Source organism: Pseudomonas sp. UW4 (assembly GCF_000316175.1).
Classification (GTDB): Bacteria; Pseudomonadota; Gammaproteobacteria; order Pseudomonadales; family Pseudomonadaceae; genus Aquipseudomonas; species Aquipseudomonas laurylsulfatiphila.
This window is the reverse complement of sequence record NC_019670.1, coordinates 3766865-3821020: the sequence shown is the minus strand read 5'-3', so window position 1 is coordinate 3821020 and position 54156 is coordinate 3766865. Positions and strand designations below refer to the sequence as shown.

56 protein-coding genes (2 of these 56 only partly in view) are annotated in these 54156 nt (G+C 61.3%); 29 read left to right on the top strand and 27 right to left on the bottom strand.

All coding sequences use genetic code 11. The annotated features are described in order from the left end of the window. Window positions 1-650, bottom strand: partial view of a nucleotide 5'-monophosphate nucleosidase PpnN gene (gene ppnN / locus PPUTUW4_RS16600; protein ID WP_015095736.1) — the beginning only. 724 nt of this gene lie to the left of the window's left edge; 650 of the gene's 1374 nt are visible here — the first part of the coding sequence; the start codon lies at window positions 648-650; the stop codon falls past the left edge of the window. 235 nt (window positions 651-885) lie between these two features. On the opposite strand from ppnN, the gene PPUTUW4_RS16595 reads away from it, so the two are divergent. Both PPUTUW4_RS16595 and PPUTUW4_RS16590 read left to right on the top strand, forming a co-directional pair. Beyond that, window positions 886-1413, top strand: coding sequence for a DUF3087 domain-containing protein (locus PPUTUW4_RS16595; RefSeq protein ID WP_015095735.1), 528 nt, complete (start codon window positions 886-888; stop codon window positions 1411-1413). An 81-nt stretch (window positions 1414-1494) separates the two neighbouring features. Then, a complete protein-coding gene (locus tag PPUTUW4_RS16590; RefSeq protein ID WP_015095734.1) occupies window positions 1495-3039 on the top strand; it encodes a sensor domain-containing diguanylate cyclase in 1545 nt (514 codons plus the stop codon). 74 nt (window positions 3040-3113) lie between these two features. Here PPUTUW4_RS16590 and PPUTUW4_RS16585 read toward each other — a convergent pair whose 3' ends face one another. The 3 genes from PPUTUW4_RS16585 to PPUTUW4_RS16575 all read right to left on the bottom strand — a co-directional run bounded on the left by PPUTUW4_RS16585 (window position 3114) and on the right by PPUTUW4_RS16575 (window position 5646). Beyond that, entirely contained in the window at window positions 3114-3488 is a 375-nt protein-coding gene (locus PPUTUW4_RS16585; RefSeq protein WP_015095733.1) for a DUF2784 domain-containing protein, read from the bottom strand. 60 nt (window positions 3489-3548) lie between these two features. Next, window positions 3549-4424, bottom strand: a complete 876-nt coding sequence (dapA, locus tag PPUTUW4_RS16580) for a 4-hydroxy-tetrahydrodipicolinate synthase (RefSeq protein ID WP_015095732.1) — start codon at window positions 4422-4424, stop codon at window positions 3549-3551. A gap of 286 nt (window positions 4425-4710) precedes the next feature. Then, on the bottom strand, window positions 4711-5646 hold the full coding sequence (locus tag PPUTUW4_RS16575) for a sensor domain-containing diguanylate cyclase (protein ID WP_015095731.1): 936 nt from the start codon (window positions 5644-5646) through the stop codon (window positions 4711-4713). A 169-nt stretch (window positions 5647-5815) separates the two neighbouring features. Here PPUTUW4_RS16575 and PPUTUW4_RS16570 point away from each other — a divergent pair, with 169 nt between their 5' ends. From PPUTUW4_RS16570 to PPUTUW4_RS30065, 3 genes are all read left to right on the top strand, one after another. Beyond that, window positions 5816-6514, top strand: a complete 699-nt coding sequence (locus PPUTUW4_RS16570) for an AzlC family ABC transporter permease (protein ID WP_041474903.1) — start codon at window positions 5816-5818, stop codon at window positions 6512-6514. Further along, window positions 6514-6825 (top strand): AzlD domain-containing protein, encoded by a 312-nt coding sequence (locus PPUTUW4_RS16565; protein ID WP_015095729.1) that lies wholly within the window; start codon window positions 6514-6516, stop codon window positions 6823-6825. Before PPUTUW4_RS16570 ends, PPUTUW4_RS16565 begins: the two co-directional genes overlap by 1 nt. Window positions 6826-6890: 65 nt before the next feature. After that, on the top strand, window positions 6891-7037 hold the full coding sequence (locus tag PPUTUW4_RS30065; RefSeq protein WP_177325102.1) for a hypothetical protein: 147 nt from the start codon (window positions 6891-6893) through the stop codon (window positions 7035-7037). Window positions 7038-7222: 185 nt separating this feature from the next. Here the strand turns inward: PPUTUW4_RS30065 and PPUTUW4_RS16560 are convergent, their stop codons facing one another. Further along, complete coding sequence (locus PPUTUW4_RS16560) at window positions 7223-7903, bottom strand: SOS response-associated peptidase family protein (RefSeq protein WP_015095727.1); 681 nt, start codon at window positions 7901-7903, stop codon at window positions 7223-7225. Between the two features lie 172 nt (window positions 7904-8075). On the opposite strand from PPUTUW4_RS16560, the gene PPUTUW4_RS16555 reads away from it, so the two are divergent. Continuing rightward, on the top strand, window positions 8076-8975 hold the full coding sequence (locus PPUTUW4_RS16555; protein ID WP_015095726.1) for a polysaccharide deacetylase family protein: 900 nt from the start codon (window positions 8076-8078) through the stop codon (window positions 8973-8975). Window positions 8976-9339: 364 nt separating this feature from the next. On the opposite strand, the gene PPUTUW4_RS16550 is transcribed toward PPUTUW4_RS16555, so the two are convergent. Next, window positions 9340-10227, bottom strand: a complete 888-nt coding sequence (locus PPUTUW4_RS16550) for a LysR family transcriptional regulator (RefSeq protein WP_015095725.1) — start codon at window positions 10225-10227, stop codon at window positions 9340-9342. Window positions 10228-10351: 124 nt separating this feature from the next. Between PPUTUW4_RS16550 and PPUTUW4_RS16545 the strand changes: the two genes are divergently transcribed. The 10 genes from PPUTUW4_RS16545 to PPUTUW4_RS16500 all read left to right on the top strand — a co-directional run bounded on the left by PPUTUW4_RS16545 (window position 10352) and on the right by PPUTUW4_RS16500 (window position 19022). Continuing rightward, window positions 10352-11491: a muconate cycloisomerase family protein gene (locus tag PPUTUW4_RS16545; RefSeq protein ID WP_015095724.1), complete on the top strand. Its 1140-nt coding sequence runs from the start codon at window positions 10352-10354 to the stop codon at window positions 11489-11491. Between the two features lie 10 nt (window positions 11492-11501). Further along, entirely contained in the window at window positions 11502-11792 is a 291-nt protein-coding gene (catC, locus tag PPUTUW4_RS16540) for a muconolactone Delta-isomerase (RefSeq protein WP_015095723.1), read from the top strand. A gap of 53 nt (window positions 11793-11845) precedes the next feature. Then, on the top strand, window positions 11846-12775 hold the full coding sequence (gene catA, locus PPUTUW4_RS16535) for a catechol 1,2-dioxygenase (RefSeq protein ID WP_015095722.1): 930 nt from the start codon (window positions 11846-11848) through the stop codon (window positions 12773-12775). A 170-nt stretch (window positions 12776-12945) separates the two neighbouring features. Then, the gene (locus PPUTUW4_RS16530) at window positions 12946-13905 is read left to right on the top strand and encodes a helix-turn-helix domain-containing protein (protein WP_041474902.1); all 960 of its coding nucleotides are present in this window, start codon (window positions 12946-12948) and stop codon (window positions 13903-13905) included. A 257-nt stretch (window positions 13906-14162) separates the two neighbouring features. Next, entirely contained in the window at window positions 14163-15527 is a 1365-nt protein-coding gene (gene benA, locus PPUTUW4_RS16525) for a benzoate 1,2-dioxygenase large subunit (RefSeq protein ID WP_015095720.1), read from the top strand. After that, entirely contained in the window at window positions 15524-16012 is a 489-nt protein-coding gene (gene benB / locus PPUTUW4_RS16520) for a benzoate 1,2-dioxygenase small subunit (protein ID WP_015095719.1), read from the top strand. Before benA ends, benB begins: the two co-directional genes overlap by 4 nt. 10 nt (window positions 16013-16022) lie before the next feature. Then, on the top strand, window positions 16023-17036 hold the full coding sequence (gene benC, locus PPUTUW4_RS16515; protein ID WP_015095718.1) for a benzoate 1,2-dioxygenase electron transfer component BenC: 1014 nt from the start codon (window positions 16023-16025) through the stop codon (window positions 17034-17036). A 156-nt stretch (window positions 17037-17192) separates the two neighbouring features. Continuing rightward, a complete protein-coding gene (locus PPUTUW4_RS16510; protein WP_015095717.1) occupies window positions 17193-17966 on the top strand; it encodes a 1,6-dihydroxycyclohexa-2,4-diene-1-carboxylate dehydrogenase in 774 nt (257 codons plus the stop codon). 42 nt (window positions 17967-18008) lie between these two features. Further along, window positions 18009-18710, top strand: coding sequence for an alpha/beta hydrolase (locus tag PPUTUW4_RS16505; protein WP_015095716.1), 702 nt, complete (start codon window positions 18009-18011; stop codon window positions 18708-18710). A gap of 123 nt (window positions 18711-18833) precedes the next feature. Next, window positions 18834-19022, top strand: coding sequence for an SPOR domain-containing protein (locus PPUTUW4_RS16500; RefSeq protein WP_015095715.1), 189 nt, complete (start codon window positions 18834-18836; stop codon window positions 19020-19022). A 114-nt stretch (window positions 19023-19136) separates the two neighbouring features. On the opposite strand, the gene osmE is transcribed toward PPUTUW4_RS16500, so the two are convergent. Beyond that, the gene (gene osmE, locus PPUTUW4_RS16495) at window positions 19137-19487 is read right to left on the bottom strand and encodes an osmotically-inducible lipoprotein OsmE (protein ID WP_015095714.1); all 351 of its coding nucleotides are present in this window, start codon (window positions 19485-19487) and stop codon (window positions 19137-19139) included. A 13-nt stretch (window positions 19488-19500) separates the two neighbouring features. Continuing rightward, on the bottom strand, window positions 19501-19740 hold the full coding sequence (locus PPUTUW4_RS16490) for a hypothetical protein (protein WP_015095713.1): 240 nt from the start codon (window positions 19738-19740) through the stop codon (window positions 19501-19503). Window positions 19741-20008: 268 nt separating this feature from the next. Here PPUTUW4_RS16490 and PPUTUW4_RS16485 point away from each other — a divergent pair, with 268 nt between their 5' ends. Then, window positions 20009-20344 carry a hypothetical protein gene (locus tag PPUTUW4_RS16485; protein ID WP_015095712.1) on the top strand — a complete coding sequence of 112 codons (336 nt, stop codon included), beginning with the start codon at window positions 20009-20011 and terminating at the stop codon, window positions 20342-20344. 90 nt (window positions 20345-20434) lie between these two features. Here PPUTUW4_RS16485 and PPUTUW4_RS16480 read toward each other — a convergent pair whose 3' ends face one another. Then, window positions 20435-20995: an Rrf2 family transcriptional regulator gene (locus tag PPUTUW4_RS16480; RefSeq protein WP_015095711.1), complete on the bottom strand. Its 561-nt coding sequence runs from the start codon at window positions 20993-20995 to the stop codon at window positions 20435-20437. Window positions 20996-21303: 308 nt separating this feature from the next. Between PPUTUW4_RS16480 and PPUTUW4_RS16475 the strand changes: the two genes are divergently transcribed. The 4 genes from PPUTUW4_RS16475 to PPUTUW4_RS16460 all read left to right on the top strand — a co-directional run bounded on the left by PPUTUW4_RS16475 (window position 21304) and on the right by PPUTUW4_RS16460 (window position 25882). Next, entirely contained in the window at window positions 21304-22506 is a 1203-nt protein-coding gene (locus tag PPUTUW4_RS16475) for an NAD(P)/FAD-dependent oxidoreductase (protein WP_015095710.1), read from the top strand. 139 nt (window positions 22507-22645) lie between these two features. Continuing rightward, on the top strand, window positions 22646-23935 hold the full coding sequence (locus tag PPUTUW4_RS16470) for an FAD-binding oxidoreductase (RefSeq protein WP_015095709.1): 1290 nt from the start codon (window positions 22646-22648) through the stop codon (window positions 23933-23935). Between the two features lie 25 nt (window positions 23936-23960). Continuing rightward, window positions 23961-24515, top strand: coding sequence for an XRE family transcriptional regulator (locus PPUTUW4_RS16465; protein WP_007976194.1), 555 nt, complete (start codon window positions 23961-23963; stop codon window positions 24513-24515). A 20-nt stretch (window positions 24516-24535) separates the two neighbouring features. Further along, the gene (locus PPUTUW4_RS16460; protein ID WP_015095708.1) at window positions 24536-25882 is read left to right on the top strand and encodes a glutamine synthetase family protein; all 1347 of its coding nucleotides are present in this window, start codon (window positions 24536-24538) and stop codon (window positions 25880-25882) included. A gap of 303 nt (window positions 25883-26185) precedes the next feature. On the opposite strand, the gene PPUTUW4_RS16455 is transcribed toward PPUTUW4_RS16460, so the two are convergent. The 5 genes from PPUTUW4_RS16455 to PPUTUW4_RS16435 all read right to left on the bottom strand — a co-directional run bounded on the left by PPUTUW4_RS16455 (window position 26186) and on the right by PPUTUW4_RS16435 (window position 30386). Next, window positions 26186-27538: a cytosine permease gene (locus PPUTUW4_RS16455; protein ID WP_015095707.1), complete on the bottom strand. Its 1353-nt coding sequence runs from the start codon at window positions 27536-27538 to the stop codon at window positions 26186-26188. A gap of 5 nt (window positions 27539-27543) precedes the next feature. Further along, window positions 27544-28221, bottom strand: a complete 678-nt coding sequence (locus tag PPUTUW4_RS16450) for an isochorismatase family cysteine hydrolase (RefSeq protein WP_015095706.1) — start codon at window positions 28219-28221, stop codon at window positions 27544-27546. 90 nt (window positions 28222-28311) lie between these two features. Beyond that, a complete protein-coding gene (locus PPUTUW4_RS30060) occupies window positions 28312-28464 on the bottom strand; it encodes a hypothetical protein (RefSeq protein ID WP_172435765.1) in 153 nt (50 codons plus the stop codon). 174 nt (window positions 28465-28638) lie between these two features. Continuing rightward, complete coding sequence (locus PPUTUW4_RS16440; RefSeq protein ID WP_015095704.1) at window positions 28639-29682, bottom strand: LLM class flavin-dependent oxidoreductase; 1044 nt, start codon at window positions 29680-29682, stop codon at window positions 28639-28641. Window positions 29683-29900: 218 nt separating this feature from the next. Then, complete coding sequence (locus PPUTUW4_RS16435) at window positions 29901-30386, bottom strand: flavin reductase family protein (RefSeq protein WP_015095703.1); 486 nt, start codon at window positions 30384-30386, stop codon at window positions 29901-29903. Window positions 30387-30710: 324 nt separating this feature from the next. On the opposite strand from PPUTUW4_RS16435, the gene PPUTUW4_RS16430 reads away from it, so the two are divergent. Beyond that, window positions 30711-32117, top strand: a complete 1407-nt coding sequence (locus tag PPUTUW4_RS16430) for a cytosine permease (protein ID WP_015095702.1) — start codon at window positions 30711-30713, stop codon at window positions 32115-32117. A 191-nt stretch (window positions 32118-32308) separates the two neighbouring features. On the opposite strand, the gene PPUTUW4_RS16425 is transcribed toward PPUTUW4_RS16430, so the two are convergent. Further along, window positions 32309-32929: a glutathione S-transferase family protein gene (locus PPUTUW4_RS16425; RefSeq protein ID WP_015095701.1), complete on the bottom strand. Its 621-nt coding sequence runs from the start codon at window positions 32927-32929 to the stop codon at window positions 32309-32311. Between the two features lie 83 nt (window positions 32930-33012). Then, window positions 33013-33360, bottom strand: coding sequence for a hypothetical protein (locus PPUTUW4_RS16420; RefSeq protein ID WP_041474900.1), 348 nt, complete (start codon window positions 33358-33360; stop codon window positions 33013-33015). Between the two features lie 15 nt (window positions 33361-33375). On the opposite strand from PPUTUW4_RS16420, the gene PPUTUW4_RS16415 reads away from it, so the two are divergent. Further along, on the top strand, window positions 33376-34476 hold the full coding sequence (locus PPUTUW4_RS16415) for a polyamine ABC transporter substrate-binding protein (RefSeq protein ID WP_015095700.1): 1101 nt from the start codon (window positions 33376-33378) through the stop codon (window positions 34474-34476). A 190-nt stretch (window positions 34477-34666) separates the two neighbouring features. Here PPUTUW4_RS16415 and PPUTUW4_RS16410 read toward each other — a convergent pair whose 3' ends face one another. Next, a complete protein-coding gene (locus PPUTUW4_RS16410; protein WP_015095699.1) occupies window positions 34667-35455 on the bottom strand; it encodes a helix-turn-helix transcriptional regulator in 789 nt (262 codons plus the stop codon). Window positions 35456-35539: 84 nt separating this feature from the next. Here PPUTUW4_RS16410 and PPUTUW4_RS16405 point away from each other — a divergent pair, with 84 nt between their 5' ends. Further along, on the top strand, window positions 35540-36538 hold the full coding sequence (locus tag PPUTUW4_RS16405) for a bile acid:sodium symporter family protein (protein ID WP_015095698.1): 999 nt from the start codon (window positions 35540-35542) through the stop codon (window positions 36536-36538). A gap of 255 nt (window positions 36539-36793) precedes the next feature. Here the strand turns inward: PPUTUW4_RS16405 and PPUTUW4_RS16400 are convergent, their stop codons facing one another. From PPUTUW4_RS16400 to ribBA, 6 genes are all read right to left on the bottom strand, one after another. Next, window positions 36794-38509, bottom strand: a complete 1716-nt coding sequence (locus tag PPUTUW4_RS16400) for an amidase (RefSeq protein ID WP_015095697.1) — start codon at window positions 38507-38509, stop codon at window positions 36794-36796. Between the two features lie 388 nt (window positions 38510-38897). Then, entirely contained in the window at window positions 38898-40052 is a 1155-nt protein-coding gene (locus PPUTUW4_RS16395) for an ABC transporter ATP-binding protein (protein ID WP_015095696.1), read from the bottom strand. Between the two features lie 16 nt (window positions 40053-40068). Beyond that, window positions 40069-40878: an ABC transporter permease gene (locus tag PPUTUW4_RS16390; protein ID WP_007976227.1), complete on the bottom strand. Its 810-nt coding sequence runs from the start codon at window positions 40876-40878 to the stop codon at window positions 40069-40071. Between the two features lie 6 nt (window positions 40879-40884). Further along, entirely contained in the window at window positions 40885-41829 is a 945-nt protein-coding gene (locus PPUTUW4_RS16385) for an ABC transporter permease (RefSeq protein ID WP_015095695.1), read from the bottom strand. Then, window positions 41826-42851: an extracellular solute-binding protein gene (locus PPUTUW4_RS16380; RefSeq protein WP_015095694.1), complete on the bottom strand. Its 1026-nt coding sequence runs from the start codon at window positions 42849-42851 to the stop codon at window positions 41826-41828. The genes PPUTUW4_RS16385 and PPUTUW4_RS16380 overlap by 4 nt, the downstream gene beginning before the upstream one ends. 304 nt (window positions 42852-43155) lie before the next feature. Further along, on the bottom strand, window positions 43156-44265 hold the full coding sequence (ribBA, locus tag PPUTUW4_RS16375) for a bifunctional 3,4-dihydroxy-2-butanone-4-phosphate synthase/GTP cyclohydrolase II (protein WP_015095693.1): 1110 nt from the start codon (window positions 44263-44265) through the stop codon (window positions 43156-43158). Between the two features lie 70 nt (window positions 44266-44335). On the opposite strand from ribBA, the gene PPUTUW4_RS16370 reads away from it, so the two are divergent. Beyond that, on the top strand, window positions 44336-44632 hold the full coding sequence (locus PPUTUW4_RS16370) for a DUF1330 domain-containing protein (protein WP_015095692.1): 297 nt from the start codon (window positions 44336-44338) through the stop codon (window positions 44630-44632). 120 nt (window positions 44633-44752) lie between these two features. Here PPUTUW4_RS16370 and PPUTUW4_RS16365 read toward each other — a convergent pair whose 3' ends face one another. Further along, complete coding sequence (locus PPUTUW4_RS16365; RefSeq protein ID WP_015095691.1) at window positions 44753-46726, bottom strand: alkyl sulfatase dimerization domain-containing protein; 1974 nt, start codon at window positions 46724-46726, stop codon at window positions 44753-44755. 137 nt (window positions 46727-46863) lie between these two features. On the opposite strand from PPUTUW4_RS16365, the gene PPUTUW4_RS16360 reads away from it, so the two are divergent. The 4 genes from PPUTUW4_RS16360 to PPUTUW4_RS16345 all read left to right on the top strand — a co-directional run bounded on the left by PPUTUW4_RS16360 (window position 46864) and on the right by PPUTUW4_RS16345 (window position 51773). Next, window positions 46864-47532, top strand: coding sequence for an ABC transporter ATP-binding protein (locus PPUTUW4_RS16360; RefSeq protein WP_015095690.1), 669 nt, complete (start codon window positions 46864-46866; stop codon window positions 47530-47532). Between the two features lies 1 nt (window position 47533). Continuing rightward, window positions 47534-50005, top strand: coding sequence for an ABC transporter permease (locus tag PPUTUW4_RS16355; RefSeq protein WP_015095689.1), 2472 nt, complete (start codon window positions 47534-47536; stop codon window positions 50003-50005). Beyond that, on the top strand, window positions 49995-51077 hold the full coding sequence (locus PPUTUW4_RS16350) for a lipocalin-like domain-containing protein (protein ID WP_015095688.1): 1083 nt from the start codon (window positions 49995-49997) through the stop codon (window positions 51075-51077). The genes PPUTUW4_RS16355 and PPUTUW4_RS16350 overlap by 11 nt, the downstream gene beginning before the upstream one ends. Window positions 51078-51194: 117 nt before the next feature. Beyond that, the gene (locus tag PPUTUW4_RS16345; protein ID WP_015095687.1) at window positions 51195-51773 is read left to right on the top strand and encodes a hypothetical protein; all 579 of its coding nucleotides are present in this window, start codon (window positions 51195-51197) and stop codon (window positions 51771-51773) included. Window positions 51774-51875: 102 nt separating this feature from the next. On the opposite strand, the gene PPUTUW4_RS29490 is transcribed toward PPUTUW4_RS16345, so the two are convergent. From PPUTUW4_RS29490 to PPUTUW4_RS16325, 3 genes are all read right to left on the bottom strand, one after another. Continuing rightward, window positions 51876-52115, bottom strand: a complete 240-nt coding sequence (locus tag PPUTUW4_RS29490; RefSeq protein ID WP_041474899.1) for a hypothetical protein — start codon at window positions 52113-52115, stop codon at window positions 51876-51878. Between the two features lie 362 nt (window positions 52116-52477). Next, the gene (locus tag PPUTUW4_RS16330) at window positions 52478-53908 is read right to left on the bottom strand and encodes a VOC family protein (RefSeq protein WP_015095685.1); all 1431 of its coding nucleotides are present in this window, start codon (window positions 53906-53908) and stop codon (window positions 52478-52480) included. A gap of 120 nt (window positions 53909-54028) precedes the next feature. Further along, a protein-coding gene (locus PPUTUW4_RS16325; RefSeq protein ID WP_015095684.1) for an alpha/beta fold hydrolase crosses the window boundary here: on the bottom strand, window positions 54029-54156 show its end. 829 nt of this gene lie beyond the right edge of the window; 128 of the gene's 957 nt are visible here — the last part of the coding sequence; its start codon lies off the right edge, out of view; it ends in the stop codon at window positions 54029-54031.

Sequence of the window (54156 nt, the reverse complement as noted above, 5' to 3'; positions counted from 1 at the left end):
GTGAGGCCCAGGTAGCGACCGCCGTGGATGCGTTGCTTGGCGTGGGCGATGGTCGCGCCCTTCATCGGGCCTTTCATTACGCCGGGGCCGCAACCGGTGCAGATGTCCAGGCTGCGCAAGCCCAGTTCGTGGCCGACTTTCTTGGTGTATTTGTACTCTTCGGTGTTGATCGAGTGCCCGCCCCAGCACACCACGATCTTCGGCTCGACGCCGGGGCGCAGGGTGCGGGCGTTGCGCAGCAGGTGGAAGACGTAGTCGCTGATGCCCTGGGAGTTGCTCAGGTCGATGCGCTGGCTGTCGAGTTCGTTTTCGGTGTAGACGATGTCACGCAGGGCGCTGAAGAGCATTTCCCGGGTGCTGGCGATCATTTCGCCGTCGACGAAGGCGTCGGCCGGAGCGTTCAGCAGTTCCAGGCGTACGCCTCGGTCCTGCTGGTGAATGCGGATCTCGAAATCCTTGTAGGCTTCCAGAATGGTCTTGGCGTTGTCGACATGGGCGCCGGTGTTGAGGATGGCCAGGGCGCACTGGCGGAAGAGGCTGTAGATACTGCCGGAACCGGCTTCGCTCAATTGCTGGACTTCCCGTTGCGAGAGCGTTTCCAGGCTGCCTTTGGGACTGACGGAGGCGTTGATAACTTGGCGTTGGGTCATTCAATGATCCTTAAAACGATGTCATTCACACAGCAACTACGAATGGCATCCGAATGATGTGTATTCATGAAAGAAGATGGCACGAACTGCGCGGTCTCGCCATGTCCCCCGCTTGACGATGAAAAGATGAAAAGGAGCTCCAGCATAGCTAAATCCCTCGCAGAGGCGATAATGGCCCGCTGACTTTTTGCCTCATCCCCCTTTTTACCCTTTCAGCTCAGGAAAAACCGACGCAATGTTCGAAATCCAGCCGATGAACGCTGACACCTACCGGCAACAGACGCGGCGCAGCACGGTCATCATTGCCCTGATCTTCCTGGCGCTGGCGATGCTGCTGTCCACGGCGGCGGTGGCGCTGTTCGGCACGCCCGGGGGCGACAATCTGCGCTTCAACGTCGGCGGCGTGTTTGTTGCCGTGCTGGCGATGGTCGCGCTGATGCGCAAGGTGTTCTGGCGCCAGGCGTGGATGGCGCCTGCGGTCTACAGTTGGCAGCTCAAGCGCAGCCTGATGAGCATCACCAATGTCATGCATCATGTAACGGCGGGCGTGGAACGGGGTGATCCGGTTGCGATGAAGCTGTTGCGTTTCTACCATTTGGGCTTGAACCAGATGCATCAACTCGATGGGAACACCAGTGACCATGGCCAGTTGATCCGCGAAATGGACCAGCACAAGGAACGGATGCAAGCGCAGGGCATCGAAACCGAACAGACACGGCTGGATCCGGCGTGGCTGGAGGCGGTCAAGCAGGTGTCGCGCTAACATCATGGCGAGCCCGGCTCGGGCATAGTGAGCAAAAACGGCGATCAGGAAGGTTCGTCCGTCATCGACACAGGGAGCACCATGGGACATCCATTGATCAACGATCAAATTCAAATGCTTCGGTCAGCCGTGCCAAGGCTCAAGGTCCGCTCGGCGGTGACCTTGCTGATGGCGGTGTGCCTGTCGATGGTGGCTATCGTGATCTGGGAAGCCTGGAGCTCACGCCAGTACCACCTGCATGACAAGGAAGTGGTGATGTCCAACCTTGCGCAGACGCTGGCTTCGCAAGCACAGGCAACGATCAAGCAGGCCGATACGCTGCTGTTCACGTTGGTCGATCGTCTGGAACACGACGGCGTGGATCAATCCCGGCTGCCGGCATTGCTCAATGCCCAGCGCAGTGAGTTGAGCCAGCTCCATGGCTTGTTCGTTTTCGACGAAAAAGGGCAGTGGCTCGCCAATTCCAATGGCGCCGGCCAAACCGGCGTCAACAATTCCGACCGCGAATACTTCATCTTCCATCGCGACAACCCCAGCCGTGGGCCGCACATCGGGCCGTCGATCAAGAGCCGCTCGAGCGGCGAGTGGATCCTGACGGTTTCGCGTCGGCTCAATCATCCCGACGGCAGTTTTGCCGGCGTGGCGCTGGCGACGATTTACCTCACTTATTTTCTGCAGCTCTACGACAGCATCGACATGGGCAGCAATGGCGTGATCACCCTGATCGCCGACAATGCCAGCATTGTCATTCGCCGACCCTTCAAGGAGTCGGATATCGGCAGCAGTCTCGCCAAGAGCCCGTTGTTCACCCGGTTGCTGCCCAAGGGCGATGCGGGCACGGCCACGATCACGTCGGTCGTCGACGGTGTCGAGCGGGTGACGGGGTACCGCCGGGTCGAGGGTTATCCGCTGATCGTGTTTGCCGCGCTGAACAAGGATGAAGTGCTGGCCAGTTGGCGCAAGGAAACGCTGCTCAGCGCCGGCATCGTCACGCTGTTGCTCAGTGTTCTCGGGGTACTGGGGTTCCGGCTGATCAAACTGATGAAGCAGCAGAACCTGGCGCAGGTCGAGTTGCTGGACACCCAGGACAAGCTCCTGGAGGTCAATCGCAACCTTGAAGGCCTGGCCCTGAAAGACGCGCTGACGGGGCTGGCCAACCGGCGTCAGCTCGACGCTTTCATCGATGCCGAAATGGGCCGTGCCCGGCGTAGCCAGAGCGAGTTGGCGCTGCTGATGATCGATGTCGATCATTTCAAACCGTTCAATGACCGCTACGGTCACCTGGCCGGTGATGAGTGTTTGCGCAAGGTCGGTGCGATCATCACCGACAACATCAAGCGCCCCGGTGACCTGGCCGCCCGTTATGGTGGCGAGGAGTTTGCAGTGGTGCTGCCCGGCAACGACTACGTGGGGGCATTCCTGGTGGCGGAGAAAATCCGTCGCGCGGTGCTGCAGGCTGAAATTGCCCACAGCGACAGCCCGGAAGGCGCCGTCACCGTCAGCGTTGGCGTGTGTGCCAGCAATGGTGCGTCCCAGGTTCGCTCCGAAGACCTGATCGGTGCGGCGGACAAGGCGCTGTACGTGGCCAAGGCCAGTGGGCGCAATATGAGTGTGATTGCCAACTGAGGCTCAGGCGTCAGGCAAACCGGTCCGTTCCCTGTGTAGGAGCTGCCGCAGGCTGCGATCTTTTGATCCTGGTTTCAGGTGGCCCGCCGCAATCGCCACTGCCTGATCAATCGAAGATAGACCAACACATTGATCACCAACACCACGCTACCCAAACCCAGCTGAATGCCGGGCGTCAGGCCCGCCGGGTAAATCACCGGCCAAATGTAATGCTCAATGAACCCACCGCCATAGCCGGTTTGCCCGGCCCCATGGCGCATGCGGTTTTCCCAGTCGGTCAGCGGGCAGGGCAGGTGGAAGAACTCCACCGCCATCCCCCACAGCGCAGCGGGCGGATGCCACCAGATCAGGTGGCGCCATTTGAATATCAGCAGCCCGCCGAACACGACAAATACAATGAACGACAGGTGAAACAGCATCAGCCCGTCGGCGGCGATTCGGTACAGCATGTCGGTGCCCCTGAAGGCTGAACGAATCGCTCCATGGTACTCGGGCCGGTGGCGGGCGCTCTATCGATTGTCGTGATCCAATGTCCTGAGTACGCCTTTCAAACGCTCGGTCATCGATTCACTGCTGCGTTGCATGGGCGCGCGCAGTTCGTCTCCGATCAAGCCTTGCAGGGCCAGCGCGGTTTTCACCGGGGCCGGGTTGGGTTCCAGGAACAGGCTGTTGATCAGTGGCAGCAGACGGAAAAACGTGGCACGACCTTCAGCCAATTGATTGTCACGGATCTGCCGGTGCAACTGCACGAACAGTTCCGGATGGACATGCGCCGACGCGGCAATCGCGCCTCTGGCGCCCAGGCACAGGGCATTGAAGATCTGGTTGTCTTCGCCGCACAGCACGTCGACATGGCCGCTATCGAGCAAGGCGAGGGTGTTGGAAAAGTTACCGCCGCAATCCTTGATCGCGACGATCCGCTCGTGGGCGACGATGTTGAGCAGGGTCGCCTGTTCGAAGGCCACGCCGGTACGGTAGGGGATGTCGTAGAGAATCAGTGGCACGCTGGAGGCATCGGCGACCGTGCGGAAAAACACTTCCAGGCCGGCCTGGGACGGGCGGATGTAATACGGCGCCGGCACCAGCAGGCCCGCCACCGGGCGCTTTAGGATCTCGCTCTGGAACTGCAACAACTCGGTCAGGTTGTTGCCGGCCAGGCCCATGACCACCCGTTGCGCCGGCACCAGCTCCAGCACCGCATCCAGCACTGCCAGTTGCTCATGTTTGCCCATCGCCGCCGGCTCGCCGGTGGTGCCGCAAACGACGAGGCCGTCGACACCTTTTTCCAGCAGGTGGCTGACCAGCCGGCGCAAGCCGACGAAATCGATGGCGCCGTTGTGGAAAGGTGTGACCAGTGGAACCCAGATACCCTGAAACGCTGACATGCTTTTTTCTCCTGATGGTTGACCGATTTCGTCACCGTCAGGGGCATGGAAGGAGAGTAAGCAAGGGGAGTGTGGTCCGTCGCGCTCAATGTCCTGTCAGCTCATCTGACGGGACAGCGCGCCCCGGTCACATGAGCGACTGTTTCTTCGATTTGAGGGCGTGCGCAACGCAACCTTGCGCCTTGGCAATCAAGCCAATGACGGAAGAGTCGAGATTGAAGGTTGCGGACATACTTGTTTACACCCTGAGTGAGGCGCCCAGTTTTAAAAGCCAGCGCGCCTTTTGTCAATCACGAAAATCAGCGAACTCGGCGCGCATCCGGCCATTGTGCTTGGCCTTGTAGAGCTGATGATCGACCTGCTCGATGAATTCCAGGGCCGTGGCATGCATCGACGCCAGGGTGGTGCCGACGCCGAGGCTGATACTCAGCAGCTTCGACACGTTCGAGAATTCATGGGGGATCTGCTGCTGGCGAATCAGGTGCAGGCACTTGTGCGCCACCAGCCGTGCGGATTCGGCATCGGTTTCCGGCAGCAGCCAGACAAACTCTTCACCGCCGATCCGGGCGATGAAATCCCGTGGCCGGTTCGCCGCCAGGGACAAGGTTTGCGCGACGCGGCGCAGGCATTCGTCGCCCTTGATGTGGCCGTAGTGGTCGTTGTACTGCTTGAAATAATCGATATCCAGCACGATCACCGATAACGGCAACGCGGTGCGCTGGGCCGTGTTCCACTCGCGTTCCAGCACGGTGTCGAACATGCGGCGGTTGGCGATACCGGTCAGGCCGTCCTGGAAGGAATACTCTTCGAGCTGCTTTTGCAGGCGGATCAGGTGTTCTTCGGTTTTCTTGCGCTCGCTGATATCGAACATGAACCCCACCAGCGCCTCGACTTCGCCGTCCTTGCGCACCACGTGCACCACATCGCGGATCCACACGTACTCGCCGCTTTCGGTCAGTGCGCGATAGTCGGCCTCGTGATCGATGCCGGCCCGCGATTGCGAGACACAGAAGTCCATCACGTAGTCGCGGTCATCCGGGTGCATGCGCTCGACCCAGTCATTGACCGAGGCCCAGCTGTGCTGCTTCCAGCCCAGCAGTTCTTCGATCTGTGGCCCGATGTAGCTGAAGGTCATGGTTTTCCAGTCGATGCGCCAGGGAATGGCTTTGGTCGACTCAAGCAGGGTTTTGTAAACGTCGCTGTCGGTTTCGACTGAACTCATGAAGGGCCTGCCTCGATGAAAAATGCAGGGCCATCATGTTGCTACCACCTTGGCGAATCAAGCGGGCAGCCGATGAATGGCACGCGGGCGTATCAGTGAGCAAGATTGTTCAAGCCATTGGCCGCCACAGCTGGCAAAGTCTCAGGTCTTTCCCTGTCTGTAGAACGTCATGCCCAACTCACTCATGCCGCGCAGCGCCTTTCTGCGCGGGGCTGCGGCGATCATGCCGCTGTCCCTGGCCACCGCGCCCTGGGGCTTGCTGGCCGGTTCCATGGCCATCGAAGCCAACCTCACGCCCCTGCAAGGCCAAGGCCTGTCGAGCATTGTGTTTGCCGGTGCGGCGCAACTGGTGGCCATCGGCATGCTCAAGGGCGGTGCCGGGATCTTTTCGATCTTGCTCACCACCTTGCTGCTGACCTCCCAGCATTTGCTTTACGGGATGAGCATGCGCTCGGTGATTTCGCCATTGCCGGGGCGCTGGCGTGCGGGCCTGGGGTTTTTGCTCACTGACGAGCTGTTCGCCCTGACCAGCCAGCACGACAAGCAGCAATTCAACCGCTGGTACGCCCTGGGCGTGGGCCTGACGTTCTACATCGCCTGGAACCTCTTCACCCTGGCGGGCATTGTGCTCGGCAGCAGCATTCCGGGCCTTGAACACCTGGGCCTGGATTTCTCCATCGCGGCCACCTTCATTGCCCTGATCACCCCGGTGGTACGCAACGTGCCGACCGTGGTGTGCGTGGCGGTGTCGCTGTTTTGCTCGGTGCTGTTCAGCTACTGGCAATGGGGTTCAGCGCTGGTGTTGTCGGGGCTGGCGGGGATGACCGCCGGGTTTGTCTGCAATAAATTCTACGGTGGACGCACATGATGGTCTGGGCTGTGATTGTCGGAATGGGCGTGTTGGTGTTCCTCAACCGCTACGTTTTTCTCGAACCGCGCCTGCCGGTGCGCCTGAGCAGCAATGCCCGGCAATTCCTCGGGTTTGCCGTACCGGGCATGTTGACGGCTATCTGTGGGCCGATTGTGTTCATGCCGGAAAAACAGCTGAACCTGCACTGGGACAACCCCTATCTGATCAGCTCGCTGGTGGCGGTGGGGCTGGTGCTTTACACGCGCAATACCTTGCTCAGCATGCTGTTGAGCATGGGCTTTTTCTTTTTGCTGCGCTGGTGGCTCTGAGCGGAGCAGGGGAACTGATCTAAGCTTTAAGTGGATGACCGATCCCTTCGGGAAGTGAGGTGAACATGGCCAATGAACCCAAGCGTCCGGACCCGGAAGAAGACGTGGACGAACCCACGGAAGAAGAGATTGAGCAGCAAAAACGTTCGATGCCGGACTGGAAGCATCCTGACGATGGTAAGGAACTGTCGGATCTTGACCGCAAGTTCTGATCACCCCAAACGACAAAGCCCCGCCATTGTAGGAGCGAGCTTGCTCGCGATGGTCGTTAACGATAACGCGTGTTTACTGGCTGAACGCGGCGCTCTTGAGTCCATCGCGAGCAAGCTCGCTCCTACAATTTCCTTAACTGAGCAGCATTACGCCATTGAGTGGGGCTCTGTCGTTATTGATAAGTTCATGGCACTTGTTCAATTAACGCAGCGCCCTGGTTCCTGACATTGCCAACGGCCTTGTCCACCTTGTACCACTCAAATGCATCACTGATCTCGCCCTGGGATAACGCCATTTCCTCGGCCCTTTCCTTGGGCGTGGCCGGGTCCAGCCATTCCCGCGCCAGCTCGGGCGAGAACACCACCGGCCGCCGGTCATGCACATCAAGCAGGCCGCCTGCGCTGTCCGCCGTGAGGATGACGAAACCGTCATGCTCCCTGTGCGGGGCTCCGCCGATGGGGTACTGGCCGATGGCCGCGCAGAAGGCCGGTTTCCGGTCCCGCCGCCGGATCAACCAGGGTTGTTTGTTGCCGTCACCGGCATCCACCCATTCAAACCAGTTATCGATCGGACAGAGCGCGCGATGCGGCCAGATTGCCCGGAAGTACGGGCCATGGGCGACTTTCTCGACCCGGGCATTGATCGGCTCCGCGCGATCCGTTGCCCAGTGCGGCCGCCAACCCCAGCGCACGGCGTCGGCGTGCAGCCGCTCGTTCTCCAGGTGCAACAGGGCGAGTTGCGTGGTGGGCGCGGCGTTATAGTGCGCCAGGGGTTCGTTGCCGACGTGATTGACCAAAGCGTCGGGGATGCTCAGCACCGCCACGAAGTCGTGTATCCCGCGGTATTGCGACAGTCGTCCGCACATGGCCTGACACTCTGGTTGAGCGTTTTTTCAGTTTAGTAGCTGGCGACGAAACAGGCTTGGCAAGCGCCGGAACCAAAGCCTGTGTACTTTATCCAACCTCGACCCGGCGTCCCGGGCGAAGGATTCCTGCCAACTTGTATTTCAATCGTGATGGTCTGGCCCAAGGCAAAAGATGAAACAGTGGTTCAAGTGTTTAACGGTGTGCGCCCTGGCAGTTGGTTTGCTGGGTTGTATTGCCGCACCCATTGCAATGACGCCGCAGACCGAACAGCGTTTGCAGACGCAACCGCCCATCCGTTTTCTGCTGACGTTCGATGACGGTCCCAGTGCATCGAGCTGGTGGAATCCGACCGTCACGGTGCTTGAGAGCCTGGCGCAAAACCCGCTGCAGCCGGGGATCAAAGCCGTGTTCTTCGTGCAAACCCGCGCGCCACGCGCCGGTGGCAGCGAATTGGGCCGGGACATCATGCGGCGCGAACACGCCGAAGGTCACATTCTGGGCTTCCACACGGCAACGCCCCGGCACACCAACCATCGCTCGCTGGAGCCGCAAGAACTGGAGCAGGCCCTGACCGATGGCAGCGCCGACATCGCGGCGATCACCGGCGCCCCCCCAACCCTGTTGCGCCCGCCATTCTGGAACTACGACAAGCGCACCTTCGCCGCTTATCAGCAGCATGGCCTGCACGTGCTGCTCACGGACTTGAGCGCCAATGACGGCAAGATCTGGGGTTTCAACGCCAGTCCCCGGCGACGGTCGCACATGCTGCGCTCGATGTCTGAAGTGCGCGAACGCATCGCTCGTGGCGAATTGCCGGTGGTCGACGGGGTGATACCGATCGTGGTGACGTTTCACGACCTCAACCGCTATACCGCCCGGCATACCCGTGAATACCTGCAGATTCTGCTCGACAGCGCCCGGGAGACCGGCGTGAAAACCGCGGACAAGCCGTTTTACGACGAACAGGCTGCGCTACAGCGGGCGGCCATGGCGCGAACCGTGCGCGATGGCTCGCAGCCGGTCGAGTTGCCGGGGTTCTGGAACTGGATCTGGGGCGGGAACGCCCGTTAAAACGAGCAGGAATGAGAGCCGGGTAACACTCATTGCGAATGATTTCTTGTGCAGATTCGCAAGGTGTATCCATTCTGAAATGGATCCAGTCCGATCTACAGTCGCCGAGGCACCGGTCATGGTTCCTGTTTCAGTGCTTTGCAACATCGTAGAGTCCGGTTTTGCGCCGATGTCGTGCAAGTGCACGGAGAGTTTCGGGCCGCCCTGTGGCGAGGGGGCTTGCCCCCGTTGGGGTGCGAAGCGCCCCCCCCCCTACCAAAAAAAAATGGTCCTTACGTTCATCTCCGGAAAACCGGGTAACGGCTTTTAGGGCTGCTATTTAGCCCAACGGGGGCAAGCCCCCTCGCCACAAATGATCGTCGTCTTACGCTACCGGCGGCAGCAGCTCATCAATCATCCGCAAGCAATGGTTCAACCCCGGCGAAACATCGCCCACCCGTCGGCTGAGGATGATCGGCGAGGTCGCGTTGTCTTCCAGCAAGGGTGTGAAACCGATGTCGTCGCGGTGCAGCAGTTGCACCGAGGCCGGCACCAGCGTGACCCCGATTCCCGCCCCCACCAGACCGATCGCCGTTTGCAGTTCGTTGGTCCACTGCGCGACGTGGATGCTCACGCCATAGGACTCAAACAGCGCGATCACATGGTCGGCGTAACTCGGCCGTGGATTGCCGGGGTACAGCACAAAGGGTTCCCTGGCCAGTTCCCGCAGGCTGATGGGGCCGGCGAGCAACGGATGGCCGGCGGGCAGGGCGGCGACCAGGCGGTCTTCAGTGAGCACGGTCTGGACAATGGTCGGGTCGTCGATGCGGATCCGCCCAAAACCGATGTCGATACGCCCGGCCTTCAATGCCTGCACTTGTTGCAGGGTGGTCATTTCCGACAGGCCCAATTCCAGCTCCAGCGGTTCGCCACTGCGTAACCGGCGGATCAGCTCCGGCAGCACGCCATACAGTGTCGAGGGCGCAAAGCCGATACCCAGCCAGGTCTTTTCACCCAGGCCGATACGCCGCGTGTTGTCGCAGACCTTGTTCAGTTGTTCGAGCAGGGCGGTGGAGTGCTCATGGAAAAAACGCCCGGCGTCGGTCAGCTTCAGCGGGCGTCCGCGCTCCAGCAACATCACCCCCAGTTCGTCCTCCAGTTGCTGGATCTGCCGGCTCAACGGTGGTTGGGCGATGTGCAGGCGCTCGGCGGCGCGGGTGAAGTTGAGGGTTTGAGCCAATACCTGGAAGTAACGCAGGTGCCGCAGTTCCATGGGGCCTCCGGATTTTCAATTGAATACCTTTAAGGTATCAAGCCAGACCAATTCTATATTGGCCGCCCGGAAAAAGCCGTATGAGAATCCGACTCAGAACTTCAAGAACCTGACGGGTATCGAAATGCTTGCAACCGCCATTGAGTCGATCGAGACGATCCTCGTCGATCTGCCGACTATCCGCCCGCACAAGCTGGCCATGCACACCATGCAGAACCAGACCCTGGTGATCGTTCGCGTGCGTTGCGCCGACGGCATCGAAGGCATCGGCGAATCCACCACCATCGGTGGCCTGGCCTACGGCAATGAAAGCCCGGACAGCATCAAGACCAACATCGACACGCACTTCGCCCCCTTGTTGATCGGCCAGGACAGCGGCAACGTCAATGCTGCCATGTTGCGCCTGGAGCGCAGCATCCGTGGCAACACCTTCGCCAAATCCGGTATAGAAACCGCGCTGCTCGACGCCCAGGGCAAACGCCTTGGCCTGCCTGTCAGTGAATTGCTCGGCGGCCGTGTTCGCGACGCACTGCCGGTGGCCTGGACCCTGGCCAGCGGTGACACGGAAAAAGACATCGCCGAAGCGGAAAAAATGCTCGACCTGCGCCGCCACCGCATCTTCAAGCTGAAGATCGGTGCCGGCGAGGTCAACCGCGACCTGGCCCACGTCATTGCCATCAAGAAGGCCCTGGGTGACCGCGCCAGCGTGCGGGTCGACGTCAACCAGGCGTGGGACGAAGCCGTCGCGATACGTGCCTGCCGAATCCTCGGCAGCAACGGCATCGACCTGATCGAACAGCCGATCTCGCGCAACAACCGCGCCGGCATGGCCCGCCTGAACGCCATGAGCCCGGCGCCGATCATGGCCGACGAATCCATCGAATGCGTGGAAGATGCGTTCAACCTGGCCCGCGAAGGCGCCGCCTCGGTGTTCGCCCTGAAGATCGCCAAGAACGGTGGCCCGCGCGCCGTGTTGCGGACTGCCTGCATCGCCGAAGCGGCCGGTATCGCCCTGTACGGCGGCACCATGCTCGAAGGCGGCCTGGGCACGATGGCGTCGGCCCATGCCTTCGTCACCCTGAACAAACTGGCGTGGGACACCGAACTGTTCGGCCCGTTGCTGCTGACCGAAGACATTCTCAGCGAACCGCTGGTGTATCGCGATTTTGAACTGCACGTGCCGAAAACACCGGGTCTTGGCCTGAGCCTGGATGAAGAGCGCCTGGCGTTCTTCCGTCGCGACAAGACCACTCATCAAGCCTGAGGAGAGCATTATGCTGTTTCACGTAAAAATGACCGTGAACCTGCCGGTCGACATGAATCCGCAGGCGGCGGCCAGACTCAAGGCTGACGAAAAAGCCCTGGCCCAGCGCCTGCAAGAGCAGGGCAAGTGGCGTCACCTGTGGCGCATCGCCGGGCACTACGCCAACTACAGCGTGTTCGATGTCGACAGCGTTCAGGAACTGCATGACCTGCTGATGCAATTGCCTTTGTTTCCCTACATGGCCATCGAAATCGACGCGATGTGCCGGCATCCGTCTTCCATCCGTGACGATGACCGCTGAACCCTGCCTGCTCAGCGCTACGCTAATAATTACAAGATGAGGAACCCTGAAAAATGAACGTCAAAATTTCCCACACTGCCGAAATCCAGAAATTTCTCGAAGAAGCCAGCGGCCTGCTCAACGACGCCGGCAATCCACGGACCAAGGCGCTGGTCTACCGCATCCTGCGTGATTCGGTGAACATCATCGAAGACCTGGCCGTGACCCCGGAAGAGTTCTGGAAAGCCGTCAACTACCTCAACGTGCTGGGCGCGCGCCAGGAAGCCGGGTTGCTGGTGGCCGGTATTGGCCTGGAGCATTACCTCGACTTGTTGATGGACGCCGAAGACGAGCAGGCCGGCAAGACCGGCGGCACCCCGCGCACCATCGAAGGCCCGCTGTACGTGGCCGGTGCGCCGTTGTCCGAAGGCGAGGCGCGCCTGGATGACGGCGTCGATCCGGGCGTGACCCTGTTCATGCAAGGCCGCGTGCTCAATACGGCCGGCGAACCCTTGGCCGGGGCCGTGGTGGACGTCTGGCACGCCAACACCGGCGGTACCTACTCGTACTTCGATGCCACGCAGTCGGAATTCAACCTGCGTCGCCGTATCGTGACCGACGCCGAAGGCCGCTACCGTTTCCGTAGCATCGTGCCGTCGGGCTATGGCTGCCCACCGGACGGTCCGACCCAGCAACTGCTCGATCAACTGGGCCGTCATGGCCAGCGTCCGGCGCACGTGCACTTCTTCATCTCCGCGCCGGACCATCGCCACCTGACCACCCAGATCAACCTCGACGGCGATCAATACCTGCACGACGATTTCGCCTACGCCACCCGCGACGAACTGATCGCCAAGATCACCTTCAGCGACGATCAGCAGCGCGCAGCGGCCCATGGCGTGAGCGGTCGCTTTGCCGAAATCGAGTTCGACTTCACCTTGCAGTCGTCTGCACAACCTGAAGAACAGCAGCGCCACGAGCGGGTCCGCGCACTGGAAGACTGATCACCCCCGCCCCCTGTAGGAGCGAGCCTGCTCGCGATGGTCGTCAACGATGACGCTGGGTGCCTGATGCCCCGCGGCGTCCTCAAGTCCATCGCGAGCAAGCTCGCTCCTACAGGGTTTCGGCTCTAGAATGGACCGACGCAACTCATAACAACAACGAGAGTGACCTGATGATGCAAGCGCAACTGTTGAGTCAGCGCAGCCGGGTGTTCGACCATGCCGACCCTTACGCCGTGTCGGGCTACGTCAATCAGCACGTCGGTAACCACTGCATTCTCATGCCCCGTGCCGGCAGCCCGCTGGCCAGCCTTGATCATCGCAAGTTCGCCAGCCTCGACCTGTGCCGCATCAGCTACGGTGCCAGTGTGCGCGTGACGTCCGGTGCGCTGGACAGCATTTATCATCTGCAAGTGCTGCTGCGCGGCAACTGCCTGTGGCGTGGACACGGCCAGGAGCATTACTTCGCCCCCGGCGAATTGCTGCTGATCAACCCCGACGATCCGGTGGACCTGACGTACTCCGCCGATTGCGAAAAATTCATCCTCAAGGTCCCGACCCGTTTGTTTGAATCGGTCTGCGATGAGCAGCGCTGGCGCTATCCGGAGCAAGGCGTGCGGTTTCTGGAAAACCGTTATCAGCTCAATGAACTGGAAGGTTTCGTCAACCTGTTGGCGATGATCTGCCAGGAGGCCGAATCCACTGAGCAGATCCTCAGGGTGCAGGAACATTACACGCAGATCATCGTCAGCAAGATGCTCAGCCTGATGAAAACCAACGTCAGTCGCCTCGATCCGGGCTCGCAGGCGGCCACGTTCGAAGCGATTGCCGATTACATCGCCAATAACCTCAAGCAGGACATCGACAGCGAAGCACTGGCGCGCCAGGCCCACATGAGCTTGCGTTCGTTGTACGGGTTGTTCGAACGCAATGCCGGTGACACGCCGAAGAACTACATCCGCCGCAAGCGCCTCGAGTCCATCAACGCCTGCCTCAGCGACCCGACCTGCAACGTGCGCAACATTACCGAGGTGGCCATGGACTACGGCTTCCTGCACCTGGGACGGTTCTCCGACAGCTACCGCAAGCAGTTCGGCGAATTGCCGTCCGATACCCTAAAACGCCGGCACTGAGACCTTCAGGTTTGATGTTGTCTGGTCTGGCGCCATCGCGAGCAAGCTCGCTCCTACATTGGACCTATGGTGCGACACAAATCCCCTGTGGGAGCGAGCTTGCTCGCGATGGGGCCGGCACATTCACCATCGATGGCGCCTGACACACCGCCAGTGACTGCACAAAACGGATAAAGGTCTGCACCCCGCGGATATTCCAGTCTGCCCCCCCGTCCTAGCATGGCCCTGCCTGAACAATAACAATGGAGGCGGTGGCCATGACCCTGCGACCCGAATATTTGCATTCCCTGCTTGAAGACGATCCCGAGCAGGGCCTCTATCGCTGCAAGCGCGAGATGTTCACCGACCCGCGTCTGTTCGATCTGGAGATGGAACACATCTTCGAAGGCAACTGGCTGTACCTGGCCCACGAAAGCCAGATCCCCAACATCAACGATTTCTACACCACGACCATGGGGCGCCAGTCGATCTTCATCGCGCGCAACAAGGACGGTGTGCTCAACGCCTTCATCAACGCCTGCAGCCACCGTGGCGCGACCCTGTGCCGGCACAAGTCCGGCAACAAGAGCTCCTACACCTGTCCATTCCACGGCTGGACCTTCAACAACTCCGGCAAGCTGCTCAAGGTCAAGGATCCGGCCAACGCCGGTTATCCCGCGAGCTTCAACTGCGAAGGCTCCCACGACCTGACCCGCGTCGCGCGGTTCGAGTCCTATCGCGGCTTCCTGTTCGGCAGTCTCAAGGCCGATGTTGTGCCACTGGTCGAGCACCTGGGCGAGTCGGCGAAGATCATCGACATGATCGTCGACCAGTCCGCCGATGGCCTGGAAGTGCTGCGCGGCTCGTCCAGCTACATCTACGAAGGCAACTGGAAACTCACCGCCGAAAACGGCGCCGACGGCTACCACGTCAGCTCCGTGCACTGGAACTACGCGGCCACCCAGAACCAGCGCAAGCAGCGTGAAGCCGGTGACACCAACCCGACCATGAGCGCCGGCAGCTGGGCCAAGCAGGGCGGTGGTTTCTATTCCTTCGACAAGGGCCACATGCTGCTCTGGACCCGCTGGGCCAACCCCGAGGACCGCCCGCTGTACGAGCGCCGCGATGAGCTGGCGCAGGATTTCGGCAAGGCTCGCGCCGACTGGATGATCGAGAACTCGCGCAACCTGTGCCTGTACCCCAACGTGTACCTGATGGACCAGTTCAGCTCGCAGATCCGCATCGCCCGGCCGATCTCGGTCAACCGCACGGAGATCACCATCTACTGCATCGCCCCGAAAGGCGAGAGCGACCACGCCCGTTCCAGCCGGATTCGTCAGTACGAGGATTTCTTCAACGTCAGCGGCATGGCCACGCCGGACGATCTGGAGGAATTCCGTTCCTGCCAGACCAGCTACCAGGGCAGCGTCACCACCTGGAACGACATGTCCCGTGGTGCCGAGCACTGGATCGAAGGCGCGGACGAAGCCGCCAAAGAGATTGATCTGCATCCGCTGCTCAGTGGTGTGCGCACCGAAGACGAAGGCCTGTTCGTGCTGCAACACAAGTACTGGCAGCAGACCATGCTCAAGGCCCTCGCCGTCGAGCAATCGAAACTGATCGCCGTGGAGGACGTGCAATGACCATTTCCTATGAAGCGGTGCGCGATTTCCTCTACCGCGAAGCGCGTTACCTCGACGACCGCCAGTGGGACCAGTGGCTGGAACTGTACGCCCCGGACGCGACGTTCTGGATGCCGTCGTGGGACGACAACGACGAGTTGACCGAGGACCCACAACGGGAAATCTCGCTGATCTGGTACGGCAACCGCACCGGCCTGGAAGACCGCGTCTTCCGCATCAAGACCGAGCGCTCCAGCGCCAGCGTGCCGGACACCCGCACTTCCCACAACATCAGCAACATCGAGCTGCTCGAACAAGCCGACGGACTGTGCAAGGTGCGCTTCAACTGGCACACCCTGAGCTTTCGCTACAAGACCGTCGACAGCTATTTCGGCAGCAGTTTCTACACCCTCGACATGCGCGGTGAAAACCCGTTGATCAAGGCCAAGAAAGTGATCCTGAAGAACGACTACGTTCGTCAGGTCATCGATGTTTACCACTTGTGAGGCTGGCGTCATGACCCATTCCATTGCGTTCAATTTCGAAGACGGCGTCACCCGTTTCATCGATGCCAACGTGGGCGAAACCGTGGCCGATGCCGCTTACCGCCAGGGCATCAACATCCCGCTGGACTGCCGCGACGGTGCCTGTGGCACTTGCAAGTGTTTTGCCGAAGCCGGTCAGTACGATTTGGGCGAGGAGTACATCGAAGACGCCCTCAGCCCTGAAGAGGCCGCGCAGGGTTTTGTCCTGACCTGCCAGATGCGCGCCCAGAGCGATTGCGTGGTGCGTGTACCGACGTCCTCCGAGGTCTGCCGCACCCGTCAGGCCAGCTACGACGCGACCATCAGCGCCGTGCGCCAGCTGTCCGACAGCACCATCGCCCTGTCGATCAAGGGCGAAGCCCTGAGCAAACTGGCGTTCCTGCCTGGGCAGTATGTGAACCTGGGAGTTCCCGGCAGCGAACAGACCCGCGCCTACTCGTTCAGCTCGCTGCAGCGCGATGGCGAAGTCAGCTTCCTGATCCGCAACGTGCCCGGCGGCTTGATGAGCAGTTTCCTCACCGGCATGGCCAAGGCCGGCGACTGCATGAGCCTGGCAGGTCCCCTGGGCAGTTTCTACTTGCGTGACATCCGTCGGCCGCTGTTGTTGCTGGCCGGTGGCACCGGGCTGGCGCCGTTCACCGCGATGCTGGAGAAGATCGCCGAGCAGGGCAGCGATCACCCGCTGCATCTGATCTACGGCGTGACCCACGATTTCGACCTGGTGGAAATCGACCGCCTCGAAGCGTTTGCCGCGCGCATCCCCAACTTCACCTTCAGCGCCTGCGTCGCCAGCCCCGAGAGCCAGCATCCGCTCAAGGGCTACGTGACCCAGCACATCGAGCCCAAGCATTTGAATGATGGCGACGTCGACGTCTACCTGTGCGGCCCGCCGCCGATGGTCGAGGCCGTCAGCCAGTTCATTGGCGAGCAAGGCATCGCGCCTGCGAACTTCTACTACGAAAAATTCGCCGCCAGCGCGGCCTGAGTCGCGCACAAATTCCCTGCCTGGCAAAGATCCAATGTGGGAGCGAGCCTGCTCGCGAAAGCGGTCTGCCAGTCACCCACGGTGTCGACTGGAAGGACCTCTTCGCGAGCAGGCTCGCTCCCACAGTTGAACTGCAACCTTCTTCATGAGGTACACATGAACAGATTTCACGAAAAAGTCGCGCTGATTACCGGCGCTGCCCAAGGCATCGGGCAGCGGGTGGCCGAGCGCATGGCAGCCGAAGGGGCGAAGCTGATCCTGGTGGATCGTTCCGAGCTGGTGTTCGAAGTGCAGCAACAACTGGCCGCGACCACTCAGGTATTGGCCCTGACCGCCGACCTTGAGCAATACGACGAATGCAGCCGGGTGATGCAAACCGCCGTCGAGCGCTTCGGGCGCCTCGATGTGCTGGTCAACAACGTCGGCGGCACCATCTGGGCCAAACCGTTCGAGCACTACGAGGCGTCGCAGATCGAGGCCGAGGTCCGTCGTTCGCTGTTCCCGACCTTGTGGTGTTGCCATGCTGCGCTGCCGTTCATGCTGGAGCAGGGCAGCGGGGCGATCGTCAACGTCTCTTCCATCGCCACCCGCAGCCTCAACCGCGTGCCCTACGGTGCGGCAAAGGGTGGGGTCAATGCCTTGACCGCCTGTCTGGCGTTCGAAACCGCCGGTCGTGGCGTACGGGTCAACGCCACGGCGCCTGGAGGCACCGAAGCACCGCCGCGACGCATACCCCGCAATGGTACCGAGCAGAGTGAGCAGGAAAAACTCTGGTACCAGCAGATCGTCGACCAGACCCTCGACAGCAGCCTGATGAAACGCTACGGCACCCTGGATGAGCAGGCGGGGGCTATTCTGTTTCTGGCCAGCGACGAAGCGTCCTATATCACCGGCATGGTCATGCCCGTGGGCGGCGGCGATCAGGGCTGACGCGAGCGACGAGCAACCCCATCGGCAAACGGAGTCATGGTGATGAGTGACAAACCCACGATCGTGCTGGTCCATGGTTTCTGGGGCGGTGCCGCCCACTGGAACAAGGTCATCGTCAAATTGCTCAGCCGGGGCGACACGCACATTCGTGCCGTCGAATTGCCGCTGACTTCGCTGGCTGATGATGCCGAGCGTACGCGCAAGATGGTCGCCCAGGTGCCCGGTCCGGTGCTGCTGGTGGGGCATTCCTATGGCGGCGCGGTGATCACCGAAGCCGGCGATCAGCCGAATGTGGTCGGGCTGGTGTACATCGCCGCGTTCGCCCCGGACGCTGGTGAAAGCCCCGGCGGTATCACGCAACGGCACCTGCCTGCGGCAGCGGCCAACCTGACGCCGGATAGCGACGGTTACTTGTGGGTCAAGCCCGAGCTCTACCACGAGAGCTTCTGCCAGGACCTGCCGGCGACCGAAGGGTTGGTCATGGGCCTCACCCAGAAAGCGCCGCTGGCGAGTACCTTCGGCGACACCATTGGCACGGTGGCCTGGAAGAACAAGCCATCCTGGTATCAGATCTCGACCGCCGACCGGATGATCGCGCCACAGAACCAGCAATGGATGGCCGCGCGGCTCAACGCCCGGGAGATTCTGACCTTGAACGCCAGTCATGCGTCATTGGCGTCGATGCCCGCCGAAGTGGCGGCCTTGATCGACAGGGCTGCGACGGCGTTGGCTAACGCCCCCTAGGGGCTACAACGCATCCAGGGATGGCAAGGGAATTTCCATGGCGACGTCTGGTCGGTATTTTGGAGAAGGGCGGGTGTAAGGTGAACAAGTCGACCTGATAGCACTGCCCAGGAGGAGGTGACCATGAACGTTTCGATGCTGAACAAGATGCATATGAACGGCTATGACGTACTCAGCGTGAACAACGGCCCCTGGCGGGTATGCACCCGGAGTGACCGGCTTGGCTCGTTCAACAGTCGAGAGGAGGCACTGGCGTTTGCCGCGTCACTGCCCGGCTACAGGGCGCGCGCCGTCCGCCATCAAACAAAATGACGTCAATCTCCTGTAGGAGCGAGCTTGCTCGCGATGGACGTCAACGATGACGCGCCCTGTCTGAATGAACGCGTTGTCCGGACGTTTATCGCGAGCAAGCTCGCTCCTACAGTGTTAATAGCCACCGCCTCCACTGGGCCGGGAGGGTTCCCGGGCCTTTTGCTGCGTGTGACTCCATTGCGCGCAGGTCATGAAGCCCTTGTGGTCGACCATGCCGCGGCCATCGAAACTGACGTTGTACGCCTGCTGATGGCCTTCGTGAGTCAGTTTGTAGTCAAAGCAGGTACCGGGTTCAACGGTACGATCCGTGACCGCCAGGGGCTGGCCGCCGATTTGCCGGACTTGCTCGCGGGTCATGCCGATGTCGACTTTCGCCACCAGCGGCTGGTCCTGATAGATCGAGTTGGTGCTGCAGCCTGCCAACGCGGTCAGTACGGCGACCAGCGTAAATTGAGGCCTGTTCATGGCAGCGCTCCCGCTATTGAGCCTTGTTGCGGCTAATGACCTTGGCTTTCACTTCCTCGGCATAGCCGGACAGTTTTTCTTCATCACCCTGAAACAAGGCACACAGTTTCTGAATGGCTAGCGCGTCGATGTCGTTGCCGAGCAGGCGCAACTGCTGCTCAATGCGCAAAAGCTCCACCGCCGACCAGCGCAAATCTGACGCAAGCCCTTGCAGATCACGCCGAAGTTCCTGTTCCGATTCGTTAAGCCACATGATGATCTCCTGAACGCTGCATTCCGCAATTTTAGACCCGTTTACGGGGGCGGATGTTGTGTTCATCTGAATCAGCGGGGTTTCCTTTGGTCGGGAAAAGCGAACGGGAAAATGCGCTGTCTGCTCTGGTTCACGGCAGGACAATGTCAAATGACAGCCTGCAAGGAACTAACTGGGTGAAGTGATATCAATGACTGGCCGAATCGTCGGGATAGATGTACGGGCGACGGCAAGCTACATTTTCTCTTTTCGAATTTAAGGAAGCAGCATGCGGATGTTGATGGGGGGAGTCGCGCTGGCATTGCTGGGTGGATGTTCGTTGCCGGCCTCGCTGGTACCGGGCGAGCCGAATGTCAGCAAGCACAGTGAGAAGACGCCAAAAGAGTATGCGGCGTGCGTTTTGCCGGCCTGGCAGAAAGAAGTATCGAATACGACTCAGGTTTCGATTTCCAACGGCTACCGGATCACCGCACCGAGTGTAATAACGGCCGATGAAGTGCTGGATATCGTGAAACACAAGGACGGCAGCCGGGTTTCGCTGTATCAGGGGCCACCTTGGGCCAAATCCGGCGACCTGCGCAGAATCGTGCGCGACTGCCTGTAAGAGCGAGAACGTGAAAATCGGTCACAGACCGTTTTGCGCCTGAACCGAGAGAAACCGGATGCCTGGCGTGCATCCGGTTCAATGAGATGGTCAGTCTGAAAGGTTGGTCGCAGGAATGATCTGCTCACTGGCCTGGGCGCTGCTTTTCCTTTCCCGACGCTCGTTCATCCAGCTCTCCACCTTGACGCCGAATTCTGCCGGGGCCTTGCGCCCGAATTTCCTGGCGATATCGAGGATGGTTTGCTGGGCGAGGGCCTCTTCCATGCGTTTTTGCGCAACCATCATCGCCCCATGGACCGCACACGGACCGTCCAGCGCCCAGGCCGGCGGGGTGCCGTCAAACACTGCGCAACGGCCGCGGATCTCCCGACAATCGAAGATCGACTTGCGACCGTCGATGGCGTTGACGATATCCAGCAGGGTGATTTCGTCGGCGGGCCTGGCCAGCTTGAAGCCTCCGCGCATGCCTTCGGTGGCGACCACCAGTTTGCCTTTGGCCAGCTTGGTGAAGATTTTCGCCAGATAGTCCAGGGGAACGCCTTGCAGTTCGGCAAGGTCGCGCACACTCGCTTCGCGCGAATCGCCGCCGTTGCCGACGAGAAAAAGCAGGCAGTGGATGCCGTATTCGACACCCGCGCTGTAAAGAGACATACAAATCTCCGACTTGATTAGTCGCCAATTCTAGCAGCCGAGCCTAAGCCAGGCAACGAATCGTCGTGTCCTGAATTTTCTTTTTCAGCTCGAAAACCCTTGTCATGCACGTTCTTGAGGCTTTTCTGCGCAGGCATCGACGCGTTCGATGGCAGCCATCAAAAAAAACGGGTTGCAGGATTTAACTTGGATCAATAGAGTCGCAGTTGTTCGAGCGGCATAGGTCGACGATTCTCGAAAAACACCGACCTCATGCCTGCTCCCGATGAGCGTGACTCACAACCCTTGTTTATCCCCTGGAGTTAAAAATGAAACAGCACATTCTGGTGATCGGCGCAGGTTTCGGTGGCATGTGGACCGCTTTGAGTGCCACGCGCCTGTTCGACATTCACGGCCACAACGACGTTGAGGTGACCGTGCTGGCGCCCCAGGCCGAGCTGCGTGTGCGCCCGCGCTTCTACGAACCGAACGCCCACCAACTGGCTGCGCCGATCGGCGATCTGTTCGATGTTGTCGGGGTCAAGTTCATCAAGGGCGCGGCGCAAACCATCGATGTCGAGCAAAAGCAGGTCGGCTATGTCGATGCCGCCGGTGCCCGACAAGTCTGCAGCTACGACAAACTCGTTCTGGCCACCGGCAGCAGCCTGGCTTCGCCAAACATTCCGGGCGTGGCCGAACATGCGTTCGACGTCGACCAGATCGAACAGGCCGTGCGCCTGGAAAACCACCTCAAGGCGCTGGCCAATCAACCCGAAAGCAAGGCGCGCAACACGGTGGTGGTGGCCGGTGGCGGTTTCACCGGGATCGAAACGGCGACTGAAATGCCGACCCGCCTGCGGGCCATCCTCGGCGACCAAGCCGACATCAATGTGATCATCGTTGACCGTGGCGATAAAATCGGCGGCTCGATGGGGGAGGAAATCGCTGAATCGATCGTCGAGGCCAGTGTGGCGACCGGCGTGAAATGGCACTTGAAAGCCTCGGTGGTGGCGGTTGATGCCAATGGCGTCACCCTGTCCGACGGTGCGCGTATCGATGCCAGGACCGTGGTCTGGACCACCGGCGTTCGCGCCAGCTCCCTGACCGAGCAGATCCCGGCCGAACGCGATCGCCTGGGCCGCCTGCATGTCGACGCCCACCTGAAAGTGATTGGCCAGGACGACATCTTCGCCACCGGCGACGTCGCCTACGCAGCCAGTGACGAGATCGGCAACTACGCCCTGATGACCTGCCAGCACGCGATTTCGCTGGGCCGTCATGCCGGCAACAACGTTGCAGCGCAGATTCTCGGTGTCGACCCGACGCCGTACAGCCAGCCCAAGTACGTGACCTGCCTGGACCTCGGCGCCTGGGGCGCGGTCTACACCGAGGGTTGGGACCGCCAGGTCAAGTTGATCAAGCAAGAGGCCAAGGCATTGAAGACCCAGATCAATACCCAGTGGATCTACCCACCGGCGGCAGATCGAGTCACCGCACTGGCTTCGGCGGATCCGATGATTCCCGTGGCCTGATTGATTCGAACATCGCGCCTGAACAAAACAATCCCGCTCGGGTTCGCCGAAGCGGGATTTTTTTACGCCTCGATTGCCTGCATGAAATTTACCGTGTATTTTTTCATGAAATTAAAAATACAAAATTTCACGAGGCCCTATGTTTCAGCAATCCACCCGGCATGTCGCCAGTTACTACGCCCATAGCTGCGCCGATCGACTGGTCAATCGCACCGCACTGGAAGGTGAGCAAGACACCGAAGTGCTGATCATCGGGGCCGGTTTCAGTGGATTGCACACGGCGTTGCGCCTGGCGCTGGCCGGCAAGCGTGTGACCTTGCTCGAGGCCAGCCGGGTGGCCTGGGCCGCGTCCGGGCGTAATGGCGGGCAGGCGATTCTCGGCTGGTCGTGTGACATGCCACCACTGGAGGCGGCGCTGGGATACGAGCGAGCGCGGCGATTGTGGGACGGCATGCGCTGGGCCGCGCGCGAATTGCGTGATCTGCCCGGCCGCCATGAGTTCGATTGCGACTATCGCGCCGGCCATCTCTGGACTTCGGTGATGCCGCGGCGAGTGGGGCTGCTGACCGAGTGGCAGCACGAGGCCAGCCACAAGTGGGGTCACGACAAACTGCAATTCATCCCCCGGCAACAGCTGCCGGAATGGGTGGCCAGCGAGCGTTATCAGGCCGGCCTGTTCGACCCCGAGGGCGGGCATTTGAACCCGCTGAAACTGGCGCTGGGTCTCGCGGATGCAGTTGAGCGGGCTGGCGGTCGTATCTACGAGCAAAGCAAGGCACTGAGTTATGGCGAGGAGGGCGAAGGCTTTGTGGTGACGACCGAACGCGGTCGTATTCGCGCCGATGTGCTGGTGCTGGCGTGCAACGCCTACCTCGATCGGCTCGACCCGCAACTGGCCAGTTGCGTGTTGCCGGTCGGCACGTATCAGGTCGCGACCGCGCCGCTCACCAAGGATCAGGCCACTGCGCTGCTGCCGAGCAATGTGTGCGTGACCGACAATCAGTTCGTGCTCGATTATTTCCGCCGCACCCCGGATAACCGCCTGCTGTTCGGCGGCGGTTGCACTTACCTGGGCGGGATGCCCAAGGACATCGCCGCGGCGACCCGGCCGTTCCTGGAGCGAGTGTTCCCGCAACTCACGGGCGTGGCGCTGGAGTTTGCCTGGGGCGGACACATCGACCTGACCCTCAAGCGCACGCCGGATATCGGGCGGCGCGGCGATCTGTACTGGATGCAGGGCTATTCCGGGCATGGCGTGTTGCCGACACTGGCCGCGGCGCGGGCGGTGTCCGACGCGATCCTCGGTCAGCCCGACGAGCTGTCCCTGTACCAGGGCCTGAACAACGGCAGTTTTCCCGGCGGCAAATACCTGGCCGCGCCGCTGGAAGCCATCGGCAAGGCCTGGTATCGACTGCGCGACAGCATTTGAAGCGACACTTTCTGGAAGCCTCAAGATGGACATGCAAGAAGAAATCTCGGCGCTGGCGATCCTGATCCAGGACCTGCGCAAGCACAAGAAGTACACCCTGAAGGAACTGGCGGACAAAATCGGCCGCTCCGTCGGTTTTCTGTCCCAGGTCGAGCGCGGCCTGTCGCGCCCAACGGTGGCGGACCTGACCGCGATCAGCGAAACCCTCGGCGTGCCCACCACCTATTTCTACAGCCTGCCCAAACCCATGGCGTTGTCCTGGGTCACCCGCCCGGATGAGCGTCGCACGCTGTACTACGCCGACGGCATCACCGACATCCTCGTTTCGCCAAAAATGCGCGCGTCGTTCTCGATGCTTGAAAGCCAGCTCGAACCCGGCGCCAGCAGCGGCGACCGGCACATGAAGGACAGCTCCGAGCAGGGCGGTTATGTCCTCGAAGGGCAACTGACCCTGTGGCTCGACGACAACGAACCGGTGACCCTGCATCCCGGCGACAGCTTTCAACTGGCCAGCCATGCGCACTGCCGCTACGGCAACCTGTCCGACCAACTGACCCGCGTGCTTTGGGTTTACACCTGATAACAACAAGGAACAAAACGATGGATGCCCTGTGCTCTGAACTGCTGGCCGAAGTTCGCAACTTCCGCCACAGCAACCCCGAAGTGCGATACGTCGACCTGATCTCCCTGGACATTCCGGGGCATTTCTACGGCAAGCGCTACCCGATCGAAATGCTGGAGAAAGTCGCTGCCGGCAGTGCACTGAAACTGCCGCAAAACTGCGTGCTGCTCGGCACCCAGGGCGGGCTGTTCAAGATTGGCGACTACTGCTTCAACGATGGTGACCCGGATGCGCTGCGGCGTTTGGTGCCTGGCACCTTGAAGCTGGTGACCTGGGAAAAGCAGCCTCTGGGCCAGATGCTGATCACCTCCGACGGCACGGAAAAACCCATCGAATTCGAACCCCGTGAAGTGCTGGCCCAGGTGCTGAACCGCCTGCACCGTAAAGGGATTTTCCCGGTGGTGGCCTTCGAGCTGGAGTTTTACCTGTTCGACAGCCGCTTGAAGGACGGCCTGCCGCAGTTCCCCCGCGATGAATTGACTGGCGATGCCGATGATCAACCGAACATGCACATCGAACGCTTGTCGCGCTTCGCCCCGGTGCTCGATGAAATGGTCGAGACCGCGCGAGCCCAAGGCATCGATGCCACGGTGATTACCGCCGAACTCGGCCCGGGCCAGTTCGAAATCAACTTCGGCCATTGCGATGACGGCCTGCGTGCCGCCGACTGGGCCGCCCTGTTCTGCCGCAGCACCCGGGGCGTGGCGCTCAAGCACAACCTGCGCGCCAGCTTCATGGCCAAACCCTACTTGCAACACCCCGGCAGCGGCATGCACGTGCACGTCAGCCTGTATGACCAGGCCGGCAACAACCTGCTGGCGGCGAACGGTCAGCGGGCGCTGCGCCATGCCGTGGCCGGTTGCCTGGAGGTGTTGCCACACTGCATGCCGATCTTTGCCCCGAACCACAATGCCATGCGCCGCTTGAGTGGCACGGTGAACGTGGCGTCCCGCGCCAGTTGGGGCTTCGAGGATCGCGATGCGTGCTTGCGTATTCCGGAGTCGGACGTCAAGAACCTGCGCATCGAACATCGCCTGGCGGGCGCCGATGCCAACCCGTATCTGGCGCTGGCGGCGATCCTGGTGGGGTTGGAGCAGGGCCTGGAAGGGGAGCGCGAGCCGATTGCACCGCTCAACGAAGACCGCAGCAGTGGCATCGATTTCCCGTTGGAAATGCTCGAAGCGGTGCAGTCCATGCAACATCATTCAGCCGTGCGCGAAGGCTTGGGGGCGGAGTTTGTGGACGTCTATTGCGAAAACAAACGTCAGGATCATCTGGCATTTCTGCATGACATCAGCGCGCGTGAGTACCGCTGGTTCTTGTAGTCGCCCATAGAAAACATGTGGATATATAAGGGGTTAGAGCGTTTAGTAACTGGATGGTGAATAAAAAATATCTTGTTACAGGCCGAAATATTCCGTAATATCCGCGCCGCGTTCACCACCACGGTTTATGCATTTTTAAGTCCCGGGCGTCCATCAGCTGCCCGGGATTTTTTTTGCCTGCAATTTGGTCGGCCGTTGAGAATCAAAAGATCGCAGCCTGCGGCAGCTCCTACAGGGATGTACGTCATACCTTTGTAGGAGCTGCCGCAGGCTGCGATCTTTTTTGCCGTCAAATGCTGACTACTACACTGGTACGCTGGCGCGTGCGGTCATTTTCATCAGCCAGTAATAACTCAACGCCGGCACCAGCAACCCGACCACCCACGCCAGATCCACCCCGTCCAGCGCCGTGGCCACCGGGCCGACGTACAGCGTGGTGTTCATGAACGGGATTTCCAGGACGATCGCCAGCAGGAAACTGCCGCAGGCAATCCGGTTGATGCGCCCATAGATCCCGTTCAGGTCGAAGATGTCATCAATCTGGTATTGCCCTTTGCGCAGGCAGTAGTAGTCCACCAGATTGATCGCCGTCCACGGGATCAGGAAGTAGCTCATGAAGAAGATGAAGTTCAGGAAGAAGTTGATGAAGTCGTCCTGACTGATGGTGCACAGGGCCGTGGCCACCAGGCTGATCAGCAGCATGAACACACCGCGCACCCGCGGCGTCACCTTGAGTCGGGCGAAAGGCTCGATCACGGTGATGGTCGACATGAACGCGCCGTACAGGTTGAACACGTTGATCGACACCTGGCCATAGACGATGAAGGCGAACAGCAGCACCGCACCGGTGCCGAACAGACCGGCGACATGCCCGCCGACGTTGCTGGAAAAGTCGCCGATGCCGACGCTCAGGATCGCCCCGAGAATCATCATCCACGCACCGCCGCTGACCGTGCCGGCGTAGCTGTACCAGAACACCTGGGCGGTCGGCGTATTACTCGGCAGGTAGCGCGAGTAGTCGGCGACGTAAGGCGCGTAGGACAGTTGCCAGGTCACGGCGATGCTCACCGCCACCAGGAACTTCGACAACGAGAAACCGGTCGGCAGCCATTGTTCGGCCGGGATCGGCAACTGCAAGGCGAGTACCGTGGCGGCCACGAACACCACCAGCGACAGGATCGACAGCAGCTTCTGCAAGCGGTGAATCAACCGATAGCCATAGAGGGCGACCACGAAGCACAACGCGCCGATCAGGTAGATGTTGCCGGACATCGGCAGCGGGCTGACGGACTCCAGCGCCTGGGCCGCGAGCAGGGTGTTGCTGACGAAGAAACCCAGGTAAATCAGCATCACGAACAGCAGCGGCAAGACCGCCCCCAGCACGCCGAATTGTGCCCGGCTCTGGATCATCTGCGGAATGCCCAGCTTCGGTCCCTGGGCCGAGTGGGAGGCCATGAAAATCGCTCCCAGCAACGAGCCGACGATGATCGCCAGCGCACTCCAGAACAGGTTGAGCCCCATCACCACCGGCAACACGCCGGAGGCGATGGTGGTGATGTTCATGTTGGCGCCGAACCAGATATAGAACAGCGAACCCGGCTTGCCGTGGCGTTCGGTTTCGGGGATGAAATCGATGCTTCTTTTTTCGACTTGCATGGCGATCACTCCTGAGTCCGGACGAGACGGGATTGCAGACGGGCGATGGTGCCGGGCAGCTCATGGGGCTGGTGGGCAAAGAGGTCCGGACGCTCGGGGATCAGGCTCAGGTAGTCGCGCTGTTCCAGGGCGCGCAGGCATTCGGTCGTGGTGAGGATTTCCAGCGAGTAGACCCAGTTGGCCATGATCAGCAGGGCCGAATAATGCCCGGCCTCGGTGGTCGTGGTGCAGGCATCGCTGACCAGGCGCACGCGATAACCCAGGGCAAAGGCATCGAACACGCTGGTCAGTACGCAGACGTCGGTCAACACGCCGCAGATGATCAGCGTGTCGACCTCCATGGCCCTGAGGCGGGCATCGAGGTCGGTGCGGTGGAAGGCACTGTACCGGCCCTTGTCGATAATCCATTCACCGGACTGTGGCGTCAGCGACTCGATGATTTCCACCTGCCGGGTGCCGGCGCGGTAACCGCCGGGGCCACCGTCGGCGGCCAGGGGTTCACCGTGGGGCAGGTCACTGCCGTCGGCCTGATTGATGTGGCGGGTATAGATGACAGGCATCCGCTGATGGCGGGCGGTATCGAGCAGGGCGGCGGCATGGGCGACCACCCTGTCGACGTTTTCCAGGACGAAGCCGTCCTCCTGCTGCATGTCGATGATCAACAGCGCGTTGTTATTGTTCATTGGGCAAACCTGATCAAAGGCGAATACAAGACACCGCACGCGCCATGCCATGGCGAGACGCGGGGTGCGTGATTGGCTGTTCGGGTGGGCTCAGTGAACTATTTGCCAGAAGCCGTTCTGCTTGGCCGAAACGCTGGCGCGCAGGCGCTTGAAATGCAGGTGCGAGGCGGTCCATTCACCGCGTAGATAAGCCCGCGCGGCGCCGGAGGGGAGGGCGAGTGATGGGAGACGATCAGTGATCATTGGAATCGACTCTTGTGGGGGCGCGCTTGCTTCCACAGGACAAATGCGTACCTGTAGGAGCGAGCTTGCTCGCGAAAAACTCTGGACAACGCGTTCATTCAGATGGCCCGCGTTATCGTTGGCGTCCATCGCGAGCAAGCTCGCTCCTACAGTTGATGTCGCAGGGCGGCGCAATCAGCGGAACGCTGGCACCACATACTTGATAAACAGCTCCAGGGATTTTTTCTTTTCCGCGTGGGGCAGGCTGTTATCGCACCAGAAGCTGAATTCGTCCACGCCCAGTTCCTGGTAATACTTGATGCGCGGAATGATTTCTTCCGGGGTGCCGATCATGGCGGTCTTGTGCAGACTCTCGAGTTCGAACTCGGGGCGCCCGGCGAATTTCTCTTCCGGGCTCGGCGCGAGGAAGCCGTTGACCGGGGTGGTCTTGTTGCCGAACCAGGCATCGAAGGTGCGATAGAACTTCGAGATCGCCTTGGCCCCGACTTCCCAACCTTGCGGATCGTCGGCGGTGTGCACGTGGGTGTGTCGCAGCACCATCAGTTGCGGGCGTGGCACGTCCGGGTTGTTGTCCAGGGCGGCCTGGAATTTGTTCTTCAGGTCGAGGACTTCCTCGTCGCCTTTCATCAGCGGCGTGACCATGACGTTGCAGCCGTTGGCCACCGCGAAGTTGTGCGAGTCCGGGTCGCGGGCGGCGATCCACATCGGCGGGTTTGGTTGCTGGATCGGCTTGGGCACGCTGGTGGAGGTGGGGAATTTCCAGATGTCGCCGTCATGGGCGTAGTCGCCGTTCCACAAGGCCCGCACCACCGGAACCATTTCCCGCAGCGCCTGGCCGCCGGAGGAGGCTGGCATGCCGCCGGCCATGCGGTCGAATTCGATCTGGTAGGCCCCACGGGCCAAACCGACTTCCATGCGGCCGTTGCTGATCACGTCGAGCAACGCGCATTCACCGGCCACCCGCAGCGGATGCCAGAACGGCGCGATGATGGTGCCGGCACCCAGGTGAATGGTGGTGGTCTTGCCCGCCAGATATGCCAGCAACGGCATCGGGCTCGGCGAGATGGTGTACTCCATGGAGTGGTGTTCGCCGATCCAGACGGTGCTGAATCCACCGGCTTCGGCCATCAGCGTCAGTTCGGTCAGGTCTTCGAACAACTGGCGGTGGCTGACGCTTTCGTCCCAACGTTCCATGTGTACGAACAGGGAAAACTTCATGACGCTTACCTCGGATCTTTTGTTGTTGGCCTGTCGACTGCGGGCCTGATGGTTATTGGTATACCATAATACGAAATCTGTGCAAATGTTTCTCTCTGGTGAGCAACCTGTGGGAGCGAGCCTGCTCGCGAAAGCGGTCTGCCGGGCGAGATGGATGTGACTGACAAACCGCCTTCGCGAGCAGGCTCGCTCCCACAAGGTATGCGCAATACCGCAGGTCAGGCCAGAACAGGCAGGGCGCCCATCTTGCCGCGGCAATACACCAGTGGCCCGCTGCTTTGCTGGGGCACGATCAGGTTCTTCACCGCGCCGACCATGATGGCGTGGTCGCCGCCTTCATATTCGCGCCACAACTCGCATTCGATGACCGCCGTGGCGTTGGCCAGAATCGGGTTGCCCAACTCGCTGAGCGTCCACTCGATCCCCTGGGCCTTGTCCTTGCCTTTGCGCGCGAAGGCATAGGCTTCGCTTTGCTGACCGCCGGAAAGCACGTGGATCGCAAAGCGCTTGTTCTTGATCAGGACAGGATAGGAGTCGGAGCTGTAGTTGGGGCAGAACAGCACCAGGGCCGGGTCCATCGACAGCGAGCTGAAGGCGCTGGCGGTCAGGCCGACGATTTGCCCGTCGTCATCGAGCGTGGTGATCACGGTCACACCGGACGGGAACGAACCCATGACTTGTTTGTAGATGGCGGCATCGATCATTGGACGGTCCTCGGGTGGTGTGACGCGGTTTTTATGTGTTTGTAGGTCTGATGGTATACCGTAATACATCGATTGCAAGGTCTTTTTGGGTGAACCGATAAACGTACGTCTTTCGTCGCAAACCCAATGTTTACGGGGCTTTCAGCTAGCCAGTGCTGGCGGGGGGCGGGCAGGATAGCGGCTCAGAGGCTTGTTCAAAGACCGGATCAGTCTTGTTTAAAGTTTGGAATACCATAATATGGTTCGCATCTGAGGGGCGGCCAGAGAGTCCCCCCGGTTTGACTTCATACAAAGATAAGAACAGACAAACTCGAGTTCATGCACATGTCCCAGATGTCCCGGCAAGATCCGTTGATCGAGAACCATACGGTCGACTACGTTCCACTCGCAGAGCGCCATGGGAAGGCCCGCGATCTTTTCACCCTATGGTTCAGCACCAACATCGCGCCACTGCCCATCGTCACCGGCGCCATGGTGGTCCAGGTGTTCCACCTCAACCTGTTCTGGGGCCTGCTGGCGATTGCCCTCGGGCACATGGTCGGCGGTGTGGTGATTGCGCTGGCGTCGGCCCAGGGGCCATGCATGGGCATTCCGCAAATGGTCCAGAGCCGTGGTCAGTTCGGCCGCTACGGCGCGCTGCTGATCGTGTTCTTCGCCGCATTGATCTACATCGGTTTCTTCATTTCCAACATCGTGTTGGCTGGCAAATCGATTGTCGGCATTGCGCCGTCGGTTCCGGTGCCGGCGAGCATCCTCATCGGCGCCCTCAGCGCCACGGCCATCGGGGTGATCGGTTATCGCTTCATCCACACCCTCAACCGCATCGGCACCTGGGTCATGGGCAGCGCGTTGCTCGCCGGTTTCCTCTACATCTTCGCCCATGACCTGCCGGCGGACTTCTTCACTCGCGGCGGATTCAACCTGTCGGGCTGGCTGGCCACGGTCTCGCTGGGCATCATCTGGCAGATCAGCTTCTCGCCGTATGTGTCGGACTACTCGCGCTACCTGCCGGCGGACATCGGCATCACCCGGCCGTTCTTCGCCACTTACCTGGGGGCGACCCTGGGCACGATCCTGTCGTTCACCTTCGGTGCCGTGGCGGTACTGGCGACGCCCGAAGGCACCGAGGCGATGGCGGCGGTCAAGCAGTCCACCGGTTGGCTGGGGCCAATCCTGATGGTGCTGTTCCTGCTCAACATCATCAGCCACAACGCCCTGAATCTGTATGGCGCGGTGCTGTCGATCATCACCTCGATCCAGACCTTCGCCAGCCAGTGGACGCCGAGCATCAAGGTGCGCGTGGTGTTGTCGGGCATCATCCTGGCGGGTTGCTGCGTGGTGGCGCTGGGTGCCTCGGCGAACTTCATTTCGCAGTTCATCGGCCTGATTCTGGCGCTGTTGCTGGTGCTGGTGCCCTGGGCGTCGATCAACCTGATCGACTTCTACCTGATCAAGCGTCGCCGCTACGACATCGCCTCGATCTTCCGCGCGGATGGCGGCATCTACGGGCGTTTCAACCTGCACGCGATCATCGCCTACTTCATCGGCATCATCGTGCAGTTGCCATTCGCCAACACTTCACTGTATGTCGGGCCGTACGCCAATCTGGTAGACGGCGCGGACCTGTCGTGGCTGGTGGGTCTGGTGGTGACATGCCCGTTGTATTACTGCCTTGCTACGCGAAGCCAGGCGCAGGAAAGCCGTGCGGTGAAGTTCGGCTACAGCGACTGAGGCAAAATCGTTCGGTGTGCGATTGAAAATGCCCGGCGCGTCGCCGTCACTGTAGGAGCGAGCTTGCTCGCGATGGTCGTTAACGATACCGCGTGTTTACTGACTAAACGCAGCGCTCTTAAGTCCATCGCGAGCAAGCTCGCTCCTACAATGACGGTAACGTGTCGGGCATTTTTGTGTTCGCTGACCGCTCAGGAATGCTTGAACACATTCAGGCCGCGTTGTAGCGCCGGCCTGGCTTCGACCGTGTCGAACCAGCGCGATAGCTGTGGCAGCAGCTTCCAGTCCAGCCGGTCACGGAATGCCATGGCGATGGTGAACGCCGAAATGTCGGCCATGGAAAACTGTTCGCCGGCCATGAATCCGCCGGTCAGAAAACTTTCCGAGTAGGTCAGTTGTTCGATCACCCGCAGATCGATGATTGCCGCCGCTTTGTCCTGCCCTGCCCGGTGCAGAAAAAACGCGGCATGGCTGGGGGCGATGACATCGGTCACGAAAAAGAAATAGCGGTCGATCACCCGGGTGCGCACAGGTCCCGGCTGCGCCGGTGCCAGCTTTCCGGGGGCAATGGAGTCGGCGTACTGGATGATGGCGTTGGACTGGTTGATGACCAGCGGCGGTGTCGTGCCGTGATCGATCAGGGTCGGCACTTTCCCGGCCGGGTTAAGCGCCAGGAAGTCCGGCCCGCGGTGCTCCTGTGCATACAGGTCGAGCTTGCGTGCCGTGTAGGCGATGCCCGACTCTTCCAGGGCGATCGCGGCCCGCAGACTGTTGCCGGTACTGGCGCCGAACAGCTCTATCCGATGGTTCATGGGCATTGCTCCTTGAGTGCACACAGGCAGCCAGTGAACACTGCCGATGAGGTCAGTATGATGAAAATCCGCCGCACCGATATTCAACAACAGTGATCGTCCATACCCCTGCGCGACAAGCCGTATCCCTCTACGAAAACGACTTTCACCGCGTTTGATAATAGCCTGCCGGGCAATACACCTGCGACTTCGCTCCCACAGAAAAAGCGATGTATGGGCTGACCGCCGCGCTGTCGGTGAAACGCCTCGCGACGCTGATCAATGCGGACAGGTATTTTGGCCGTTTCGATCTCCTTTTGGCCTGACTCACGCTGTGAACCGGCCACGCCCTCGGCAAGAATCACAACCAGAAGCTTCACTTCCTTGCCCTTGGCTATTTTCAAGGCCGCTGCCGTGTACAGAACATAAAAACCATCGAACTCACGCCACACTTGGGGAAATGATCCATGGACTCAATGAAACGCATACTGGGCGCCACCGTTTGCGGACTGTCGCTGCTGGCCAGTGCAGTGCACGCCGAACCGCGCGAATTGCGGGTGTACAACTGGGCGGACTACATCCTGCCGTCCGTACCCAAGGATTTTGCCAGGGACACCGGGATCAAGGTGACCTGGGACACCTTCGACACCAACGAGTCCCTGGAAGCCAAGCTGCTCACCGGCAACTCGGGCTACGACCTGGTGGTGCCCTCGAACCAGTTCATCGAAACCCAGATCAAGGCCGGCGTGTTCCAGAAACTCGACAAGTCCAAACTGCCGAACTGGTCGCACCAGGACCCGGCGTTGCTCAAGCTGCTGGACAAGAACGACCCGGGCAACCAGTACGGCGTGCCCTACATGTACGGCACCGTGCTGATCGGTTTCAACCCGGCCAAGGTCAAGGCGGCGCTGGGCGAGAATGCGCCGGTGGACAGCTGGGACCTGGTGTTCAAGCCCGAGAACATGGAGAAGCTCAAGGCCTGTGGCGTCGCGATGCTCGACTCGCCGTCGGAGATCCTGCCGCTGGCCCTGCATTACCTGGGGCTGGACCCGAACAGCCAGAACCCGGATGACTACGAAAAAGCCAAGGCGCTGATGCTCAAGGTCCGCCCTTACGTCACCTACTTCAACTCCGCCAAGTACATGACCGACATCGCCAACGGCGATATCTGCGTGGCCATCGGGTATTCCGGCAGCTTCTATCAGTTCGGCAACCGCGCCAAAGAGGCGGGCAACGGTGTGGTCGTCGACTGGCGCCTGCCCAAAGAGGGCGCGCCGATCTGGTTCGACACCTTCGCCATTCCCAAAAGCGCCAAGAATGTCGCCGAGGCCCACGAATTCCTCAACAACCTGCTGGACCCGAAAGTCATCGCGCCCATCAGCGACTTCCTCGGTTATCCGAATGCCAACAAGGACTCGCTGGCGCTGATCAACAAGGACATCACCGGCAACCCGAACCTGACACCGACCAGTGAGGCATTGAAGACGCTGTACGTCGTGCAGCCACTGCCGCAAAAGCTTGAGCGGGTGCGCACGCGGGTGTGGACCAGCATCAAGTCCGATCAGTAACACCGAGAGTCGAACACAAATCCTGCGGGCGACGAACATCCATTGTGGGAGCGGGCTTGCTCGCGAATGCGGAGTGTCAGTCAAGAATGTGTCGACTGACACTCCGCATTCGCGAGCAAGCCCGCTCCCACATTTGATTGATGTCGAGCACAAATCCCATGCCCGCTCACACAGGTTGTACGGTGCAGGCCTAGCGAAAGAACTCCCCCGGCGTTTCACCAAACTGCTGACGAAACGCCGCAATAAACGCCGACGTCGAGTCGTAGCCACAGGCCAGCGCCACGTCGGTCACTCGCTCACCCTGTTCCAATGGTGTCAGAGCGCCGAGCAGACGCAAACGCTGGCGCCAGGCGCGAAAGGTCAGGCCGGTGTCGCGCAGGAACAGGCGACTGAGGGTTTTCTCGGTGACGCCGAACTGGTCGCTCCAGTGACTGAGGGTGGTTTGTTGCTCGGGGTGCGACTCCAGGCTTTGAGCGATTTGCCGCAATCGGCTGTCCTGGGGCAGCGGCAGCATCAGGTCGATCTGGGGGGCCTCAGCCAACTGATCGAGAATCACCTGGGCCAACCGACCGTGCGCTCCGTCCTGATCGTATTCCACCGGAATCTGACTGAAGGCACGGATCAACTCGCGCAACAGATCGCTGACCGCCAACACATGACAGCCCGGCGGCGCCCAGGTCGAGACGCTGCAATCGATGTACAGGCTGCGCATTTCCGTGCGCGGCGAACTGAACACCCGGTGCGGCATGCCCGCCGGAATCCACACCGCACGCTCCGGCGGGGCGACGAAGCGCCCGATGCCGGTCTGGATTTCGAGCACGCCCTGGATCGCATAGGACAACTGCACCCACGGGTGGCTGTGGCGCCGGGTCAGGGCGCGATTGGGCAGCGATTCGGTACGCCCGTAGAGCGGTCGAGGCAGGCTGGACAGCCCGGGAATACTGCGCCGGATACTTTTGTCATGTCCTTTAGGCGGCATCGGTGGGCTCATCGGCGTTAGTCGGTAATATCCAGTCACGTTAGAGTCGCTTTCACGTACTGGCAACCCCCGGATGATCAACCCATGACTCGCCCCCGTTTGTTACCCGATAACTTCACCCTGACCCTGATCGGCGTGGTCGCGCTCGCCAGCCTGCTGCCTGCCAGCGGCCAGGTCGCGGTCGGTTTTGGCTGGCTGACCAACATCGCCATCGCGCTGCTGTTTTTCCTGCATGGCGCCAAGCTGTCCCGCGAGTCGATCATTGCCGGTGCCGGGCACTGGCGCCTGCATTTGCTGGTGTTCAGCCTGACCTTCGTGCTGTTCCCGCTGCTCGGCCTGGCGCTCAAACCCGTGCTGTCACCGCTGATCGGCAACGACCTGTACATGGGCATGCTGTACCTGTGTGCGCTGCCCGCCACGGTGCAGTCGGCGATTGCCTTTACTTCGCTGGCGCGGGGCAACATCCCGGCGGCAATCTGCAGCGCGGCAGCGTCCAGCCTGTTCGGGATTTTCCTCACGCCCTTGCTGGTGACCTTGCTGCTCAATGTGCATGGCGAAGGCAGCTCGACCCTCGACGCCATCCTCAAGATCAGCGTGCAGTTGCTGCTGCCGTTCATTGCCGGGCAGATCGCGCGGCGCTGGATCGGCAACTGGGTGGCGCGCAACAAGAGTTGGCTGAGGTTCGTCGATCAGGGTTCGATTTTGCTGGTGGTCTACGGCGCGTTCAGCGAAGCGGTGATCGAAGGCCTCTGGCACCAGATTCCGTTGCTGGACCTGGTCGGGCTGGTGGTGGCGTGCTGTGTGGTCCTGGCGCTGGTGTTGGTGGCCTCGACCGTACTGGGCAAGGCGTTCGGCTTCAATCAGGAAGACCGCATCACCATTCTCTTTTGCGGTTCGAAGAAAAGCCTGGCAACCGGTGTGCCGATGGCGCAGGTGTTGTTTGCCGGTAGCACCATTGGCGTGTTGATCCTGCCGTTGATGCTGTTCCATCAGATTCAACTGATGGTCTGTGCGGTGCTGGCGCAGCGTTTTGCCAATCGGCCGGAATCGATTCCGCAACTGATGGCCCAGGTCGATCCCTGAAAATCCCGGGAACCTGTAGGAGCCAGCTTGCTGGCGATGGACTGTAGGAGCCAGCCTGCTGGCGATGGACTCAAGTGCGCCGCGTTTATCCAGTTCACCCGCGTAATCGTTAACGACCATCGCTGGCAGGCCAGCTCCTACAAAGGACCGCGTTTATCCAGATCACACGCGTTATCGTTAACGACCATCGCGAGCAAGCTCGCTCCTACAGGAGACCGCGTCTGTAGGAGCGAGCTTGCTAAGCCAGCGCCTGCATTAGCGCTTGTCAGCCGCCAATGGCGGGGTGCGCGGCGGGATCATGCGTTTGCTGCCGGTGGACTCGAACGCCGATGCCAGGTGCAGCAGTGACGAGTCGTCATAGGCGCGCCCGGCAAAGGTCAGGCCGACCGGCATGCCGATGTCAGGCATCACGCCCATCGGCACGGTGACCGTTGGCACGCCGAGGTGGCGGATGGCGAGGTTGCCGTTGGCGACCCATATACCGTTGCTCCAGGCGATATCCGCCGAATGCGGATCGACATCGGCATTCGCCGGCGCTACATCGGCGACCGTCGGGAACAGCACCGCGTCGAGGCCCAGGCGATCCATCCAGTCTTCCAGATCGAGCTTGCGGGTCTTCTCTAGCCCGCGCAGGCCGTCGGGTACTGTGCTGATCTGGTCCCACGGCGTGATGCCGCGCTCGGCCATGCGCACGTATTCGTCCATGCCGGCAACCAGGTCGCCCTCACGGTTGGGTAGGGTGCCCGGGTCGTGAGGGAAGATCTGCGGGCCGTCGACATCGGCCAGGCGATTCAATTTCGGATCGCCGTTGGCCTGCAGGAAGTCATCGAACGCCCAGGCGGTCAGGTCCCACAGTTCATGGTGCAGGAATTCCTTGGAGACGATGCCGCGATTGAACACGGTCGGCGCGCCAGGGCGATCGCCTTCGCAATTGGAGACCAGCGGGAAGTCCACGTCGATCACTTGCGCACCGGCGTCTTCAAGGGCCTTGCGCGCCTGTTCCCACAGACCGATCACCGAAGGACGGGTGTTGATGCGCTGGCCGGTCGGGCCACCGATGCCCGGCGCTTCGCTGGTGCCGGCTTCAGGGTCGGCGTTGATGTACATGCGCGGAATGCCGAACTTCTTGCCTTTGAGCGCTTCGCTGTTCGCCGCCAGCGCGGCATAGGATTGCGGGCGTACCTCGGACGATTTCGGAATGGGCACCCAAGGCTGCAAGCGCCACAGGTCACCGCGGGTATCCGCGTCATCGGCCACCACCACGTCGAGCACTTCGAGCAGGTCGGCCATGGTCCGGGCAAACGGCACGACCACGTCCATGGTCGGGGTCAGCGGCCAGTTGCCGCGTACCGAGATCACGCCGCGCGAAGGGGTGTAGGCGCACAAACCGTTGTTCGAGGCCGGGCCGCGACCACTCGACCAGGTTTCTTCCGCCAGGCCGAAGGCCGCGAAACTGGCCGCGGTGGCCGTGCCGGCACCGTTCGACGAACCGGAGGCGAAAGGGGCGGTGAGGTAGTCAGCGTTGTACGGGCTCTCGGCACGGCCGTAGACGCCGCGCTGCATCCCGCCGTTGGCCATCGGCGGCATGTTGGTCTTGCCCAGGCAGATCGCCCCGGCGGCGCGCAGGCGCTCGATGGTGAACGCATCGCGATAGGCGATCAGGTCCTTGAAGGCCGGGCTGCCGGAAGCGGCGGTGAGGCCCTTGACCAGATAACTGTCCTTGGCGGTGTAAGGGATGCCGTCCAGCGGACCCAGCACCTGACCCTTGGCGCGACGGGCGTCGGCGGCCTGTGCTTCGGCGAGAGCCTCGGGGTTGCGCACCACCACCGCGTTCAGTGCCGTGGGCGTCTCGGGGCCGTCATAGGCGTCGATCCGCGCGAGATAGGCCTGGACCAGTTCAACCGAGGTGGTCTGGCCGGATTCGAGCGCGGCGCGCAGCTCGGCAATGGAAACTTCGGTGACTTCGATCATGCTGCCACCGCCGCTTGCAGGTGGAGGGTCCCAAACACTTCACTTTTCTCGAAATGGACTTTCATATCGTTATTCTCGTTGCACTGTGTGGCACGACAGGGTCAGGTGTTAAAAATACTGAGCACTATTTAGCATTAAACCGGGATTTTAGGAATCCGTTGTCCAATTTATCTTACAGGCGACTTCACGCCATCCCTGGAACCTGTAGGAGCCGGCTTGCCGGCGATGGGCTCAAGTGCTCCACGTTTATCCAGTTTGCGCGTCATCGTTAAAGTCCATCGCGAGCATGCTCGCTCCTACAGAAGAGCAAAAAAAGGCCACCACAACCCGACGTTGTGGTGGCCCGAGGGTGACTCATTATAGTGGCCCGCGCGCGCAGGCCAATGGATCAGTGCGCGCCGGCAGCCTTGTTCAGGTCGCTTTCGGCCCATTCGGTGTAGACGCAGGCATCCGCGGTGGCCCAGCGCACTCGCACCGGGTCGCCGGCCTTGAGCGGCATACCGGCGGCGGAGAGTGCCTTGACCGTCATCGAGGTGCCGCCTGCGGTGATCACGCTGCAGGTCTGGCTTTCGCCGAGGAACAACACTTCCACGACCTTGGCCGAGACTTCGTTCCAGCCGGCGGCCAGCGGTTCGGCGAGGGCTTGTTCATTGCTCAGGGCCAAGGCTTTTTCCGGGCGCACCATCAGCAGCACGTCCTGGTCGGTTTGCAGGCCGGCGGTGAGTCGGATCGACAGCGGTTGCCCCTCGAAGGTCGCCACCGCATTGCCCTGGGCCTTGAGCTTGAGGAAGTTGGAGTTGCCCAGGAACGAGGCGACAAAGGCGTTCGGCGGGTTCTGGTACAGGTCATAACCGCTGCCCAGGCCAACGATCTTGCCGTGGCTGAAAATCGCGATGCGCTGGGACAGGCGCATGGCTTCTTCCTGATCGTGGGTCACGTAGACGATGGTGATGCCCAGGCGCCGATGCAGCTGGCGCAGTTCATCCTGCAAGTCTTCGCGCAGTTTCTTGTCCAGCGCGCCGAGGGGTTCGTCCATCAGCAGGATGCGTGGCTCGTAAACCAGTGCGCGGGCGATAGCGACGCGTTGCTGCTGGCCACCGGACAGTTGCGAAGGACGGCGATGGGCGAATTGCTCGAGCTGCACCAGCTTGAGCATCGCATCGACCCGGCGTTCGCGCTCGGCGGCAGCCAGTTTGCGGATGGTCAGCGGGAAGGCGATGTTGTCGCGCACCGACAGGTGCGGGAACAGCGAGTAGCGCTGGAACACCATGCCGATGTCGCGCTTGTGCGGCGGCACGTTGACCAGCGACTGGCCGTTGACCAGGATCTCGCCGCTGCTCGGCGTTTCGAAGCCGGCGAGCATCGACAGCGTGGTGCTTTTGCCCGAGCCGCTGGAGCCGAGGAAGGTGAGGAACTCACCATCCTTGATGTCCAGCGAGATGTTGTCCACGGCGGCGAAGTCGCCGTAGTGCTTGTTCAGGTTGCGCAGGCTGACCAGGGATTTGTCATTTTGCTGCGCGGAATCTTTGATCACTGCACTCATGTCGTACTCCTGGCGCTCAAGCGCTGATTTCGTTGCGCCGGCGCAGAGCGGCGGCGATCACCATGACCAGTACCGAGAGGCCGATCAGCAGCGTCGAGGCGACGGCGATCACGGGCGTCAGGTCCTGGCGCAGGGTGGTCCACATTTTCACGGGAAGGGTTTGCAGGGTCGGGCTGGCCATCATCACGCTCAGCACCACTTCATCCCACGAGACGAGGAAGGCGAAGAGGGCGCCGGCAACCATGCCCGGGCGGATCGCCGGGAAGGTCACCTTGAACACCGCTTGCAGACGCGAGGCGCCGCAGATCACCGCCGCATCCTCGATCGACTGATCGAACAGCTTCAGCGAGTTGATGATCGAGATGATGGTGAACGGCAATGCCACGATCACATGGCTGACCACGAAGGCGAACATGGTCCCGGTGTAGCCCAGTTTCAGGAACAGCGCGTACACCGCCACGGCGATGATCACCAGGGGCACGATCATCGGCAGGGTGAACAGGCCGTAGAGCATTTCCCGGCCAGGAAAGCGACCGCGCACCAGGGCGAACGCGGTTGGCAGGCCCAGCGCGACGGCAAAGAACGTCGTCAGCACCGCGACCTTGAGGCTGGCCATGGCCGCGTTCATCCAGTCGGCGTTGGAGAAGAACTGGCCGTACCATTTCAGTGTCCAGCCCGGCGGCGGGAACACCAGCCATTGCGACGAACCGAACGACAGCAGCACGATGAACACGATCGGCAGCAGCAGGAACAGACCGATCAGCCCGGTGGTGGCATAGAGGCCGAAGCGCATCCGGCGGCTCATGGCATTGGGGGTCAGGAGCATGACGGCTTACCTCGCGTTGCTGGCGCCAACCGGGGATTCCGGCTGGAGCTTCAGGTAGAAGTAGAACAGCACCAGCGTGATCACGATCAACAACGCGGCGCCGGCGCTGGCCAGGCCCCAGTTGAGGAACGACTGCACCTGCTGAATGATGAACTCGGGCAGCATCATGTTCTGCGCACCGCCCAGCAGCGCCGGGGTCACGTAGTAACCGAGGGACATCACGAACACCATCAGACCGCCGGAGAACAGCCCCGGCCGGCACAGCGGCAGGAACACCCGGAAGAAGTTGGTCCAGGGGCTGGCGCCGCAGATCGAACCGGCCTGCAGGATCATCGGGTCGATGGCCTGCATGGTCGCCTGCAACGGCAGCACGATGAACGGGATCATGATGTAGCTCATGCCGATCACCACACCGGTGAGGTTGTGCACCATCTCCAGTGGTTGATCGATGATGCCCATCGCCATCAACGCCTTGTTGATCACCCCGGAGGCTTGCAGCAACACCAGCCAGGAGTAGGTGCGGGCGAGCAGGCTGGTCCACATCGACAACAGCACGATGTTGAGGATCCAGCGCCCCCAGCCTCGGGGCACCAGGGTGATCGCCCAGGCCAGCGGGAAGCCCAGCAACAGGCTGAACAGCGTCACCAGGCCCGCCACCGAGAAGGTGTTGAGCAGGACCCGCGCATAGGCCGAGTTGGCGAACAGTTGCTCGTAGTTGCCCAGGCCCGGCACCGGTTCCAGCACGCCGCGCAGCAGCAGGCCAATTAGCGGCGCGAGAAAGAACAGGCCGAGAAACAGCAGGGCGGGGACCAGGTTGCTGGCGCCACGCCAACGCTGTTTCAGCGAAGGCGAGGGTTGCTTTGCAAGGGTCTGGCCGACTGCTGAACCGGCAGCGCCAATGGCGCTCCCGGAGGCCGTGGAAGGACGAGGCGCGGTTGCCGTCATTTTCATTTGACCAGCCATTCGTTCCACCGTGTCGCAATGGCCGGACCGTTCTTGGCCCAGTATGCGAAATCAAGAGTGATCTGATCCTTTGCGTAGGCCGTCGGCAGGTTCGGGGCCAGCGCCGAGTCCAGGCGTGCCACGCTGTCGACGTTGACCGGGGCGTAGGCGGTCAGGTTGGAGAAGTCGGCCTGTCCTTTGGCGCTGCTGGCGTTGGCCAGGAACTTCATCGCCGCGTCCTTGTTTTTCGAACCCTTGGGAATGACCAGGATGTCGGCCATGACCAGGTTCTGCTTCCAGCTTACGCCGACCGGGGCGCCGTCTTCCTGCAGGGCATGAATCCGGCCGTTCCAGAACTGGCCCATGCTCGCTTCACCGGAGGCCAGCAGTTGCTGCGACTGCGCGCCGCCGCCCCACCAGACGATGTCTTTCTTGATGGTGTCGAGTTTCTTGAACGCACGGTCCAGGTCCAGCGGATAGAGCTTGTCTGGCGCTACACCGTCGGCCAGCAGGGCCAGTTCGAGCACGCCAGGGCTTGGCCATTTGTAGAGGGCGCGTTTGCCGGGGTAGGTCTTGGTGTCGAACAGCGCGGACCAGTCCTGGGGCTTGTTGGCGCCGAGCTTGCCTTCGTTGTAACCGAGGACGAAGGAGAAGAAGAACGAGCCGACGCCGTGATCGGTGACGAAGCGCGGGTCGATCTTGTCGCGATCAATGACTTTGAAATCGAGGGGTTCGAGCAAGCCTTCGGCGGCGGCGCGCAGGGCGAAGTCGGCTTCGACATCGACCACGTCCCATTGCACGTTGCCGCTTTCGACCATGGCCTTGAGCTTGCCGTAGTCGGTCGGGCCATCCTGCACCACGGTGATGCCGCTGGCCTTGCTGAACGGGTCGGCCCAGGCCTGCTTCTGCGCATCCTGGGTGCTGCCGCCCCAACTCACGAAGTTGACGCTTTCAGCCGCCAGCAATGCCTGGCTGGTCACACTCAGCAGTCCCGCAAAAAGAACCGCGGTCGCACGTTTGTTCAACACCATTTTCACGCCCTCATTGTTGTGTTTATGAGCGGGGCTTTCGAGTGCCCGCCTATCGGGAGCAGTAGGTCCGTCGAGTCAGTGCTGACTGTCCGGTCTATGGAATATCATATTATGGTATTCCAAACTTTGTGCAAGCACTTTGCCGTACCGGCTATCTGCCAAAAGTGGTTTTTCAGTGTCGACGCATTCCCCCTGTGGGAGCGGGCTTGCTCGCGAAGAGGGAGTGTCAGTCGACATCTCTCTGTCAGACATACCGCTTTCGCGAGCAAGCCCGCTCCCACAGGGGATTGCATTCAGCCGAGGATCACTCGGTGAATGGAATGCTCTCCACTACCTCCAGGTCGTACCCGGTCAAACCCGCATATTTCAACGGCGGACCGAGATGGCGCAGCTTGCCGACACCCAGGTTTTGCAGGATCTGCGCGCCGGTGCCCACCTCCGAATAAATCCGCGACTGCGAACGGCTGAACTGCCGGGGCGACTGGGTCAATTGCGGCACGCGTTCCAGAAGCGCCTGGGAGGATTCGTGATTGGCCAGCACCACCACCACGCCATGGCCTTCGGCGGCGACACGCTGCAAGGCGGCCCATAAGGTCCAGTTGGTCGGCCCGCTGTATTCGGCGCCAACCAGGTCGCGCAACGGATCGATCACATGCACGCGCACCAGCGTCGGCTCATCGCGGCGCAGATCGCCCATGACCATGGCCATGTGGACACCGCCTTCGATGCGATCCTCGAAGGTGATCAGACGGAAGGTGCCATGCACCGTCGGCAAGTCACGTTCACCGATGCGCACGATGGTGTGTTCGGTGCTCAGGCGGTAGTGGATCAGGTCGGCGATGGTGCCGATCTTGATCCCGTGCTTGCGCGCGAACACTTCCAGGTCCGGGCGGCGGGCCATTGTGCCGTCGTCGTTCATCACTTCGACGATCACCGAGGCGGGCGTATGGCCGGCCAGGCGGGCCAGGTCGCAACCGGCTTCGGTATGACCGGCGCGGGTCAGCACGCCGCCTTCCCGGGCGCGCAGCGGGAAGATGTGGCCCGGTTGCACGATGTCGGCAGGGCCTGCGTTGGCGGCGACGGCGGCGGCCACGGTGCAGGCACGATCGGCGGCGGAGATACCGGTGGTCACGCCGACGGCGGCCTCGATGGACACGGTAAACGCGGTGCTGAACACGCTGCCGTTGCTCGGCACCATTTGCTCCAGGCCCAGGCGTTTGCAGTGTTCGTCGGTCAAGGTCAGGCAGATCAGGCCACGGGCTTCACGGGCCATGAAGCTGATTGCCTCGGGTGTGCAGCAGTCGGCGGCCAGCAACAGGTCGCCTTCGTTTTCCCGGTCTTCATCGTCGACCAGCAGGACCATTTTGCCGAGGCGGTAGTCTTCGATGATTTCTTCGATGCTGTTGAAGGCCATGCTGGAGTCTCAGTGTTTGTGGGATGGGTAATGTGGTATACCATAATACAAAATAAACCGAGAGGTCACTATGAAGGCGTACTGGATTGCTCATGTGGATGTCACTGACTCTGATCAGTACAGCCAATACACCCGGCGGGCGCCACAGGCGTTTGCTCTGTATGGCGGTCGGATTCTGGCGCGGGGAGGGCGTAGCGAGGCGATGGAAGGTCGGGCGACGCCGCAGCGCAGTGTGGTGATCGAGTTTGATTCCTACGAGCAGGCGGTGGCGTGCTATCACTCGACGTTGTATCAGGAGGCGCGGGGGTATCGTGAGGGAGTGGCTTTGGCTGAGGTCATCATCGTCGAAGGCGTGGCGCCGCTCTGAACTGACCCTGTAGGAGCGAGCTTGCTCGCGAGAAAGCGGAGAGCAACGCGGGGTGTCAGGTTCCCCGCGTCATCGTTGGCCTCCATCGCGAGCAAGCTCGCTCCTACAGGGGATCTGTGTTTACGGGGTAACGATATTGAACTGCGGCGCAAACGTATCGAGGCTGGTCATCAACTCCCCAAGCTTCTTGCCATTGCCTTGCAGCTTGATCAGGCCTTTCTGGATCGCCGTGGGGATATCCAGTTGCTTGAGGCTGATCTGTTCCAGGGTGGCCTTGCTCATGGTCACGCTGGCATCCGCCTGGGCATTGAGGCCGGCGCGGTGGGTCAGCACGCCGTTGCGCAGGGTCAGGTTGAAGTCCTTGTTCAGGTCCTCGAAGGTCCAGTTCAGGGTCAGGTCATGGCCTGCGGCCTTTTCGCTGTCCAGGCGCACTGCCAGGAAGTCGAAGAACATCTGCGGGCTCATCGCCCGCACCATGTCGACCGACACCGAAGTGCCGGCATGGGGTGGCACGCCATTGCGCAGTTCCATGGCGCCGGTCAGGTACATGTTGCGCCAGGTGGCGTTTTCGCTTTGATAGCCCATCTGCTCCAGCGCCTCGGCCTGGGCTTTGCGCGCATCGCCGTTGTCCGGGTTGGCGAACAGCAATTGATTGCCCAGTTGCGCGGCCCAGCGGTACTCACCCTTGTTCATCGCCGCGCGCATTTTCTCCAGTACCGCCGCTTCGCCACCCATGGCCTCGACCGTGTACTTCGCCGTTTCCACAGGTGGCAATGGATTGAGGTTGGCCGGGTTGCCGTCATAGAAACCCATGTAGCGCTGATACACCGCACGGGTGTTGAAGCTCAGCGAGCCGTAGTAGCCGCGGGTGTACCACTTCTGGTCCAGGCTGCCGGGCAGTTTCTTGATCGAGTCGGCGATTTCCAGCGGCGTCAGGCCCTGGTTCAGTAGGTGCAGGGTCCGGTCATTGAGGAAGGCGTACATGTCGCGCTGGTCGGCGAGGAAGGTGCGGATGCGTTCGCCGCCCCAGGTCGGCCAGTTGTGCTGGGCAAACAACACGTCGCTCTTATCGCCGTATCGCGCCAGGCTGCCGTCCAGGTACTCGGCCCAGGCCTTGGCGTCCCGCACTTGCGCGCCGCGTGGGGTGAGGATGTTGTGCATCATTTGCGTGGCGTTTTCCGCCATGCACAAGGCACGCAATTGCGGCAGGTACAGGTTCATTTCCGCGGGCGCCTCGGTGCCCGGGGTCAACTGGAATTCCACCTCGAGGCCGGCGATGGTGCGGGTTTCCAGTGCCTTGTCGATCAGGTCGGTGGGCGGGATCAGGGTGACGGTGCCGCCGCTCGGCGTGCTCTTGCCCAGGCCGGCATCGACCTGGCCTTTTTCGCCACGGGGCAGCAGGCTGCCGAACTGGAACTGCGCACGGCGGCTCATGGCGTTGCCGGCGTAGACGTTCTCGCTCATCACGTGTTCCATGAACCCGGCGGGGGCGAACACCTTGACCTTGCCGGCCTTGACGTCGGCTTCGTCGATGACCCCGCGCACGCCACCGAAGTGGTCAACGTGGGTGTGGCTGTAGATCACCGCCACCACCGGTTTGTGCGGGCGGTTCTGGTAGTACAGCTCCAGTGCTGCCTTGGCGGTTTCGGCCATGGTCAACGGGTCGATGATGATCAGCCCGTCGTCGCCTTCGATGATGGTCATGTTTGCGAGATCGAGGCCGCGCACCTGATACAGCCGAGGGCTGACTTCGAACAGACCGGCATGGGCGCTGAGTTGGGCCAGGCGCCAGAGGCTCGGGTTGACCGACTCCGGGGCCTGGTCTTTGGCGAGGAAGTCATAGGCCTGGATGTCCCAGATGACCTTGCCCGAGGCGTCCTTGACCTGGCCCTTGAAGGGCGCGATCAAGCCCTTGGTGACAGACTCGTAGTCGGTGCGATCGGTGAAGGGCAGTTGTTTCAGCACGGCGGCGTTACTGGCCGTGGTTTGCGGGCTGGCGGCGACCGGTGCATCGGCGGCGACCACCGATTGCGCCAGGCAGGCAGTGATCAGGCAAGCGAGCAGCCCGCGAGGGCACAAGGTGAAACGAGGCATGGCGTCTCCGTTTTTTATCGTTATGGCTAGACCAGCTTCGAGGGTAGGGCGGGGCACGGGCAGGGCGATCATCGGCAACGGACAAAAAACATTCAGGGCCGCTATCCTTGAGCCACGCATACCCAGCAGGTTGACCCATGCTTGAAGTCCATGGCGTTTTCAAAAGCTACGCCACACCGCAGGGGCCGCTGCCGGTGCTGCAAGGCGTCGACCTGACGCTCAGGCCCGGCAGCAGCCTGGCGCTGATGGGCGAGTCGGGCAGTGGCAAAAGCACCTTGCTGCACCTGATCGCCGGGCTGGACAAGGTCGATCGCGGCAGCATCCGCAGTGGCGGGCATCGCCTGGAACAGATGAACGAAGGGCAACTGGCGAGCTGGCGCCGAACGGAAATCGGCCTGGTGTTTCAGCAATTCAACCTGATCGGCAGCCTGCGGGTCGAAGACAACCTGGCGATTCAGGCGCGTCTGGCCGGGCGCCTTGACCCACGCTGGCAAGCCCATCTGGTGCAGCGCCTGGGCTTGGGTGAGCTGCTGCGGCGCTACCCGGAGCAACTGTCCGGCGGCCAGCAACAACGGGTCGCGCTGGGCCGGGCGCTGGCGTCGCGCCCGCCATTGCTGCTGGCCGACGAACCCACCGGCAGCCTCGATGAAACCACCGGCGCCGAGGTGTTGCAGTTGCTGCTGGAACTGCTCGACGACAGTCCCACCAGCCTGCTGATGGTCACCCACAGTCCCGGCGTGGCGGCGCGGCTGGCGCAAAAGGCCTTGCTGTGCGGTGGTCGCCTGGCCGCTGTGGGCGAGCGCTGACATGGGCATCTTTGGCCAGACCCTGCGCGCGCTGCTCAGCCACTGGCGCCAGCATCCGGTGCAGTTTTTCAGTGTGCTGACCGGGTTGTGGCTGGCCACCGGCCTGTTGACCGGCGTCCAGGCACTCAACAGCCAGGCCCGCGACAGCTATGCCAGCGCCAGTCAGTTGATCGGCGGCGAGCCCCAGGCCAGTCTCAGTGCGCCCGGTGGCGGCACCTTCGCGCAGCAATGGTTTGTCGATCTGCGCCGCGCGGGGTGGCCCGTGTCACCGGTGCTGCAAGGCGGGTCACGCTCAAGGGGCATGAAGAACAGCGTCCTGCAGTTGATGGGCATCGAGCCGGTGTCGCTGCCGGCGGGCGCGGCGGTGGCGGGGCAGGCCTTGGCGATCGAGCAGGTGGTCGGTTTTTTCAGCCCGCCGGGCAGCACCTGGATATCGTTGCAAACCTTGCAGGCACTGGGCTTGCGCGAAGGTGACCGGCCACTGAACCTGGCGGGCGTGGCACTGCCGCCGCTGCAGGTGCAGGCCGACATGGCGCCCGGTGTGCTGCTGGTGGACATCGGTTTTGCCCAGCAGATTCTCGGGTTGCCGGATCAACTGTCGCGACTGCTGCTACCGAAGGATTTCACTGCGCCGCTGCCGCACGCCTTCCAGAGACAGCTGCAACTCAAGAGCGCTGGCGAAGAAAACAACCTCACACGCCTGACCGAAAGCTTTCACCTGAACCTTGCGGCCCTGGGGGTGCTGTCGTTCGTGGTTGGTCTGTTTATCGTGCATGCCGCCATCGGGCTGGCGCTGGAGCAACGTCGGGGTTTGCTGCGCACGCTGCGTGCCTGTGGTGTGAGTGCGCGCATGCTGATCGCCTGTCTCACCGTCGAATTGGGTGGATTGGCCCTGATCGGCGGTGTGGCCGGGGTGGTCAGCGGCTACCTGCTGGCCGGCGTGCTGTTGCCGGATGTCGCCGCCAGCCTGCGTGGCTTGTATGGTGCCGAAGTGGCGGGGCAGTTGAACCTCGGCCTGTCATGGTGGTTCAGTGGTATCGGTCTGAGTCTGATCGGCGCGTTGCTGGCCGGTGTCAACAGTCTGCTGCGGGCGGCGCGTTTGCCATTGCTGGCGCTGGCCGACCCGCAGGCTTGGCATCAGGCCCATGCACGCTGGTTGCGACGTCAGGCTTGGGTGGCGGCAATGGCCGGGGTGATCGCGCTGTTGGCGCTGATCTTCGGCGACAGCCTGGTCAGTGGCTTCGTGCTGATGGCGGCGCTGTTGATCGGCGCCGCACTGGCGTTGCCGGTGGTGCTCAGTTCGCTGCTCAGTCTCGCTTCACAGCGCAGTCGCTCGGTACTGGGCCAATGGTTTGTCGCCGATTGCCGCCAGCAACTTCCGGCGTTGAGCCTGGCGTTGATGGCGCTGCTGTTGGCCATGGCCGCCAATATCGGTGCCGGCAGCATGACCGCAGGCTTTCGTCAGACCTTCAGCGACTGGCTCGAGCAACGGCTGACGGCCGAGCTTTACCTCAACCCACAGAACCCGGCCCAGGCCAGGGAGCTGCACAGCTGGCTCGACCAGCAGCCGCAACTGGCAGCGGTGCTGCCCAACTGGCAGGTGTCGATCCAGTTGCAGGGTTGGCCGACGGACCTGTCCGGGATCATCGACCACCCGACCTACCGCCAGCACTGGCCGTTGCTCGAAGCCCTGGGCGACAATCCTTGGGAACGACTGGCCAAGGACGATGCGGTGATGCTCAGCGAACAACTGGCCCGGCGCCTGCGCGTGCAACCGGGCGACCACCTGACGCTGCCGACTCCCACTGGCCCGTGGTCGCCACGGATCGTCGGGATCTACGCCGACTACGGCAATCCCAAGGGTCACATTCTGGTCAACATCCGACACCTGTTGCGCGGCTGGCCGCAACTGACACCGAACCGCTTCAACCTGCGCATCGAACCGGCGTCGATCCCGGCGTTCGTCACGGCGCTGCAGGCGCGTTTTACCCTGGACGACAGCCGCATCGTCGATCAGGCGCGGCTCAAGGGCTGGTCCACGCAAGTCTTCGAACGCACCTTCGCCGCCACCGCTGCGCTCAATAGCCTGACGTTGTGCGTGGCCGGCGTGGCGCTGTTCATCAGCCTGTTGACTCAAAGCCAGAGCCGTCTCGGGCAGTTGGCGCCGCTGTGGGCGCTGGGTGTGACGCGCCGGCATCTGATGTTGCTAAACCTCGGGCAAACCTGGTTGCTGGCCCTGCTGACCCTGGTGCTGGCGTTGCCGTTGGGCATCGCCCTGGCGTGGTGCCTGGACACGGTGATCAATGTGCAGGCCTTTGGCTGGCGCCTGCCGTTGCGGGTGTTCCCGTTGCAACTGTTGCAATTGATGGGCCTGGCGCTGGTGGCGACATTGCTGGCTTCGGCCTGGCCGTTGTTGCGTTTGTACCGCACGCAACCGGCGGACTTGCTGCGCACCTTTACCCATGAAAATTAATCTCGACGTCTTGCTCCTGGCGCTGCTGGTGCTGCTGTTGAATGGCTGCGATCAACCGGCGCCGGTAGAAAAGGGGTTTGCCGGGCTGGGCAACCAGGCCGCTGCATTTACCAAGGTGGTGCCCGGCCGGGTGTTCAGCTTCCCGGCGGATCACGGCCCGCACGATGGCTTTCGCATCGAATGGTGGTACATCACCGCCAATCTGAAGGACGCTCAGGGGCATGAGTTCGGCGCGCAATGGACGCTGTTCCGCAGTGCCTTGAAAGCCACCCCTGATATAGCCGGCTGGCAGAATCAGACGATCTGGCTCGGTCACGCGGCGGTGACGTCGGCGACGGTGCATCACGCGGCTGAGCGCTATGCCCGTGGCGGCATCGGTCAGGCCGGTGTCAGCGTTGCGCCGTTCAATGCATGGATCGACGACTGGCAGATGAGCAGCCAGGCGCCAGCCGACGATCCGTTGGCCGACCTGCTGCTCAGCGCCCGCGACAAGCGTTTCAGCTACCGGCTGCGGTTGATCTCGACAGGGCCGCTGGTGCTGCAAGGGGACAAGGGGTTCAGCCAGAAATCCGAACAGGGTCAGGCCTCTTACTACTACAGCCAGCCGTTTTTCCAGGCCAGCGGCACCCTGGAAATCGACGGCCAGACCTTTCAGGTCAGTGGCCCGGCCTGGCTCGACCGTGAGTGGAGCAGCCAGCCCCTGACGGCCAACCAGAGCGGTTGGGACTGGTTCTCCCTGCACCTGGACAGCGGCGAGCAGGTGATGCTGTATCGCATGCGGCAAAAGGACGGCGAGCCTTACCTCACTGGCACCTGGATCGACGCCCGGGGGCAGACACAGTTGCTGCACGCCAGCGACATCAGCCTCACACCGCAAGACAGGGCCAGCGTGGCCGGGCGCGAGATGCCCGTGCGCTGGTCGATCAAAATCCCCTCCAGACACCTCGATATCACCATCACCGCGCTCAATCCCCAGGCGTGGATGGATTTGCGCATACCGTATTGGGAAGGCCCGGTGCGCCTCAGTGGCAGTCATGCAGGGAACGGCTATCTGGAAATGACCGGGTATTAGAAAATCAGCGGCCTGCTGCGACCACTCGCTGAACAGCGTCTATGCTCATCGCACACATGGCATTGCGCTTTGCGTCAACGCCGTCTGTTGTCATTCATCACAGGGAAAGTTCTGCCTATGAAACGCCACGCACTGACCAAAGCCATCACCCTCGCAACCTTGTTGTCTGCCGCCAGTTTCGGTGCGGTTGCCGCCGAACTCCCGTTGTCCGAAGTTGTGGTGGTCGATCAGGTTGCCACCCAGGTCGTTTCGGTCGATACCGCAAACCGTATCGTGGTCCTCAAAGGCCCGCAGGGTAATGAATTCCCTGTGCAACTGACCGAAAAGGCGAAAAACCTCGACAACCTCAAGGTCGGCGACAAGGTTGACATCAGTGTGACCAGCGCCGTTGCCGCCTTCCTCGACACCGATGTCGACAAAGGCCTGCCGGGCACTGCCGAAGTCACTGGCGAAGTGCGCGCAGCACCCGGTAGCGACAACCCCGGCGGCGAAGCTTACCGTCAGGTGAAAGTGCAGCTGAAAATCACCCACATCGACCTGAAAAAACACCAGGTGACTTTTGAAAACCCGGAAGGCAAGTCCAAGACGGTTGACGTCAAGCGACCTGAAGTCCAGGCCAAACTCAAGGATTTGAAAGTGGGACAAAGCGTAAACGTGGTTTACACCGACATATTGACGGTGACCAGCAAGCATTGAGATTGAGTTATATGGGCTGATTGTTTTTGTAAAAGTCTTGTACAGGAATAATCAGCTCATAGCGTTTAACTGGCGCGTTTAAAGCGCTGTGCAGCATCGTATTCAAGTCGACATTTCCTTAAACATTGTGTCGATAAATTTCATCTTTGCAGTGCGGACATATTGATTCTCATCTACTAAAATGCTTTCCGTTCGCCCAGTGTACGGCTCTTTACCAGTGCATGGATTGCCGAGGCCATCGCACTGGGCGAACACTTTATTGGTTGTATTGAAAGTTTCGGATATAAAAAAACGGGCGACCTGCGGGTCGCCCGTTTTTGTTTGGAGTTGCAGCGTGGGCATGGTCCCTTGTGGGAGCTGGCTTGCCTGCGATGGTCGTTAACGATAACGCGGGTGAACTGGATGAACGCGGCGCACTGGAGTCCATCGCCAGCAGGCTGGCTCCTACAGTTTCAGCGTGGGCGCGGTCCCTTGTGGGAGCTGGCTTGCCAGCGATGGTCGTTAACGATTACGCGTTTGGACTGGATGAACGCGGCGCACTGGAGTCCATCGCCAGCAGGCTGGCTCCTACAGTTTCAGCGTGGGCGCGGTCCCTTGTGGGAGCTGGCTTGCCTGCGATGGTCGTTAACGATAACGCGTTTGGACTGGATGAACGCGGCGCATTGGAGTCCATCGCCAGCAGGCTGGCTCCTACAGGTATTGCGTTATCGGTGTTGCCCGAAATTGCGTGAAGAGCCTTTTTCATTGGCTTGAACAACATCGGCCAACGCCGCGAAACACTGTTCGATCGAGCGCCGCTGGCTCTCGGCATACAACGCCAACTCATCGATCGTCGAACGCCCCAGGGCCTTTTCGAACGCCTGCTGATTGGAGTGCACGCCGTAACGGGTTTGCGCCGCGTCCCCCAGGTTTGACTGAAAAATCCCCGCCGCGCTGACCGGCAGGAAGTCTTCGTACACCAACGGTTCAACTCGCAGGTAACCGCTGCCGAGCAGGTCTTCCAGGGCGGTATTTTTCAGGTTGCCCGCCGCCAGGCCTTTTTCCGTCACAAAGTAGCGGAAGTAAGCCAGGCCCTGTTGGCGCATGCCTTCCCAGGTGTCGGGAAACTCGCTGAAATGCTGCGCCATCAGGGCGTTATAGCGCGCGGCGTTGGCTTCGTTGGGGAAGTCCTTGAGTTCGTCCCGCGCGGCATTGAGCAAGCGGTCGTACAGTGCGCGGCCTTTTGGCGTGAGGGCGGCACCGCGCTGTTCGATCTCGCCGAAACGGGCACTGTGGCTGCCGCGAGCTTCGTTCTGATCGGTGAAGGCAATCGGCTCGTCGAGGGCCTTGAAACTGGTCTGGCGCAGCAGGATCGGACACTGGCGGCGGGGCGGACCTTCGATCACCGCTTTGGGGGTAATGCCGTGGGCGGGCATTTGCGCCTGGACGATGTCGATGTCCAGGGTCCGTGGCGTCAGGTGGTTGATGTGCGGGCCCTTGAACGCCACCACGTCGGCGATCAGCCGATGCTGGGCGCTGAGTTTCTGATACTGCTCGGCGGTGACGGTGGCGCTGTGGTGCCAGCGGAAGGTTTCCAGGGCCTGTTCGACGAATTCCAGGGCTTGCGGTTCGGTCAGGCCACCCTCGGATTCGGCACGCTCGATGAGCGTGAGGGCTTTGGCGGTGAAGATCGAGCGCCGGTCGAGCATCGACTGGGCGAACGCTCGCAGTTCCAGGTCTTCGATCAACTCCAGGCGCAGCAGCGAAGTGAATACCCGGAACGGGCTGATCTGCAAGGACGCTTCATGCACTGCGCGAAACGCCGTGGAATGCACCGGTACGCCGGCCGGTGTCAGGTCGTAGTAACCCACCGGTTGCATACCCATCACCGCGAACAGGCGGGCGAGGGTCGCCAGCTCATCGGCCGTACCGACGCGGATCGCCCCATGGCGCTCCAGGTCCAGGCGCTCGATTTCGCCGGTGCTGGTGAGCTGCTGCAGGATCTGCGGATCGCTTTGCAGCACGTGACGGTTGGTCTGCTCCACCAGTTCCATCAACGCGCCGTACAACGGCACTTCCTCGCGGTACATGTCGGACATCGCTTTGGAGAAGCGTTGGCGGATCAGGTCAGGGCTGACGAAGTTCGGGTGGTTCATGAACAGGATTCCTGGCGCGGTGACGTAAAGGATGGGCAAAAGATCGCAGCCTTCAGCGACGCCGACAAACGAAGTTTCTGACGAACTTCATTCTGCAAAGGACTGTAAACGACTACAAACCTAGTGGAGTCGTTGATCCTGTGGACTCTCCGAGCGCAGTGATGCCAAAAAATCCCGATACAGGCGCGCCGAACCTGAGGGCGCTTCCACCATGGGCATGTGCCCGATGGCGTCCCAGATATGCACGC

Excerpts from the sequence above, each read along its gene's own strand:
- PPUTUW4_RS16595 (WP_015095735.1), top strand. The coding sequence starts at position 886 with ATGTTCGAAATCCAGCCGATGAACGCTGACACCTACCGGCAACAGACG.
- PPUTUW4_RS16590 (WP_015095734.1), top strand. The coding sequence starts at position 1,495 with ATGGGACATCCATTGATCAACGATCAAATTCAAATGCTTCGGTCAGCC.
- PPUTUW4_RS16585 (WP_015095733.1), bottom strand. The coding sequence starts at position 3,488 with ATGCTGTACCGAATCGCCGCCGACGGGCTGATGCTGTTTCACCTGTCG.
- dapA (WP_015095732.1), bottom strand. The coding sequence starts at position 4,424 with ATGTCAGCGTTTCAGGGTATCTGGGTTCCACTGGTCACACCTTTCCAC.
- PPUTUW4_RS16575 (WP_015095731.1), bottom strand. The coding sequence starts at position 5,646 with ATGAGTTCAGTCGAAACCGACAGCGACGTTTACAAAACCCTGCTTGAG.
- PPUTUW4_RS16570 (WP_041474903.1), top strand. The coding sequence starts at position 5,816 with ATGCCCAACTCACTCATGCCGCGCAGCGCCTTTCTGCGCGGGGCTGCG.
- PPUTUW4_RS16565 (WP_015095729.1), top strand. The coding sequence starts at position 6,514 with ATGGTCTGGGCTGTGATTGTCGGAATGGGCGTGTTGGTGTTCCTCAAC.
- PPUTUW4_RS30065 (WP_177325102.1), top strand. The coding sequence starts at position 6,891 with ATGGCCAATGAACCCAAGCGTCCGGACCCGGAAGAAGACGTGGACGAA.
- PPUTUW4_RS16560 (WP_015095727.1), bottom strand. The coding sequence starts at position 7,903 with ATGTGCGGACGACTGTCGCAATACCGCGGGATACACGACTTCGTGGCG.
- PPUTUW4_RS16555 (WP_015095726.1), top strand. The coding sequence starts at position 8,076 with ATGAAACAGTGGTTCAAGTGTTTAACGGTGTGCGCCCTGGCAGTTGGT.
- PPUTUW4_RS16550 (WP_015095725.1), bottom strand. The coding sequence starts at position 10,227 with ATGGAACTGCGGCACCTGCGTTACTTCCAGGTATTGGCTCAAACCCTC.
- PPUTUW4_RS16545 (WP_015095724.1), top strand. The coding sequence starts at position 10,352 with ATGCTTGCAACCGCCATTGAGTCGATCGAGACGATCCTCGTCGATCTG.
- catC (WP_015095723.1), top strand. The coding sequence starts at position 11,502 with ATGCTGTTTCACGTAAAAATGACCGTGAACCTGCCGGTCGACATGAAT.
- catA (WP_015095722.1), top strand. The coding sequence starts at position 11,846 with ATGAACGTCAAAATTTCCCACACTGCCGAAATCCAGAAATTTCTCGAA.
- PPUTUW4_RS16530 (WP_041474902.1), top strand. The coding sequence starts at position 12,946 with ATGATGCAAGCGCAACTGTTGAGTCAGCGCAGCCGGGTGTTCGACCAT.
- benA (WP_015095720.1), top strand. The coding sequence starts at position 14,163 with ATGACCCTGCGACCCGAATATTTGCATTCCCTGCTTGAAGACGATCCC.
- benB (WP_015095719.1), top strand. The coding sequence starts at position 15,524 with ATGACCATTTCCTATGAAGCGGTGCGCGATTTCCTCTACCGCGAAGCG.
- benC (WP_015095718.1), top strand. The coding sequence starts at position 16,023 with ATGACCCATTCCATTGCGTTCAATTTCGAAGACGGCGTCACCCGTTTC.
- PPUTUW4_RS16510 (WP_015095717.1), top strand. The coding sequence starts at position 17,193 with ATGAACAGATTTCACGAAAAAGTCGCGCTGATTACCGGCGCTGCCCAA.
- PPUTUW4_RS16505 (WP_015095716.1), top strand. The coding sequence starts at position 18,009 with ATGAGTGACAAACCCACGATCGTGCTGGTCCATGGTTTCTGGGGCGGT.
- PPUTUW4_RS16500 (WP_015095715.1), top strand. The coding sequence starts at position 18,834 with ATGAACGTTTCGATGCTGAACAAGATGCATATGAACGGCTATGACGTA.
- osmE (WP_015095714.1), bottom strand. The coding sequence starts at position 19,487 with ATGAACAGGCCTCAATTTACGCTGGTCGCCGTACTGACCGCGTTGGCA.
- PPUTUW4_RS16490 (WP_015095713.1), bottom strand. The coding sequence starts at position 19,740 with ATGTGGCTTAACGAATCGGAACAGGAACTTCGGCGTGATCTGCAAGGG.
- PPUTUW4_RS16485 (WP_015095712.1), top strand. The coding sequence starts at position 20,009 with ATGCGGATGTTGATGGGGGGAGTCGCGCTGGCATTGCTGGGTGGATGT.
- PPUTUW4_RS16480 (WP_015095711.1), bottom strand. The coding sequence starts at position 20,995 with ATGTCTCTTTACAGCGCGGGTGTCGAATACGGCATCCACTGCCTGCTT.
- PPUTUW4_RS16475 (WP_015095710.1), top strand. The coding sequence starts at position 21,304 with ATGAAACAGCACATTCTGGTGATCGGCGCAGGTTTCGGTGGCATGTGG.
- PPUTUW4_RS16470 (WP_015095709.1), top strand. The coding sequence starts at position 22,646 with ATGTTTCAGCAATCCACCCGGCATGTCGCCAGTTACTACGCCCATAGC.
- PPUTUW4_RS16465 (WP_007976194.1), top strand. The coding sequence starts at position 23,961 with ATGGACATGCAAGAAGAAATCTCGGCGCTGGCGATCCTGATCCAGGAC.
- PPUTUW4_RS16460 (WP_015095708.1), top strand. The coding sequence starts at position 24,536 with ATGGATGCCCTGTGCTCTGAACTGCTGGCCGAAGTTCGCAACTTCCGC.
- PPUTUW4_RS16455 (WP_015095707.1), bottom strand. The coding sequence starts at position 27,538 with ATGCAAGTCGAAAAAAGAAGCATCGATTTCATCCCCGAAACCGAACGC.
- PPUTUW4_RS16450 (WP_015095706.1), bottom strand. The coding sequence starts at position 28,221 with ATGAACAATAACAACGCGCTGTTGATCATCGACATGCAGCAGGAGGAC.
- PPUTUW4_RS30060 (WP_172435765.1), bottom strand. The coding sequence starts at position 28,464 with ATGATCACTGATCGTCTCCCATCACTCGCCCTCCCCTCCGGCGCCGCG.
- PPUTUW4_RS16440 (WP_015095704.1), bottom strand. The coding sequence starts at position 29,682 with ATGAAGTTTTCCCTGTTCGTACACATGGAACGTTGGGACGAAAGCGTC.
- PPUTUW4_RS16435 (WP_015095703.1), bottom strand. The coding sequence starts at position 30,386 with ATGATCGATGCCGCCATCTACAAACAAGTCATGGGTTCGTTCCCGTCC.
- PPUTUW4_RS16430 (WP_015095702.1), top strand. The coding sequence starts at position 30,711 with ATGTCCCAGATGTCCCGGCAAGATCCGTTGATCGAGAACCATACGGTC.
- PPUTUW4_RS16425 (WP_015095701.1), bottom strand. The coding sequence starts at position 32,929 with ATGAACCATCGGATAGAGCTGTTCGGCGCCAGTACCGGCAACAGTCTG.
- PPUTUW4_RS16415 (WP_015095700.1), top strand. The coding sequence starts at position 33,376 with ATGGACTCAATGAAACGCATACTGGGCGCCACCGTTTGCGGACTGTCG.
- PPUTUW4_RS16410 (WP_015095699.1), bottom strand. The coding sequence starts at position 35,455 with ATGCCGCCTAAAGGACATGACAAAAGTATCCGGCGCAGTATTCCCGGG.
- PPUTUW4_RS16405 (WP_015095698.1), top strand. The coding sequence starts at position 35,540 with ATGACTCGCCCCCGTTTGTTACCCGATAACTTCACCCTGACCCTGATC.
- PPUTUW4_RS16400 (WP_015095697.1), bottom strand. The coding sequence starts at position 38,509 with ATGATCGAAGTCACCGAAGTTTCCATTGCCGAGCTGCGCGCCGCGCTC.
- PPUTUW4_RS16395 (WP_015095696.1), bottom strand. The coding sequence starts at position 40,052 with ATGAGTGCAGTGATCAAAGATTCCGCGCAGCAAAATGACAAATCCCTG.
- PPUTUW4_RS16390 (WP_007976227.1), bottom strand. The coding sequence starts at position 40,878 with ATGCTCCTGACCCCCAATGCCATGAGCCGCCGGATGCGCTTCGGCCTC.
- PPUTUW4_RS16385 (WP_015095695.1), bottom strand. The coding sequence starts at position 41,829 with ATGAAAATGACGGCAACCGCGCCTCGTCCTTCCACGGCCTCCGGGAGC.
- PPUTUW4_RS16380 (WP_015095694.1), bottom strand. The coding sequence starts at position 42,851 with ATGGTGTTGAACAAACGTGCGACCGCGGTTCTTTTTGCGGGACTGCTG.
- ribBA (WP_015095693.1), bottom strand. The coding sequence starts at position 44,265 with ATGGCCTTCAACAGCATCGAAGAAATCATCGAAGACTACCGCCTCGGC.
- PPUTUW4_RS16370 (WP_015095692.1), top strand. The coding sequence starts at position 44,336 with ATGAAGGCGTACTGGATTGCTCATGTGGATGTCACTGACTCTGATCAG.
- PPUTUW4_RS16365 (WP_015095691.1), bottom strand. The coding sequence starts at position 46,726 with ATGCCTCGTTTCACCTTGTGCCCTCGCGGGCTGCTCGCTTGCCTGATC.
- PPUTUW4_RS16360 (WP_015095690.1), top strand. The coding sequence starts at position 46,864 with ATGCTTGAAGTCCATGGCGTTTTCAAAAGCTACGCCACACCGCAGGGG.
- PPUTUW4_RS16355 (WP_015095689.1), top strand. The coding sequence starts at position 47,534 with ATGGGCATCTTTGGCCAGACCCTGCGCGCGCTGCTCAGCCACTGGCGC.
- PPUTUW4_RS16350 (WP_015095688.1), top strand. The coding sequence starts at position 49,995 with ATGAAAATTAATCTCGACGTCTTGCTCCTGGCGCTGCTGGTGCTGCTG.
- PPUTUW4_RS16345 (WP_015095687.1), top strand. The coding sequence starts at position 51,195 with ATGAAACGCCACGCACTGACCAAAGCCATCACCCTCGCAACCTTGTTG.
- PPUTUW4_RS29490 (WP_041474899.1), bottom strand. The coding sequence starts at position 52,115 with ATGCCCACGCTGCAACTCCAAACAAAAACGGGCGACCCGCAGGTCGCC.
- PPUTUW4_RS16330 (WP_015095685.1), bottom strand. The coding sequence starts at position 53,908 with ATGAACCACCCGAACTTCGTCAGCCCTGACCTGATCCGCCAACGCTTC.